General features: G+C 29.2%; 50 protein-coding genes and 2 tRNA genes (1 of these 52 running past the window's edge). 42 read left to right on the forward strand and 10 right to left on the reverse strand.

Going from position 1 to position 57,671, the window contains the following annotated elements; translation table 11 throughout:
* Nucleotides 1–103: 103 nt before the first annotated feature.
* Nucleotides 104–886, forward strand: coding sequence for a tRNA pseudouridine synthase A (locus L1S33_RS12070; RefSeq protein WP_240562515.1), 783 nt, complete (start codon nucleotides 104–106; stop codon nucleotides 884–886).
* Nucleotides 887–1,109: 223 nt separating this feature from the next.
* Here the strand turns inward: L1S33_RS12070 and L1S33_RS12075 are convergent, their stop codons facing one another.
* Nucleotides 1,110–2,252: an acyl-CoA dehydrogenase gene (locus L1S33_RS12075; RefSeq protein ID WP_240562516.1), complete on the reverse strand. Its 1,143-nt coding sequence runs from the start codon at nucleotides 2,250–2,252 to the stop codon at nucleotides 1,110–1,112.
* 88 nt (nucleotides 2,253–2,340) lie between these two features.
* Here L1S33_RS12075 and L1S33_RS12080 point away from each other — a divergent pair, with 88 nt between their 5' ends.
* The 38 genes from L1S33_RS12080 (at nucleotide 2,341) to L1S33_RS12265 (ending at nucleotide 41,410) form a co-directional block, all read left to right on the forward strand.
* On the forward strand, nucleotides 2,341–3,408 hold the full coding sequence (locus L1S33_RS12080; RefSeq protein ID WP_240562517.1) for an anhydro-N-acetylmuramic acid kinase: 1,068 nt from the start codon (nucleotides 2,341–2,343) through the stop codon (nucleotides 3,406–3,408).
* 165 nt (nucleotides 3,409–3,573) lie between these two features.
* Nucleotides 3,574–4,806, forward strand: a complete 1,233-nt coding sequence (locus L1S33_RS12085; RefSeq protein ID WP_240562518.1) for a Glu/Leu/Phe/Val dehydrogenase dimerization domain-containing protein — start codon at nucleotides 3,574–3,576, stop codon at nucleotides 4,804–4,806.
* A gap of 10 nt (nucleotides 4,807–4,816) precedes the next feature.
* Nucleotides 4,817–6,220, forward strand: a complete 1,404-nt coding sequence (nhaD, locus tag L1S33_RS12090) for a sodium:proton antiporter NhaD (protein WP_240562519.1) — start codon at nucleotides 4,817–4,819, stop codon at nucleotides 6,218–6,220.
* Nucleotides 6,221–6,434: 214 nt separating this feature from the next.
* On the forward strand, nucleotides 6,435–7,124 hold the full coding sequence (locus tag L1S33_RS12095; protein ID WP_240562520.1) for a MotA/TolQ/ExbB proton channel family protein: 690 nt from the start codon (nucleotides 6,435–6,437) through the stop codon (nucleotides 7,122–7,124).
* Nucleotides 7,125–7,208: 84 nt separating this feature from the next.
* Entirely contained in the window at nucleotides 7,209–7,601 is a 393-nt protein-coding gene (locus L1S33_RS12100; protein ID WP_240551768.1) for an ExbD/TolR family protein, read from the forward strand.
* On the forward strand, nucleotides 7,601–8,425 hold the full coding sequence (locus L1S33_RS12105) for an energy transducer TonB (RefSeq protein WP_240562521.1): 825 nt from the start codon (nucleotides 7,601–7,603) through the stop codon (nucleotides 8,423–8,425). The genes L1S33_RS12100 and L1S33_RS12105 overlap by 1 nt, the downstream gene beginning before the upstream one ends.
* 17 nt (nucleotides 8,426–8,442) lie before the next feature.
* Complete coding sequence (locus L1S33_RS12110) at nucleotides 8,443–9,654, forward strand: bifunctional folylpolyglutamate synthase/dihydrofolate synthase (RefSeq protein ID WP_240562522.1); 1,212 nt, start codon at nucleotides 8,443–8,445, stop codon at nucleotides 9,652–9,654.
* Nucleotides 9,655–9,713: 59 nt separating this feature from the next.
* Nucleotides 9,714–9,788 (forward strand) — tRNA-Val (locus tag L1S33_RS12115).
* 38 nt (nucleotides 9,789–9,826) lie between these two features.
* Nucleotides 9,827–9,901, forward strand: a tRNA-Val gene (locus L1S33_RS12120).
* Nucleotides 9,902–10,017: 116 nt separating this feature from the next.
* A complete protein-coding gene (locus L1S33_RS12125) occupies nucleotides 10,018–11,001 on the forward strand; it encodes an SDR family oxidoreductase (RefSeq protein ID WP_240562523.1) in 984 nt (327 codons plus the stop codon).
* Nucleotides 11,002–11,012: 11 nt separating this feature from the next.
* Nucleotides 11,013–12,296, forward strand: a complete 1,284-nt coding sequence (locus L1S33_RS12130; RefSeq protein WP_240562524.1) for a nucleotide sugar dehydrogenase — start codon at nucleotides 11,013–11,015, stop codon at nucleotides 12,294–12,296.
* 49 nt (nucleotides 12,297–12,345) lie between these two features.
* Entirely contained in the window at nucleotides 12,346–13,665 is a 1,320-nt protein-coding gene (locus L1S33_RS12135; protein ID WP_240562525.1) for a UDP-glucose dehydrogenase family protein, read from the forward strand.
* Nucleotides 13,666–13,679: 14 nt separating this feature from the next.
* A complete protein-coding gene (gene cysQ / locus L1S33_RS12140) occupies nucleotides 13,680–14,474 on the forward strand; it encodes a 3'(2'),5'-bisphosphate nucleotidase CysQ (protein ID WP_240562526.1) in 795 nt (264 codons plus the stop codon).
* Between the two features lies 1 nt (nucleotide 14,475).
* Nucleotides 14,476–14,934, forward strand: coding sequence for a DUF2061 domain-containing protein (locus L1S33_RS12145; RefSeq protein ID WP_240562527.1), 459 nt, complete (start codon nucleotides 14,476–14,478; stop codon nucleotides 14,932–14,934).
* Complete coding sequence (cysC, locus tag L1S33_RS12150; RefSeq protein ID WP_240562528.1) at nucleotides 14,931–15,530, forward strand: adenylyl-sulfate kinase; 600 nt, start codon at nucleotides 14,931–14,933, stop codon at nucleotides 15,528–15,530. The genes L1S33_RS12145 and cysC overlap by 4 nt, the downstream gene beginning before the upstream one ends.
* Nucleotides 15,527–16,432 (forward strand): sulfate adenylyltransferase subunit CysD, encoded by a 906-nt coding sequence (gene cysD / locus L1S33_RS12155; protein WP_240562529.1) that lies wholly within the window; start codon nucleotides 15,527–15,529, stop codon nucleotides 16,430–16,432. The genes cysC and cysD overlap by 4 nt, the downstream gene beginning before the upstream one ends.
* A gap of 38 nt (nucleotides 16,433–16,470) precedes the next feature.
* Nucleotides 16,471–17,724, forward strand: coding sequence for a sulfate adenylyltransferase subunit 1 (locus tag L1S33_RS12160; protein ID WP_240562530.1), 1,254 nt, complete (start codon nucleotides 16,471–16,473; stop codon nucleotides 17,722–17,724).
* A 23-nt stretch (nucleotides 17,725–17,747) separates the two neighbouring features.
* Entirely contained in the window at nucleotides 17,748–20,153 is a 2,406-nt protein-coding gene (locus L1S33_RS12165) for an SLBB domain-containing protein (RefSeq protein WP_240562531.1), read from the forward strand.
* 6 nt (nucleotides 20,154–20,159) lie between these two features.
* Nucleotides 20,160–21,263: a Wzz/FepE/Etk N-terminal domain-containing protein gene (locus L1S33_RS12170; protein ID WP_240562532.1), complete on the forward strand. Its 1,104-nt coding sequence runs from the start codon at nucleotides 20,160–20,162 to the stop codon at nucleotides 21,261–21,263.
* Between the two features lie 7 nt (nucleotides 21,264–21,270).
* The gene (locus L1S33_RS12175; protein WP_240562533.1) at nucleotides 21,271–22,239 is read left to right on the forward strand and encodes a Gfo/Idh/MocA family protein; all 969 of its coding nucleotides are present in this window, start codon (nucleotides 21,271–21,273) and stop codon (nucleotides 22,237–22,239) included.
* Between the two features lie 31 nt (nucleotides 22,240–22,270).
* Nucleotides 22,271–23,533: a lipopolysaccharide biosynthesis protein gene (locus L1S33_RS12180; RefSeq protein ID WP_240562534.1), complete on the forward strand. Its 1,263-nt coding sequence runs from the start codon at nucleotides 22,271–22,273 to the stop codon at nucleotides 23,531–23,533.
* Between the two features lies 1 nt (nucleotide 23,534).
* Nucleotides 23,535–24,083 carry a DapH/DapD/GlmU-related protein gene (locus tag L1S33_RS13230; protein ID WP_303435625.1) on the forward strand — a complete coding sequence of 183 codons (549 nt, stop codon included), beginning with the start codon at nucleotides 23,535–23,537 and terminating at the stop codon, nucleotides 24,081–24,083.
* Complete coding sequence (locus L1S33_RS12190) at nucleotides 24,073–25,089, forward strand: sulfotransferase family protein (protein ID WP_240562535.1); 1,017 nt, start codon at nucleotides 24,073–24,075, stop codon at nucleotides 25,087–25,089. The genes L1S33_RS13230 and L1S33_RS12190 overlap by 11 nt, the downstream gene beginning before the upstream one ends.
* Nucleotides 25,086–26,435: a polysaccharide deacetylase family protein gene (locus L1S33_RS12195; protein ID WP_240562536.1), complete on the forward strand. Its 1,350-nt coding sequence runs from the start codon at nucleotides 25,086–25,088 to the stop codon at nucleotides 26,433–26,435. The genes L1S33_RS12190 and L1S33_RS12195 overlap by 4 nt, the downstream gene beginning before the upstream one ends.
* Complete coding sequence (wecB, locus tag L1S33_RS12200) at nucleotides 26,407–27,465, forward strand: non-hydrolyzing UDP-N-acetylglucosamine 2-epimerase (protein WP_240562537.1); 1,059 nt, start codon at nucleotides 26,407–26,409, stop codon at nucleotides 27,463–27,465. The genes L1S33_RS12195 and wecB overlap by 29 nt, the downstream gene beginning before the upstream one ends.
* A gap of 7 nt (nucleotides 27,466–27,472) precedes the next feature.
* Nucleotides 27,473–28,714 (forward strand): O-antigen ligase family protein, encoded by a 1,242-nt coding sequence (locus tag L1S33_RS12205; protein ID WP_240562538.1) that lies wholly within the window; start codon nucleotides 27,473–27,475, stop codon nucleotides 28,712–28,714.
* Complete coding sequence (locus tag L1S33_RS12210) at nucleotides 28,711–29,295, forward strand: acyltransferase (protein ID WP_240562539.1); 585 nt, start codon at nucleotides 28,711–28,713, stop codon at nucleotides 29,293–29,295. Before L1S33_RS12205 ends, L1S33_RS12210 begins: the two co-directional genes overlap by 4 nt.
* Before the next feature lie 4 nt (nucleotides 29,296–29,299).
* Entirely contained in the window at nucleotides 29,300–30,625 is a 1,326-nt protein-coding gene (locus L1S33_RS12215) for a glycosyltransferase (protein WP_240562540.1), read from the forward strand.
* Entirely contained in the window at nucleotides 30,618–32,024 is a 1,407-nt protein-coding gene (locus L1S33_RS12220) for an acyl-CoA synthetase family protein (RefSeq protein WP_240562541.1), read from the forward strand. The genes L1S33_RS12215 and L1S33_RS12220 overlap by 8 nt, the downstream gene beginning before the upstream one ends.
* The gene (locus L1S33_RS12225; RefSeq protein WP_240562542.1) at nucleotides 32,021–33,472 is read left to right on the forward strand and encodes a glycosyl hydrolase family 28-related protein; all 1,452 of its coding nucleotides are present in this window, start codon (nucleotides 32,021–32,023) and stop codon (nucleotides 33,470–33,472) included. Before L1S33_RS12220 ends, L1S33_RS12225 begins: the two co-directional genes overlap by 4 nt.
* An 11-nt stretch (nucleotides 33,473–33,483) precedes the next feature.
* Nucleotides 33,484–34,644, forward strand: a complete 1,161-nt coding sequence (locus L1S33_RS12230) for a glycosyltransferase family 4 protein (RefSeq protein ID WP_240562543.1) — start codon at nucleotides 33,484–33,486, stop codon at nucleotides 34,642–34,644.
* Between the two features lie 29 nt (nucleotides 34,645–34,673).
* Entirely contained in the window at nucleotides 34,674–35,600 is a 927-nt protein-coding gene (locus tag L1S33_RS12235; RefSeq protein WP_240562544.1) for a DUF2334 domain-containing protein, read from the forward strand.
* 3 nt (nucleotides 35,601–35,603) lie between these two features.
* A complete protein-coding gene (locus L1S33_RS12240; RefSeq protein ID WP_240562545.1) occupies nucleotides 35,604–36,515 on the forward strand; it encodes a GNAT family N-acetyltransferase in 912 nt (303 codons plus the stop codon).
* Nucleotides 36,516–36,531: 16 nt separating this feature from the next.
* Entirely contained in the window at nucleotides 36,532–37,137 is a 606-nt protein-coding gene (locus tag L1S33_RS12245; protein ID WP_240562546.1) for a sugar transferase, read from the forward strand.
* A 14-nt stretch (nucleotides 37,138–37,151) separates the two neighbouring features.
* Nucleotides 37,152–37,763 carry an acetyltransferase gene (locus L1S33_RS12250; RefSeq protein WP_317208784.1) on the forward strand — a complete coding sequence of 204 codons (612 nt, stop codon included), beginning with the start codon at nucleotides 37,152–37,154 and terminating at the stop codon, nucleotides 37,761–37,763.
* Nucleotides 37,756–38,889, forward strand: coding sequence for a DegT/DnrJ/EryC1/StrS family aminotransferase (locus L1S33_RS12255; RefSeq protein ID WP_240562547.1), 1,134 nt, complete (start codon nucleotides 37,756–37,758; stop codon nucleotides 38,887–38,889). Before L1S33_RS12250 ends, L1S33_RS12255 begins: the two co-directional genes overlap by 8 nt.
* 6 nt (nucleotides 38,890–38,895) lie before the next feature.
* Nucleotides 38,896–40,131: an oligosaccharide flippase family protein gene (locus L1S33_RS12260; protein WP_262914356.1), complete on the forward strand. Its 1,236-nt coding sequence runs from the start codon at nucleotides 38,896–38,898 to the stop codon at nucleotides 40,129–40,131.
* Nucleotides 40,121–41,410: a hypothetical protein gene (locus L1S33_RS12265; RefSeq protein WP_240562549.1), complete on the forward strand. Its 1,290-nt coding sequence runs from the start codon at nucleotides 40,121–40,123 to the stop codon at nucleotides 41,408–41,410. Before L1S33_RS12260 ends, L1S33_RS12265 begins: the two co-directional genes overlap by 11 nt.
* Before the next feature lie 40 nt (nucleotides 41,411–41,450).
* Here the strand turns inward: L1S33_RS12265 and L1S33_RS12270 are convergent, their stop codons facing one another.
* The 7 genes from L1S33_RS12270 to porU form a co-directional block, all read right to left on the reverse strand.
* Nucleotides 41,451–43,076: a PBP1 and LysM peptidoglycan-binding domain-containing protein gene (locus L1S33_RS12270; RefSeq protein WP_240562550.1), complete on the reverse strand. Its 1,626-nt coding sequence runs from the start codon at nucleotides 43,074–43,076 to the stop codon at nucleotides 41,451–41,453.
* Between the two features lie 43 nt (nucleotides 43,077–43,119).
* The gene (guaA, locus tag L1S33_RS12275; protein WP_240562551.1) at nucleotides 43,120–44,655 is read right to left on the reverse strand and encodes a glutamine-hydrolyzing GMP synthase; all 1,536 of its coding nucleotides are present in this window, start codon (nucleotides 44,653–44,655) and stop codon (nucleotides 43,120–43,122) included.
* A 62-nt stretch (nucleotides 44,656–44,717) separates the two neighbouring features.
* Nucleotides 44,718–45,785 carry a 3-oxoacyl-ACP synthase III family protein gene (locus tag L1S33_RS12280; protein ID WP_240562552.1) on the reverse strand — a complete coding sequence of 356 codons (1,068 nt, stop codon included), beginning with the start codon at nucleotides 45,783–45,785 and terminating at the stop codon, nucleotides 44,718–44,720.
* A gap of 122 nt (nucleotides 45,786–45,907) precedes the next feature.
* Entirely contained in the window at nucleotides 45,908–46,291 is a 384-nt protein-coding gene (locus tag L1S33_RS12285; protein WP_240562553.1) for a group III truncated hemoglobin, read from the reverse strand.
* Entirely contained in the window at nucleotides 46,292–46,774 is a 483-nt protein-coding gene (gene cdd / locus L1S33_RS12290) for a cytidine deaminase (RefSeq protein ID WP_240562554.1), read from the reverse strand.
* Between the two features lie 76 nt (nucleotides 46,775–46,850).
* The gene (gene porV / locus L1S33_RS12295; RefSeq protein ID WP_240562555.1) at nucleotides 46,851–47,900 is read right to left on the reverse strand and encodes a type IX secretion system outer membrane channel protein PorV; all 1,050 of its coding nucleotides are present in this window, start codon (nucleotides 47,898–47,900) and stop codon (nucleotides 46,851–46,853) included.
* 44 nt (nucleotides 47,901–47,944) lie between these two features.
* Nucleotides 47,945–51,343: a type IX secretion system sortase PorU gene (gene porU, locus L1S33_RS12300; RefSeq protein ID WP_240562556.1), complete on the reverse strand. Its 3,399-nt coding sequence runs from the start codon at nucleotides 51,341–51,343 to the stop codon at nucleotides 47,945–47,947.
* 191 nt (nucleotides 51,344–51,534) lie between these two features.
* Between porU and gldJ the strand changes: the two genes are divergently transcribed.
* Together gldJ and L1S33_RS12310 are read left to right on the forward strand one after the other, a co-directional pair.
* On the forward strand, nucleotides 51,535–53,238 hold the full coding sequence (gene gldJ / locus L1S33_RS12305) for a gliding motility lipoprotein GldJ (RefSeq protein ID WP_240562557.1): 1,704 nt from the start codon (nucleotides 51,535–51,537) through the stop codon (nucleotides 53,236–53,238).
* Nucleotides 53,239–53,304: 66 nt separating this feature from the next.
* Entirely contained in the window at nucleotides 53,305–54,561 is a 1,257-nt protein-coding gene (locus tag L1S33_RS12310; protein WP_240562558.1) for a UDP-N-acetylmuramoyl-tripeptide--D-alanyl-D-alanine ligase, read from the forward strand.
* Here L1S33_RS12310 and L1S33_RS12315 read toward each other — a convergent pair.
* On the reverse strand, nucleotides 54,554–55,405 hold the full coding sequence (locus tag L1S33_RS12315) for an N-acetylglucosamine kinase (RefSeq protein WP_240562559.1): 852 nt from the start codon (nucleotides 55,403–55,405) through the stop codon (nucleotides 54,554–54,556). The two genes, L1S33_RS12310 and L1S33_RS12315, sit on opposite strands and share 8 nt — an antisense overlap.
* Nucleotides 55,406–55,554: 149 nt before the next feature.
* Between L1S33_RS12315 and L1S33_RS12320 the strand changes: the two genes are divergently transcribed.
* The gene (locus L1S33_RS12320; protein ID WP_240562560.1) at nucleotides 55,555–56,295 is read left to right on the forward strand and encodes a tyrosine-protein phosphatase; all 741 of its coding nucleotides are present in this window, start codon (nucleotides 55,555–55,557) and stop codon (nucleotides 56,293–56,295) included.
* Here the strand turns inward: L1S33_RS12320 and L1S33_RS12325 are convergent, their stop codons facing one another.
* Nucleotides 56,296–57,671 carry the 3' portion of a polysaccharide biosynthesis protein gene (locus tag L1S33_RS12325; protein ID WP_240562561.1) on the reverse strand. The gene runs 523 nt beyond the window's last position, so 1,376 of the gene's 1,899 nt are visible here — the last part of the coding sequence; its start codon lies beyond the right edge, outside the window; it ends in the stop codon at nucleotides 56,296–56,298.

Below are 57,671 nucleotides of genomic sequence, written 5' to 3' on the forward strand. Positions count from 1 at the left end.
GTACTGCCAATAGGTGGGAGAGTAGGTCGTTGCCTTGCTTTTAAAGCTCTTAGTTAATTTAACTAAGAGCTTTTTTTGTTATAGACTTTACTATATTTACTTAATGAATTATAAACATACGTATTTAGTAACAATACAATACTTAGGATTTAGATTTCATGGTTGGCAAAAGCAACCTAACTTAAAAACTGGACACTTATTTTTAGATAAAACATTAAAATTTATCTATAAAGATATTAGACTTAAAAGCCTTGGTGTTGGTAGAACTGATGCAAGAGTTTCTGCGAATTACTATGCATTTCAATTATTTATTGATAAAGAAGTAGATTTTAATCAGTTTATGACTTATTTTAACCATAATGCTCCAAGTGATATGAGAGCTTTAAAGATTGAAAACATTGATAAAAAGTTTAATGTTATCAATCATCCTAAAGTTAAAGAATATCGATATTATTTTTCTTTTGGTGAAAAAAACCACCCGTATGCTGCTCCGTTTTTAAATCGATTTAGGGAACAATTGGATATTGAGCTAATGAAAAAAGGTGCTGAATTGTTTGTTGGGTTTCATAATTTTACTAACTATTGTACAAAGCCTTCTGCTGAAACTAAAGTGAATAGAGAAATTGTTTTTTGTAGTATTGAAAAGAATACAGAAATAACTGCTTCGTTTTTCCCTAAAGAGAGTTTTGTTTTAATTGTTAAAGGAAGTGGCTTTTTAAGAAATCAGATTCGTTTAATTATGGGGGCTTTACACGATTTAGGTAAAGGTGAATTCGATTTAGAATTTATAAAACAAAGTTTGAAACCAGATTCTAATATTGAGTTTTTAAAGAATATTGCACCGGCTTCTGGTTTGCATTTACATAACATCGAATTTGAAAAATAAAGCTAGCAAGTACGCTCGCGTTAGCGATTTGAAGTGGCATCCTTTTTTTGCCTAAATTGTTTCAAAATATTAAATAAACAATAATATTACTTCTAAAAAGTAAAGATGCTGGACTAAATTCAGCATAAAAAGATATAACGGAAAGCGCGACCCTTGTGGTAACGCACAAAAAAAAGTCCATCAAATTAATGATGGACTTTTCTATATTATAAAAAGGAGTTAATTATCCTTTGATAATTCCTCTTGAAATTACAATTTTTTGAATTTCTGAAGTTCCTTCGTAAATCTGTGTAATTTTAGCATCACGCATTAAACGTTCTACGTGGTATTCTTTTACAAATCCGTTTCCACCGTGAATTTGAACTGCTTCAACAGTGTGTTCCATGGCAACTTTAGATGCGTATAATTTTGCCATTGCAGAAGACATATCGTAGTTATTACCTTGATCTTTGTCCGAAGCAGCTTTCATAACCAACATTCTTGCAGCTTCAATTTCTGTGTGCATATCTGCTAATTTAAAGGCAATTGCTTGATGATTGCAAATTTCTGTACCAAATGCTTTACGTTCTTTTGAATATTTTAAAGCTAATTCATATGCTCCTGCAGCAATACCTAATGCTTGTGCAGCAATACCAATTCTTCCACCAGAAAGTGTTTTCATTGCGAATTTAAATCCAAAACCGTCTTCACCAATTCTATTTTCTTTAGGTACTTTTACATCGTTAAACTGTAATGTATGTGTATCGCTTCCACGAATTCCTAATTTATCTTCTTTAGGACCAATATGAAAACCTTCCATACCTTTTTCAACTATAAAAGCGTTGATTCCTCTATGTCCTTTTTCTCTATCAGTTTGTGCAATTACTAAATATACTCCGGCACGACCACCATTTGTAATCCAGTTTTTTGTTCCGTTTAATAAGTAATAATCACCTTTGTCTTCAGCAGTTGTAGATTGAGAAGTTGCATCTGAACCAGCTTCTGGTTCTGATAAACAAAATGCTCCGATTTGTTCTCCTGTTGCTAATTTTGTTAAATATTTTTGTTTTTGTGCTTCAGAAGCATAAGCTTCTAAACCATAACAAACTAATGAATTGTTTACAGAAACCATAACAGATGCAGAAGCGTCTATTTTAGATAATTCTTCCATAATTAATACGTAAGAAATTGCATCCATTCCGCTTCCTCCGTATTTTGGATCTACCATTATTCCCATAAATCCTAAATCTCCCATTTTTCTAACTAATTCTTCTGGGAAAGTTTGCGCGTTATCTCTTTCAATAACTCCTGGTAATAATTCTGTTTGTGCAAAATCTCTCGCGGCATCGCGAATCATCATATGTTCTTCTGATAAACTAAAATCCATTTTTTATCTAATTTAATTCGTAAATTTCGAATGCAAAGATATCGATTTCGTAACATATTTTCAGCAGAGATTTCTTATTTTTACTAACATGATTAAAAATGAAGTTTTTGTTATTGGTGTTATGTCTGGAACGTCACTAGATGGCGTAGATTTAGTGTATGTTAAGTTTGATAATCAGGATTATAGAAACTTTAAAATTCTTCAATGTTGTACAGTTTCTTATTCAGAGGGATGGAAAATAAAATTACAAAATGCTATTTCATTTTCTGATACAGAATTAATTGAGCTAGATATTTCTTATGGAAGATTACTAGCAGAAATAATTAATGATTTTATGGCTAGTTTTTCTATTGATAAAATCGACTTTATAGCTTCACATGGACACACCGTTTTACATGAACCACACAAAGGGATTACATTACAAGTAGGAAATGGTCAAATTATTTCTAACCAAACCAAACAAAAAGTAGTTTGTGACTTTAGAACTCAAGACGTGAAACTCGGCGGTCAAGGAGCACCTTTAGTTCCAATTGGAGACGAATTATTATTTTCTGAATACGATTATTGCTTAAATCTAGGTGGATTTGCAAATGTATCTTATAAGAAAGATGGTGAAAGAATAGCTTTTGATATTTGCCCAGTAAATATTGTGTTAAATAGATATGCTCAAAAATTAGGTTTTGAATATGATGATAAGGGAAAAATAGCTTCAAAAGGAACTTTTTTAATGCAATTAGAGTCAGATATAAGAATGTTAGATTATTATAAAGAAAAACCTCCAAAATCTTTGGGTTTAGAATGGGTTTTAAAAGAAATTATACCAAGATTAGAATCTTCTAAAAGAAAACCCCAAGATATTTTAAGAACTTTTACTGATAATGCAGCTTGGGCAATTGCAAAAGTTTTTCCTAAAAATGCAAAAGTTTTGGTTACTGGAGGCGGTGCTTTTAACGATTATTTAATCAAAAAAATCAATCAGAATAAAAATATTGAAATTATTATTCCTTCAAAAGAATTAATCAATTTTAAAGAAGCACTAGTTTTTGCTTTTTTAGGACTGTTACGTGTTGATAATCAAGTTAATTGTTTAATGAGTGTAACTGGAGCAAAAAGAAATCATTCATCTGGAGAGATTTTTGAGCCAAAAGAATTTTAAAGTAAATTATTTGAACCTTCATTTTTTTACAGTAAGTTTGTTAGAATCAAAGTAAATTAATCTAAATCATTTTATAGCATGAATCAACTTTAACTTTTTTAGGCAGGAAATAAATAATTGAAAGAGAAGAAAAACTAAAGTTGAAACAATCATCAAAATTTAAAAATGAAAGAATTACTTAAAAAATACGAAAACAAACAACCAGAAATAGTTTTTAACTGGAAAGACCCAGAAACAGAAGCAGAAGGTTGGACAGTAATAAATTCTTTACGTGGTGGAGCCGCAGGTGGTGGAACACGTATGAGAAAAGGGTTAGATATGAATGAGGTTTTGTCTTTGGCAAAAACTATGGAAGTAAAATTTACAGTTTCTGGGCCTGCAATTGGTGGAGCAAAATCAGGTATAAATTTTGATCCAAACGACCCAAGAAAAAGAGGTGTTTTAGAACGCTGGTATAAAGCTGTTACTCCATTATTAAAACATTATTACGGAACAGGAGGAGATTTAAATGTAGATGCCGATAAAGATGTAATTCCAATTACAGAAGATTGCGGTGTTTGGCATCCTCAGGAAGGAATTTTTAACGGTCACTTTAAACCAACTGAAGCCGATAAAATTAATAGAATAGGACAGTTACGCCAAGGTGTAATTAAAATTATAGAGAATAAGAAATTTTCACCAGATTTAAGTAGAAAATATACAGTTGCAGATATGTTAACTGGTTACGGTGTTGCCGAAGCGGTTAAACATTATTATAACATTTACGGCGGAAATATTGCTGGTAAAAGAGCAATTGTTCAAGGTTTTGGAAACGTTGGGTCTGCGGCAGCTTATTACTTAACACAATTAGGAGCTAAGGTTGTTGGAATTATTGATCGCGATGGCGGTTTAATAAATGAAGACGGATTTACGATGCAAGAAATGACCGATTTATTCTTAGGAAAAGACGGTAACAAATTAGTTGCAGATAACATGATCTCTTTTGAAGAAATCAATGAGAAAATTTGGTCTTTACCAGCAGAAATTTTTGTTCCAGCGGCAGCTTCAAGATTAGTTTCTGAAAAACAAGTTCAACAAATGATTGATACCGGTTTAGAAGTAATTTCTCCAGGAGCAAATGTGCCTTTTGCAGACAAAGAAATTTTCTTTGGTCCAATTATGGAATATACAGATAAGCACCTAAGTTTATTACCAGATTTTATATCAAATTGTGGTATAGCTCGTGTTTTTGCATATTTTATGGAATCAAGAGTAGCGTTACCAATGATAGATCAAGATATTTTTGATGACACATCAGAAACAATTAGAAAAGCCTTGGTTAAAACACATCAAAAAAATAATAGTAAACAAGAAATCTGTAAAACAGCTTTCGAAATAGCATTAAAACAACTAATCTAAACAGATACAAATGGAAGCATTTATTATTTTAATTTTTGTACTTGGTTATTTAGCCATTACATTAGAACACAATTTAAAACTAGACAAATTGATTCCAGCTTTAGCTATGATGGCTATTTGTTGGGCAATGGTAGCAGTTGGCGTAGATGGTTTTACACAATGGTTTGATTCTAGTAGTCACAGTCTATTAACAGACGCTTATACATCATTAAATCATGATGGTAAAATGCACTTAATGGAAGAAACATTATTGCATCATTTAGGTAAAACTGCAGAAATTTTAGTGTTCTTATTAGGTGCAATGACTATTGTAGAAATTATTGATTATTTCGATGGGTTTTCTACAATTAAAAGTTACGTTAACTTTAAAAGCAAAAAGAAATTATTATGGATGTTCTGTATCCTTGCTTTTATTTTATCAGCAATAATTGATAATTTAACAGCAACAATTGTACTTATTTCTATTCTTCAAAAAATAGTTAAAAAAAGAGAAGACCGTATTTGGTTTGCAGGTTTAATAATTATTGCAGCAAATGCAGGAGGAGCATGGTCTCCAATTGGAGATGTAACAACAACAATGTTGTGGATTGGTAAAAAAGTAAGTGCAGGAATGTTATTTATATACTTATTTATACCATCATTATTATGTATGATTGTTCCAACAGTAATTGCATCAAGATTATCTGCTTTTCAAGGAGATATAGAAGTAGACGAAAGCGACAATAGTAAACCAGGACCAAATAGCGCAAGAATGTTGTACTTAGGTTTAGGGATGATTGTTTTTGTACCATTCTTTAAAACAGCAACACATTTACCACCTTATGTTGGTATGATGTTGTCACTTGCAGTAGTAGCAACTTTTGCAGAAATTTATAGTAGATCTAAATTCTCAATATCAAGCGTAGAAGGAGAAGAAGCAGTAGCGCATGAAGAACACGCACACCATAGTCCAGTACACAGTTCTCTTTCTAAAATTGAAATGCCAAGTATTTTATTTTTCTTAGGAATTTTAATGGCAGTTGCAGCTTTAGAATCTTTAGGTATCCTTTTTGGTTTTGCTCAAAACTTAAAAGAAACAATACCAATGATGGGAACAGAATTACACGGAGAAGGCGTTTCAGATTTAGTAGTAATGTTACTAGGAGTTGGTTCTGCAGTAATAGACAATGTACCATTAGTAGCAGCTAGTTTAGGTATGTTTACAGAAGCTATCGATAATGAATTATGGCACTTTATTGCCTTTGCAGCCGGAACAGGAGGTTCTATGTTAATTATAGGTTCAGCTGCCGGAGTAGTTGCAATGGGAATGGAAAAAATAGATTTTTTCTGGTACCTTAAAAAAATATCTTGGTTAGCTTTAATAGGCTTTGTTGTAGGTTCGGTAGCCTTTATGGGTATAAGAACATTAATATAAAATAATAATTAGGGCGTTCGGGCGGGCTTTCATTACTCGCTTTTTTTACTAGAAAAAAGTAAAAAAGAGCTCAAACAGGCCATTCAATCCCTAACGCAAAAGAAATAGTACATTAAAATGAAACCTGATAAGCATAAAAAACTTATCAGGTTTCATTTTGAAACAATTTAAAAAAAAGAAAGTCGTTAACTATAAAGAACAAAAACACTAATTAATGATCCCATTTATTCAAGAAAACAAAGAATTGTTAGAAGAAGTAGTATCCGAAGAAAAAACACTGTCTATTTATAATTTAATTATGGATGGCGGAATTGGAGGTCAAATAATAATAGCGATACTATTTGTGTTGTTAGCTGTTGCCTTATATATTTATTTCGAACGATTTTTTGCCATAAAAGCAGCTTCAAAAGTTGATAAAAATTTTATGAATCAAATTAAAGACTATGTTTCTAATGGAAAATTAGAAGCAGCAAAAACTTTATGCGATACAACAAAAACACCAACAGCTAATTTAATAGGAAAAGGAATTTCTAGAATTGGTAAACCTTTAGAAGACATAAACACTGCAATAGGAAATGCAGGAAAATTAGAAGTATATCAATTAGAGAGAAACGTTTCTGTATTAGCAACAATTGCAGGAGCCGCACCAATGATTGGTTTTTTAGGAACCGTAATTGGTATGATTGTCGCTATACACGAAATAGCAAATGCTGGCGGACAAATAGATATAAAATTACTTTCCGACGGATTATATACAGCCATGACAACAACCGTTGCAGGTTTAATTGTAGGTATTATTGCATACATAACATATAATCACTTGGTGGTAAGAACTGACAAAGTTGTCTATCAAATGGAAGCAAAATCGGTAGAGTTTTTAGATTTACTAAACGAACCAGTTTAAATTATTAAAAGATTTAAGAATTGAAAAATTCAAACAAGCACACATAATCTTTTAATTATTAAATTTTTTAATCTTTTAATAAATATGAATTTACGCGGAAGAAATAAAGTAAACCCTAATTTCAATATGTCATCAATGACAGATATTGTTTTTTTGCTGTTAATCTTTTTTATGCTAACATCAACTTTGGTAACAGTAAGTGCAATTGATGTTTTATTGCCTAAAGCTGGTGGTAAAACAGAAAATCAAACTGCGGTTGCTGTAACAATTTCTAAAAATTCAACATTTTATATAGATAAAACTAAAGTTAGTTCAGCTAATTTGGAACAAAAATTGCTAAATTCAGTTGGAGCAGATAAAAAGAAAACAATTGTAATTCGTGGCGACAAAGACGTTCCATATAAAAACGTAATGAAAGTAATAGACATTGCTAACAAGAATAAATTAAAAATGATTTTAGCCGTAAAAGGTAAATAATGACAGTTTTAGATAATAAACATAAAAGAAAATCAGCTATAATTACTTCAATACTATTGTTGTTGCTATTATATCTTGTTTTTAACTTCGGAATGAAGTATTTAGATCCGCCAGAAGAATATGGTTTAGCAATAAATTTTGGTAATTCAGAAGTTGGTAGTGGAGAACCTGTTGAAAAAACTAAAACACAACCAGCTGAGCAAAAAGTAGAAGAGCAAATTGTAGAGGAAGTTAAAGAAATTCCGAAAGAAATAATTCAAGAAGAAATAATAACAGACGATACAGCAGAAGATGTTCCAGTTGTAGAAAAAGTAAAAGAGACTCCAAAAGAAGCTGTAAAGGAAGAACCTAAAAAAGAGGTTCCAAAAGAGAAGCCAAAACCCAAACCATCTAAAGAAGCACAAAATGCTTTAGACAATTTGTTAAACGGAAATTCTTCAGATGGAGCACCAAAAGGAGAAGGAGATGATGACAAGCCGGGAGTAAAAGGAAATGAAAACGGAGATCCAAATTCTAATAAATACTATGGAAATTCAGGCAGTGGCTCTGGAGGAAATTACAATTTATCTGGAAGAAAAGCATTGTCAAAACCAATTCAAAAACCAGATTGCCAAGAAGAAGGAACTGTTGTTGTTAGTATAGAAGTAGATAATAATGGGCGTGTAATTAAAGCAATTCCAGGAGTAAAAGGCTCAACAAACACGGCTCCATGTCTTTTAAAACCCGCAAAAGAAGCGGCTTTAAAAACAAAATGGAATGCAGATGGTAATGCGCCAATAAAGCAAAAAGGAACTATAATCTATAAGTTCTCATTATCTAAATAAACCTCTATTTTTGTAAAATGACTTACCAACAAACTTTAGATTGGATGTTTGCGCAATTACCAATGTATCAAAGACAAGGTAAAACAGCATTCAAGAAAGATTTAACCAATATAATAGCGTTCTCAAAAGAATTAGATTTTCCTGAGAAAAAGTTTAAATCTATTCATGTGGGTGGTACAAACGGAAAAGGTTCTACAAGCCACATGTTGGCGTCAATTTTACAAGAAGCTGGTTATAAAGTAGGTTTGTACACATCGCCACATTTAAAGAATTTTACTGAGCGAATAAGAATTAACGGTAAGGAAATTCCAAAGCGTAATGTTTCTTTATTTATAAAAAAGTATAAAGAATTTTTAGAAAAACAACAATTGTCTTTCTTTGAAATGACGGTTGGAATGGCGTTTAATTACTTTGCAGAAGAAAAAGTAGATATTGCAATTATTGAAGTTGGTTTAGGAGGAAGATTAGATTCAACAAACATTATTACACCAGAAGTTTCAGTAATTACCAATATAGGATTAGATCACACACAGTTTTTAGGGGAAACCTTACCTGAAATAGCCTTTGAAAAAGCTGGGATTATCAAAGAGAACATTCCAGTTGTAATAGGAGAATATCAAAGAGAAGTTAAAGACGTTTTTCTTGCTAAAGCAAAAGAATGTCAATCTGAAATTATTTTTGCTTCAGAAGAAATAAAAGGAAGCTACAAAACGGATTTACTTGGTAGTTATCAAGAAAAAAATGTAAAAACTGTTGCTACAGCTATTCAGCAATTAAAAGAATTTAAAGTATCTCATAAAAACATAAAAACAGGACTTCTAAACGTTGCAAAAAACACAAATTTAAAAGGACGTTGGCAAATTTTACAAGAAAAACCAACCGTAATTTGTGATACTGCACACAATAAAGAAGGTTTAAAATATACATTAGAACAATTACAACAACAAGAAAGAGAACAACTGCATATTGTTTTAGGTGTTGTTTCAGATAAAGATTTAGATGCAGTATTACCACTGTTTCCTAAAAAAGCAACCTATTATTTTTGCAAACCGAATATTCCAAGAGGCATAGATGAGAGAGTATTAGAAACAAATGCGCTTAAGTTTTCTTTAAAAGGTAAAAGCTTTTCGTCTGTAAATGAAGCTTATAAAGAAGCATTATTATCTGCAGACAAAGAAGACCTCATTTATATTGGAGGAAGTACTTTTGTTGTGGCAGAAATTTTGTAAAAAAACAAGAAAAATATTGCCAATTTATAAAACTGTCTTATATTTGCATCCGCAATTGAGGGCAATTAGCTCAGTTGGTTCAGAGCACCTCGTTTACACCGAGGGGGTCGGGGGTTCGAATCCCTCATTGCCCACGATATTCCTTTCCAGATTAGGAATTAAAATATAAATCGGGCAATTAGCTCAGTTGGTTCAGAGCACCTCGTTTACACCGAGGGGGTCGGGGGTTCGAATCCCTCATTGCCCACAATTAAAAGTCCTTGATGTTTTATCAAGGACTTTTTTATTTTAAATGATATTTTTATTTTCTTTTTTGTACTTTTGATTGTTGAAAAAGAATAATATTTTTCTTAAAAAAAATATATGAATATAAATCTTTCTGAAAAGAAAATTCTTGTAACAGGTGGGGCCGGTTTTATTGGTTCAAATTTATGTGAAACCTTATTAGATAAAGGTAATCAGGTAGTTTGTTTAGATAATTTTGCAACAGGTAAGAGAGAGAATGTATCTCACTTACATGAAAATGTTAATTTCACTTTAATAGAAGGGGATATTAGAAATTTAGAAGATTGTAAGAAAGCTGTTGAGGGAATAGAGTTTGTGTTGCATCAAGCTGCTCTTGGGTCTGTTCCTCGTTCCATAAAAGATCCAATTACTTCAAATGATGTTAATGTAAGTGGTTTTTTAAATATGCTTACAGCTTCTAGAGATGCTGGAGTAAAACGTTTTGTTTATGCAGCAAGTTCTTCAACTTATGGGGATTCTAAAGGGTTGCCAAAAGTGGAAGATGTTATTGGTAAACCTCTTTCTCCATATGCAATTACAAAATATGTAAATGAATTATATGCTGATGTTTTTGCAAAAACATACGGTTTTGAAACGATAGGGTTACGTTATTTTAATGTATTTGGAAGAAAACAAGATCCGGATGGAGCTTATGCAGCAGTTATACCAAAGTTTGTTGGTCAATTTATGAAAGGAGAGTCGCCAACAATTAATGGAGACGGGAATTTTTCACGAGATTTTACGTATATCGATAACGTGTTACAGGCAAATATGTTGGCTTTGGTTACAGAAAATACAGAGGCTGTTAATACAGTTTATAACGTGGCTTATGGAGATAGAAATACTTTAAATGATTTAATCGGATATTTGAAAGAATATTTGTCTGAGTATGATGAGTCAATATCAAAGATTAAAGTAGTTCATGGACCTAATCGTGTTGGAGATATTCCGCATTCTTTAGCAAGCGTAGATAAAGCAAAAAAATTATTAAATTACAATCCGCAGTTTTCTTTACAAGAAGGATTAAAAGAAGCTGTAAAATGGTATTGGGATAACTTATAAAAAAAATAAAAATGGATCAACCTAAAATTGCAGTAATAGGATTAGGGTATGTAGGATTGCCTTTGGCAAGATTATTCGCAACTAAATATTCAACCGTTGGATTTGATATTAACACAGAAAGAGTATCAGAATTAATGTCTGGAACAGATTCTACGTTAGAAGTAGAAGATGAAATCTTACAAGCTGTTCTAGTTGATAAACCATCTAACAATAATGGTTTATTTTGTACTACCTCTTTAGAAGATATAAAGAGTTGTAATTATTTTATTATTACAGTACCAACTCCTGTAGATAAGAATAATAGACCAGTTTTAACACCTTTGGTAAAAGCAAGTGAAACTGTAGGTAAGGTGTTGAAAAAAGGAGATGTAGTTGTTTATGAATCAACTGTATATCCTGGAGCCACTGAGGAAGAGTGTATTCCAGTATTAGAAAGAGTTTCTGGGTTAGTTTTTAATAAAGATTTTTATGGAGGATACTCTCCAGAACGTATAAATCCGGGAGACAAAGAACATACAGTAGAAAAAATCTTAAAAGTAACTTCTGGATCTACTCCTGAGATTGGTAAAAAAGTAGATAATTTATATAAATCGATTATTACAGCTGGTACACATTTAGCACCAACAATAAAAGTAGCAGAAGCAGCGAAAGTTATAGAGAATTCTCAAAGAGATATTAATATTGCTTTTGTAAATGAATTAGCTAAAATCTTTGGGTTAATGGATATTAATACTCATGATGTTCTAGAAGCTGCTGGTACTAAGTGGAATTTTTTACCATTTAAACCAGGTTTAGTTGGAGGTCACTGTATTGGAGTTGACCCTTATTATTTAGCCCAAAAAGCTCAGGAATATGGATATCATCCTGAAATTATTTTAGCTGGAAGACGCTTAAATGATAGCATGGGAGAATATGTAGCTTCAGAGGTGGTAAAATTAATGATAAAGAAAGATGTTCGTGTTAAAGACGCCGAAATATTAGTGTTAGGTATTACCTTTAAAGAGAATTGTCCTGATGTTAGAAATACGAAAGTAGTTGACGTTGTCGCTGCTCTTAAAGAGTATGGTACAAATATTACCATATACGATCCTTGGGCAAATGAAGAAGAAGTTATGCATGAATATGGATTGAATTCAGTAAAAATACTTCCAAATAAAAAATTTGATGGTATAGTTTTAACAGTTGCTCATAATGAATTTAAGGAATTAAATTTTTCAGAGTTACAGAAAGAAAAATCAGTTGTGTATGATGTCAAAAATACACTATCTAATGAAGTAAGAGATAAAAGTCTTTAGAATAAAGTTTGTTTAAAAAAAATCACATACAACATAACAGTATAAAAACATGAGAATTGCAGTAGTAGGTGTTGGTTATGTTGGTCTGGTTTCAGGTGTTTGTTTTTCAGAAATGGGAAACAATGTTACTTGTGTAGATGTTGATGAAGAAAAAATAAATAAATTAAATAAAGGTTTATTGCCTATTTATGAACCGGGTTTAAAAGAATTGGTTCAGAATAATCTAGACAAAAACCTCTTCTTTACTACTAATGTAAAAAAAGCAATTAATAATTCTGATATCATTTTTATAGCTGTTGGCACACCAATGAATAAAGATGGTACAGCTAACTTGTCTGCAATTTATCAAGTAGCAGAAATTTTAGGGAAAAGTATTAATGAATATAAAATAATAGTTTCAAAATCAACAGTTCCAGTTGGGACCACTTTTAAAGTAAAGAAAATTGTTGAAGAGGAAATTAAAAAAAGAAAAGTTAGTGTGCCTTTTGACATAGTATCTAACCCAGAGTTTTTAAAAGAAGGAGCAGCTGTAAATGACTTTATGAAGCCAGATAGGGTTGTAATTGGTGCTGAAGATAATGATGTTTTTGATAAAATGAAACAGCTATATAGCCCTTTTTTCAGAACACATGATCGTTTTATAACAATGGACGTTTCATCTGCAGAAATGACAAAGTATGCTGCCAATGCCATGTTAGCAACAAAAATCTCATTTATTAATGAAATAGCAAATATTTGCGAAAAAGTTGGGGCAGATGTAAATAAAGTACGGGTTGGTATTGGTTCTGATTCTCGAATAGGATATAATTTTATTTACCCTGGAATAGGTTATGGGGGAACTTGTTTTCCTAAAGATATTTCAGCTTTAATACAAATAGGTATAGAAAATGGTTATAATCCGTCATTAATTTCATCAGTAAATGAAGTTAATAAAAATCAAAAAAAATATTTTTTAAATAAAATTATAAACAAATTTGGAGAAGATTTAACAGGGTTTTCTTTTGCAGTTTGGGGTTTGTCATTCAAACCTGAAACGAATGATATGCGAGATGCACCTTCACTTTACATAATTTCTGAGTTAATAAAAAGGGGGGCTAAAATAAAAGCTTATGATCCCAAAGCTATGCAGGAGGCTAAGAATTTTCATCTTAAGGAGTTAGATGTATTTTATGGGGAGGAAAAATATGAAGCTGTAAAAGGTGTTGATGCGTTGATTCTTTTAACAGAGTGGAAAGAGTTTAGAGCACCCAATTTTGATTTATTAAAAAAAGAGTTGAAGCAGGCTGTAATTTTTGATGCAAGAAATCAATATAATTCATTTAATTTAGAAAATGAAGGTTTTGAGTATTATCAAATTGGGAAAAGTTAATTTATTTTATACTAATGGAAAATAATTTAAAAATTGCAATAAAAGCAAGCTTAGAAGCTGGAAAAGTAATAATGAAAGTTTATGATTCTGCTTTTAATGTTGAAATTAAAGATGATAAATCACCTTTAACAGAAGCAGATAAAAAAGCTAACGATATTATAAATTCATATTTAGTAACTACTGAATTTCCTATAATTAGTGAAGAAAATAAACAAACCGAATATATTACTAGGAAAGATTGGAATACCTGTTGGATTGTAGATCCTGTTGATGGAACTAAAGAGTTCGTAAAACGCAATGGAGAGTTTACAGTAAATATAGCCCTAGTAACAAACGGAAAGCCAGAGTTAGGCGTAATATATGTGCCAGCAACAAAAACAATATATTTTGCAAATGTTAATAATAAAGAAGGGTTTAAATCACAATTAGAGACCCACGACACTAGCTTTGAAGAGGTCGTTAATACTGCAAAAAAAATAGCACCAAAAAACCCTGGATCTAAACATGTTCAAGTAGTTGGAAGTAGGTCTCACATGAATCAAGAAACATTAGATTTTATAGAAACTATAAAAAAAGAAGGAAAGGATATTGAAGTTGTTTCAAAAGGGAGTTCTTTAAAGTTTTGTTTAGTTGCAGAAGGAAATGCAGATGTTTATCCAAGATTTGCTCCTACTATGGAGTGGGATACAGCAGCAGGTCATGCAATATGTAGTGCGGTCGGTTTAAAGGTGATTTCCAAAAAAACTAATGAAGAATTGTTATATAATAAAGAAGAGTTGTTAAATCCTTGGTTTATTTTGTCAAATTAATATGAAAATTAAAAAGTCCTCACATATACGTAGCGTTTTAAAAGGTATTTCTTGGCGAGTAGTTGCAACCACAGATACAATTTTGGTTGTTCTATTTATTACATGTTTATTGGGAAATTGTAGTATAGAAGATGCTATTAAAATTGGAGCTTCTGAATTTATAATAAAGTTAGCTATATTTTACTTTCACGAACGTTTTTGGTTGAATTATTTAGGTAAACAAGCAACAACTAATAAAGAAATAGTAAAAAAATCTATATCTTGGAGATTAATTGCAACGTTAACAACTTTTATTATATCTGGTATAGTTCTAGACTCTTTTGATGAAGTTGCTTTGTATATTGCACTTTCAGAATTATTAACAAAATTTATACTTTTCTATATACATGAAAAAATTTGGTTAAAACTTCCATTAGGAAAAATTAGAAATTTTTTGTTTGGAAAAAAAAACACCATATGAAAGAAAATATTATAAAACATAATTATCAGGTAACAAAAGAAGAAAGACAAAGAAATAATAAACATAATTCATTTTTAATATGGTTTACTGGTTTGTCTGGCTCAGGTAAATCAACAATAGCTAATGTTGTTGAACAAGAATTATGTAAATTGGACGTAAAGACTTATTCATTAGATGGAGATAACATTAGAAAAGGAATAAATAAAGATTTAACTTTTGCGCCAGAAGATAGAACAGAAAATATCAGAAGAATTGCTGAAATATCAAATTTAATGATAGATGCAGGTATAGTTACTCTCGCAGCATTTGTGTCGCCGTATAAAAAAGACCGTGAAAACATAAAAAGTATCGTTAAAGATGTTAACTTTGTCGAGGTTTTTATTAACACCAGTGTTGAAGAATGTGAGCGAAGAGATGTTAAAGGTCTATATAAAAAAGCAAGAGCTGGAGAAATTAAAAATATGACAGGTATTTCAGCACCATATGAAATACCCGAAAATCCAGATCTAGTAATAGATACAGAAAAAGAATCAATTGAAGCTGCTGTAAAGAAAATAGTGGCATTTATAAAACCAAAATTAAAACTTGATCAATGAGCAAGTATTATTTAAATTATTTAGACGAGTTAGAAAGCGAAGCAATCTTTGTATTAAGGGAAGTTTGGGCACAATTTGAAAATCCAGTAATTTTGTTTTCTGGAGGAAAAGATTCAATTCTAGTTACACATTTAGCTAAGAAAGCATTTTATCCAGCAAAAATTCCTTTTCCTTTAATGCACGTAGATACTGGCCATAATTTCCCAGAAACAATTCAGTTCAGAGATGATATTATAAAGGAATTGGGGGTTAAATTAATTGTAGGTTCTGTACAAGAATCTATAGATGATGGACGAGTTGCTGAAGAAAAAGGTAAAAACGCTACCCGTAACGCATTGCAAATAACAACTCTTTTAGATGCTATTGAAGCAAATAAAATAGATTGTGCAATTGGTGGAGGTAGAAGAGACGAAGAAAAAGCACGAGCAAAAGAACGTTTCTTTTCTCATCGAGATGATTTTGGGCAATGGGATCCAAAAAATCAACGCCCTGAATTGTGGAATATTTTTAATGGAAAACATTTTCAAGGAGAACACTTTAGAGCTTTTCCTATAAGTAACTGGACAGAAATGGATGTTTGGAATTACATAAAAAGAGAAAACATAGCAATACCTTCGTTGTATTTTGCTCATGAACGTGAAGTTGTTCGTAGACAAGGTACATGGATCCCTAATTCAGAGTTTTTAATTTTAGAAGAGAACGAAGAGGTTGTAACTAAGAAAATACGTTTTAGAACTTTAGGTGATATAACTATAACCGGAGGAGATGAGTCTGAAGCTGATACTTTAGAAAAGATTGCAATTGAAGTTGCTGGGATGAGAAATACAGAAAGAGGAAATAGAAGTGATGATAAGAGATCTGAGTCAGCAATGGAAGACAGAAAACGTCAAGGTTATTTTTAAACCATTTTTAATTTACAAAAAGAGAACAAAAAATAGTTATGTTAGACAATAATCAATTATTACGCTTTACTACAGCAGGTAGTGTAGATGATGGGAAAAGTACGTTAATAGGACGTTTACTTTATGATTCTAAATCTATATTTGAAGATCAATTAGAAGCTATAACAAACACAAGTAAAAAGAAAGGACATGAAGGTGTTGATTTAGCCCTTTTTACTGATGGTTTACGTGATGAAAGAGAGCAAGGAATTACTATAGATGTTGCTTATAGGTATTTTACAACACCTAAAAGAAAATTTATTATTGCAGATACACCTGGGCACATTCAATATACCAGAAACATGGTAACAGGAGCTTCAACTGCTAATGTTGCTACAATTTTAATTGATGCAAGACATGGAGTTATTGAGCAAACCAAAAGACATGCCTTTATTGCGTCTTTATTACAAATTCCACACATTATTGTCTGTGTTAATAAAATGGACCTTGTAGATTATTCAGAAAAAGTATACAATGACATTGTTAGACAGTTTGAAGATATTTCTTCTAAAATGTTAGTTACAGATGTAAGGTTTATACCTATGAGTGCCTTAAATGGAGACAATGTTGTAAACAAGTCTAAAAATATGCCTTGGTTTCAAGGAGCTCCAATGTTGCACACATTGGAAACTATGCATATAAGTAGTGATATTAATAAAGTTGATGCAAGGTTTCCTGTTCAAACTGTATTAAGACCTCAAAGAGATGGTTTTATTGATTATAGAGGATATGCAGGACGTATTTCAAGTGGAATTTTTAGAAAAGGAGATGAAGTTACAGTTATGCCTTCAGGTTTTACTTCAAAAATAAAAAGTATTGACTTGCATGATAAAGCCTTAGAAGAGGCATACGCGCCAATGTCAGTTTCTATTACTCTTGAAGATGATATTGATATTAGTAGAGGAGACATGATTGTTCGTTCTAAAAATAAACCTGAGGCATTACAAGATCTAGAAGTAATGTTGTGTTGGTTAAATAATTCTTCAGCAAAACCTAGGGCAAAATATACTATAAAGCATACTTCAAACGATCAAAAAGCAATGATTAAAGAGGTGGTTTATAAGATTGATATAAATACTCTAGAAAGAAATAATGAGGATAAGGACCTTAATATGAACGATATTTCAAAGGTTAGAATAAGAACTACTAAGCCTTTAATGGTCGATTCCTATAGAGAAAACAGAACAACAGGAAGTATAATTCTTGTTGATGATGCTACTAATGAAACCGTAGCGGCAGGAATGATTGTCTAGAATCATAACATAAAAAAATAAAAATGAATTATATAAAATATTTTTTAGTCTTAGTACTATTATTTAGTGTGCCCAATACCGTCTTTTCTCAAGAAATAGATTTGGAAAAAACAACTACCTTTAAAGTGGATGAAATGTCTGATGAGCAAGTAGCTGCTTATTGGAAGGCTCTACAAGATAAAGGATATCAATTAAGTGAGTTAGAGTCTTTAGCTAAGTTAAGAGGTATCCCTGCTTCAGAAATTTTAAAATTTAAGCAAAGGCTTTCTGGGTTATCTAGTAAAGATAATAGTAATTCAAACGGTGAAACAACTACTAGCCAGGGTAATGACCCTAGCTTTGGGCATAGTGGTTTAAATGCCAAAGACTTTAAAAGGAGCAATCTATTTGGTTTTGATTTTTTTTCTAATCCTAATATTACATTTGCACCAAATTTAAACTTAGCAACTCCCTCTAGTTATCAATTAGGGCCAGGAGATGAGTTATTAATTGATATTTGGGGTGCTGCCGAAAATAATTATAGTGAAAGAGTTGGTGTAGATGGAGCAATAAGAATTGAAAATGTAGGTCCAGTTTATGTAAGTGGCTTATCAATTGATAAAGCAAAATCTAAAATAACCTCATATTTAAGTAAAATCTATAGAGGAGTTAAAGCTCCTAAATCTAGTTACAGTAAAGTAAATGTGGATGTTTCTTTAATTAATGTTAGAACAGTTCAAGTTAATATTATAGGTGAAGTTAAAGTTCCTGGTACTTATTCTCTTAGTGCCCTATCTTCAGTTTTAAATGCATTATATGCTGCTGGAGGACCAACTATGAATGGTACCTTTAGAAATATTAAAATATTTAGAGATGGTAAACAATTAGCTGTATTTGACGTTTATAAATATTTAACTAAAGGGAGTCAAGAAGGAAATGTATTAGTTAGAGATCAAGACATTATTATTGTAGACTCTTATAAAAATAAAGTAAGAGTTGACGGAAAGGTAAAAAGACAAGGTTATTATGAATTTATACCGGGAGAAACAATAAGTGATTTAATTAATTACTTTGGAGGATTTAAATCAGATTCTTATAAAGATATAATTTCAGTTAAAAGAATAAACGGAAATAAAAAAGAGATTAGTGAAGTTAATTTAAAAGAAAATAAAAACTTCATTTTAAAAGATGGAGATTATTTTACGGTTCAAGAAATTATAGATCGTTATGAAAATCGAGTTACTATTGTAGGAGCAGTATATAGACCAGGCGATTTTCAATTAACCGATGGATTAACAGTTTTAGATTTAATTAATAAAGCAGCTGGTATTAGAGATAATGCTTTTTTAGATAGAGGTATTATTCAGAGAACTATTAATGATACAGAAAAAGAAATTATTTCTTTTTCTGTAAGTAAGGTTTTAAATAATACAGAAGTAATTAAATTAAAAAGAGAAGATAAAATTCGTATTTATAGTTCGAATGAACTTAAAGAAGAGTATACAGTTTCTATTGATGGGGCTATTAATAATCCTCAAACTATTCCCTTTGTAGAAAATATGCAAGTTGAAGATCTAATTGTCATTTCTGGCGGATATAAAGAAGGTGCTGATGCTTCAACAATTGATATTTCTAGAAGAGCAAATGATGGTACTTTTAAAACTATTAGTGAAAATATAAGACTTTCTTCAACGAACGAATTAAAAAGCGAGAATAATAAAGCTATATTTTTAAAACCTTTTGATAGAGTTTCCGTAAGATATATTAAAGGTTTTACTACACAAAAAAGTGTGTCTGTTGAAGGCGAGGCTAATTATCCAGGAAAGTATTCTTTAGAAAATAAAGAAGAAAGAATATCAGATTTATTAGAAAAAGCAGGGGGCTTATCTCCATATTCTTATGTTAAAGGAGCATCTTTAATTAGAAAGTCAATAGATGAAGTTTCTGAAAGTGGGCAAGATAAAGCTATCGCTAGTTTAAATAAAAAACAAGATTCTGTAAAGATTTCTATAAAAGGAGAAAATAGAATAGGGATAAACTTAGAAGAAATTATAAAGAATAAAAATTCTAAATTTGACTTAATTTTAAAGGAAGGAGATAGGTTAATTATACCTTCAGTAAAACAGACAGTAGAAGTGCAAGGGGAAGTTTTATCTCCTACAGTAATAAGGTATGATAAATCAAATTCATTAAAAGATTATATTAATAATGCTGGAGGTTTTTCAGAAAATGCAAGAAAGAGTAAAACTTATGTCGTTTATGCAAATGGAGATATAAAATCTACAAAAAAGTTTTTATTCTTCAAGTCTTACCCTAAACTTGAACCTGGAGCATTGATATTAGTTCCTCATAAATCTGTAGTTAAAAATTCATTATCTATCCAAGAGGTTTTAGGTATAACTACAAGTATAACAACATTAGGAATATTAATTAACTCGTTGTCTAAATAGTTATAAATGTCTAAAGAAAACAACATAGAATCGGAAAGTGATTTACAAGAAATAGATTTAGTTAGTTTAATCAAAACCTTAGTAAATAAAAAGAAAACTATATATAGGCTATTATTTATATTTATGGTAATAGGTTTGTTTTTAGCAGTTTTTACGCCTAAAGAGTATACTGGATCTACAATTTTTGTGCCTCAAGGAACTGATGGTAAAAAATCTGGTGGTTTGGGAGGTTTAGCAGCTTTGGCTGGTATTAATATTGGTGGTGGAGCTGGAGATTCTGGAATACCTTTAAATCTTTACCCAGAGATTATTAATAGCATACCTTTTCAAAAGGAATTAGTAAAAACACCATTAACAATTAAAGGACAGGAAAGTAAAATAACTTATAAAGAATATTATGATTCAGTATATAACCCTGGTTTCCTATTTCATTTAAAGAAATATACCATTGGTCTTCCAGGCTTTCTTATTAATAAGTTTAAAGGCGAAGCTAAAGATAATGTTCAATCTAAGGTAGATTCTGATAGTATTTTTCATATTACATTCAAAGAAAAAAAATTATTCGATCAACTTAAAAGCCAAATTTCATTATCTGTAGATAGAAACGATAATTTTATTACGTTAAAAGCAAAAATGCCAGAAGCAATTTCCGCTGCCGAATTAACTTATAGTGCTGAGAAAATATTAGAGAAGTACATTATAGATTATAAGATAAAAAAATCTTCAGAAAAATTAAGTTTTATAAATAAAAGATTCTCTGAAAAGAAAAAAGTTTTTTTAGAAAAACAGCAACAACTAGCAAGTTTTCAAGATAGAAATAGATATTCAAACTCTGCTCGTTCACAATCTAGATTAACTTCACTTCAATCAGAATTTGATCTAGCTTATAATATTTATAATGAACTAGCACAACAAATTGAAACTCAAAAGATTCAAGTAAAAGAAGATACTCCAATTTTTACAGTTATTAAGCCTGTATCTGTTCCTATGGAAAAATCTGCTCCAAACAAATTAAGTATATTTTTAGTTTGGACATTTTTTGGTTTTTTCCTGGGTATTGTTTTGGTTTTTGGGAGAGAGTTTTATAATAATTACAAATTAAAAAACTAACGAATAAATGAAAAATTTCGCACTTATAGGAGCAAGCGGTTATATAGCGCCAAGGCATTTAAAAGCAATTAAAGATACTAATAATAATTTACTTGCAGCATTAGACAAATTTGATAGTGTTGGTATAATGGATAGCTATTTCCCAGATGCTGCATTTTTCGTTGAAACTGAAAGATTTGACAGACATCTTGAGAAATTAAAGTATGATAATAATATTGATGTTGATTATGTTAGTATTTGTACTCCAAACTATTTACATGATTCTCATATTAGAATGGCTTTACGAAGAGGTGCAGATGCAATATGTGAAAAACCTTTAGTTCTTAATCCATGGAATCTAGATGCACTTCAAAAAATGGAGATCGAGTCTGGTCAAAAAGTTTATAATATTTTACAATTAAGATTACACCAAAGTATTATAGATTTAAAGAAGAAAATTGATGCAGCTCCAAAAGATAAAATTTTTGATGTAGATTTAACATATTTAACATCTAGAGGAAGTTGGTATTATACATCGTGGAAAGGAGATTTATCAAAGTCTGGTGGAATAGCAACTAATATTGGTGTTCATTTTTATGATATGTTATCTTATATTTTTGGTAAGGTTAAAAAAAATGTTGTTAATATTCACACCCATGATAGAGCAGCAGGTTATTTAGAGTTTGATAGAGCAAGAGTTCGTTGGTTTTTATCAATAAACTATGATGTTTTACCAGAAGAAGTTAAGGCAAAAGGACAAAGAACATATAGATCTATTACTGTTGAAGGTGAAGAATTAGAGTTTTCAGGAGGTTTTACTGATTTACATACGAAAGTGTATAAAGGAATAATTGATGGTGAAGGTTATGGTTTAGAAGATGCAAGACAAGCTATAGAGATTGTTCATGAAATAAGAAATTCTACTCCTATTGGATTAAAGAATGACTATCATCCATTTGCAAAATTACCGTTAGCAGAACACCCTTTTAATAAATAACCAAGAAACTTTAAAATAGGAGTTTGTTTTAATGAAAATATTTACAAATATTTTTAAGTCAGAGTTTGCAAAGAATGTACTAACTTTAATGACTGGTACAACTATTGCGCAAGCAATACCTATTGCAGTAACACCAATATTAACAAGGATTTATACTCCTGAAGACTTTGGAATATTTGCTCTTTTTTTAGCAATAACAGCAATTACTGGTGCCATTGCAAATGCACAATATGAAAAAGCTATTGTTTTACCAGAAAAGGATGAAGATGCGCTTAATCTTCTTTCGTTAAGTGTAATAATATCTACAGTATTTAGTGTTTTACTATTAATTTTAGTTTTATTATTTAAAGATAAGTTTGCTTTACTTCTTGGAGATGAGAAAATAGGTAATTGGTTATTTTTAGTTCCTATATCTACATTTTTGATTGGGCTTTTTAATGCATTAAGTTTTTTTAATATTAGAAAAAAGAAGTTTAAAAATGTTTCAACTTCTTTAGTTACTAAATCAACTTCTTTAACATTAACTCAAACGTTATTAGGTTTTATATTAAGTAGTCCAGTTGGTTTAATCATTGGTCAAATTGTTTCTAATTTTACAGGAAATACAGTTTTATACAAAACTGTTAAAGAACAAAAAGAAAATTTTACATTCTCTAAAATTGAAGTTAAAAAGCAAGCCAAGTTATATAAAAAGTTTCCACAGTTTTCATTACCCTCAATTTTTTTAAATTCAATTAATTTAAATTTAATTAATTTTATAATTACTGCTATTGCATCTACTGTAACCTTAGGTTTCTATTCATTATCTCAAAGAATTTTAGGTGTCCCCTCTAGAGTTATCGGTGCTAGTTTTAGTCAAGTTTATTTTCAAAAAGCTAGTGATGAGTATAAGTTGAAAGGTAATACTAATTTAGTTTTTCAGAGAACACTTAAAAAGCTAATATTAATTTCGGTACCAATATTTTTAGTTTTATTTATTTTTGCAGAGCCATTATTTGAATTTGCTTTTGGAGATGAATGGAGGATAGCAGGAACATATACTAAAATTTTAATACCTTTAGCTTTAGCAAGATTTGTTAGTAGTTCTCTTTCTGTGACATTAAGTGTACATCAAAAACAACAGTTTAGTTTATATATAAATTTGTTGTTATTAAGTACAACTATTATTTTGTTTATGATTACAAAATATTATAATATTGGTTTTGAAGAATTTCTTAAAATATATTCTTATATTCTTGCATTTGAATATGTACTTTTTATTTTAATCTATAATAGAATATCTAAAGGCAAATAATATGAGTTGGAAAATTAATTTAATTAAAAAAATTTTTTCAAAAAAAATAAGCGCTAGAATTATATTTTTAGGACCAAAAAGATTTGTTCAATATTTTATAGCACAAAAAATTTTTAGAATTAATTCTAATGTACCTTGGCCAGTACATTGGTCTTCTACAGTTACACACCCTAATAATATCAAGAAAAAATCTCAGCTCCCTTTTTTGGGACATCACTTTGGATGTTATATTCAAGCCAATAATGGTATTCATATAGGATATAATTTAAGATATGGACCTAATGTGCATATAGTATCTGCAAGTCATGACTTAAATGATTATGAAAAACATACCAAAGGGAAACCTATTATTATTGGTGATAATTGTTGGATTGGGGCTGGAGCAATTATTTTGCCAGAAGTGGAATTAGGAAATCACATAATTGTAGCTGCAGGATCTGTTGTTACAAAATCGTTTAAAGAAAATAATGTTTTAATAGCCGGTATACCTGCTAAAATAGTAAAAGAATTAGAGTCATATTCAGGTAAATTTAATGGAATTGAAAAGTAATAACTTTATAGAAAGCCCAATTTTTGTAATTGGTTGTCCTCGTTCTGGTACAACTTTATTGAGATTAATACTTAATTCTCACTCCGAGATATCTATACCTCATGAGTTTTTTTTAGTTGAAAAAGTAATAGAAAAATTCGGGAGTATTGAAAATATTAATATAAAAGAAGCTTTAGATTTTATTTCTTCACTAAAAAAATACAAACATTATCAAGATTGGAATTTAAATGAAAAAGATTTAATCTTAAACATTAAAAAACATTCAAGTTTAACTAAAAACAAATTAATTCAATTAGTTTATTTAGCATATCTGAAGACTCAAAATGGAAGTAAAATAATTTGGGGAGATAAAAATATTGGTTCCTTATCTTTTATTGAAGAAATAATTGAAATTTTCCCTAAAGCTAAATTTATACATATTGTTAGAGATGGAAGAGATGTAGCTTCCTCATTAAAAAAAGTTAAATGGGATTTTTATAAATTTCCCAATCTAAAATATAGATATGTAAATAATATAAAAGGAACAGCTTTAACTTGGAATGATGGTTTAAGTCTTATAAGTAAAAATAAAAAGAACTTTAATAAAAATAATTTTTTTGAATTAAAGTATGAAGACCTAGTAGTTAGTCCAGAATCTATAGTACATAATTTATGTAATTATATTAATGTAGATTTTGAAATTGAAATGCTTGAGTTTTATAAGCCTAAAAAAGGAAAAGAAATATCTAATGAAAGGTTAAAGAATACTCATGAGAATACTCAAAAACCAATTCTTAAAAATAATTTTAATAAATATTTAAATACTTATTCAGAAAAGGAAATAGCAATTTTTGAAAGGTTTTCTAAAGAGAATTTATTACTATTTAATTATAAAACAAACCAAGAATATTTTAAAGTATCTAACACATCATTTTTTTTAAATAATGTAAAATATTTTTTCCAGCACAATATAAATTTATTAATACTGAATTTTAAAATAGTAATAAAAAGAATTATTAATAGATGATTACAATATCAATAAATAAAAAATTTGAAAAGGAGAAAAGATATATCCTAGATGTGTTTTTTTCTGATTTTTTAGGGCTGAGTTATACAATTAATGTTACTGAGGACGATAATTATACTATAACATTAGGTAATAATAAAATTTTAGTTGTTGACTCTTTTTTTAATAAACTAGACAATCAAGAGTATATTCATTTAAATAACATTCCTAAAGAAATAAATTATTTGAAACCAGACTTTTTAGGTTATGAAATTCCGATCCTTTATGGAGAAGGAACAATTAAAAATGAACCTAGAAAAATAATAGTAAATGCAGATATTTTTGCATCAGCTTTTTTTATGTTAACTCGTTGGGAAGAAATTTTAATTAAGGAACGAGACCAACACAATAGGGTTTCATCAAAGTCTTCCTTAGCTTATAAATTCAATTTTTTAAACAAGCCAATAGTAAATGAATATGTAGAGCTATTATGGGGTTTATTATTAGAATCTGGAATTGACCAAAAGAGAAAAGAAAAGAAATTCAATATAATTCCTACTCATGATGTAGATTTACCAAGACATTGGTGGAGTTTTAAAGATTTTTTAAAAAATTCAATAGGAGATTTAGTTAAAAGGAAAGACCCAAAAGCTTTTTTGTTTTCTTGTAAGAATTACTATAAGAAAATAGTAAATAACCAAGACCCTTTTGATACCTTTGATTATTTAATGGATGTTTCTGAAAAATATGATTTAAAATCACATTTTTTTTTCATGAGCGGCGGAACATCAAAAAAAGATAATTATTATAAAATTAATCACCCTGTAGTTTTAGATATTATTCAAAAAATAAATAAAAGAGAACATGTAATTGGTTTTCATCCATCTTATAATGCTTATAATAACAACGAGCAATATAAAAAAGAATTAGAAGCATTACAGTCCGTGTCGCCACAACCAATAAAAACAGGAAGAGAACATTTTTTACGTTTTGAAAACCCAACCACTTGGCAAATTTGGAATGATAATAACATGGATTGGGAAAGCACTATGACCTATTTTGATAAAGCTGGATTTAGATGTGGTGTGTGTTATCCTTTTAAAACTTTTAATGTAAAAACAAGAGAATCTCTAGATTTGATTGAAAAACCATTGATAGTAATGGAAGGAAGTTTCATAACTTATGGTAAATTTACACCAAAGAAAATGCAAGCTGAAATACAGTTATTAGTAGATCAAGTTAAAAGATTTAATGGAGAGTTTGTTTTTTTGTGGCATAATTCAGCATTTAACACTAAATTATGGAAACCTTATCAAGAGATATATAAAAAAATTATAGATGAAAATTATAACAATAATAGGAGCTAGACCTCAATTTGTTAAAGCAGCAGCTTTAAGTAGAGAAATTGCAAAATTTAACAATGTAGAAGAGATAATTATTCATACAGGTCAACATTTTGATGAAAATATGAGTGATATATTCTTTGAGCAAATGCATATTCCAAAACCAAATTATAATCTAGGAATTGATAGTTTGGGTCATGGAGCAATGACCGGTAGAATGATTGAAGGAATTGAGAAAATTACTTTAGAAGAAAAACCAGATTGGATTTTAGTGTATGGAGACACAAACTCTACATTAGCTGGAGCAATAGTTGCGTCTAAACTTCATATAAAATTAGCACATGTAGAAGCAGGTTTACGTTCTTACAATATGGAAATGCCAGAAGAAGTAAATAGAATTTTAACTGACAGAATTAGTAATATTTTATTTTGTCCTACAGAAACAGCTGTAAATAATTTATCTAAGGAAGGATTTGATAATTTTTCTTGTGAAATAAAAAATGTTGGTGATGTTATGTATGACGCTGCGTTATTTTATAAAAACAAAGCTCAAAAACCAGATTTTAATTTACCCGATGAATTTATTTTATCAACCATACATAGAGCTGAGAATACAAATTCAAAAGAGAAATTAAGTTTAATTATTGAATCATTCAATAAAATAAATAAAGAGACACCAGTTGTTTTAACATTGCATCCAAGAACCAAGAGTTATATTGAAAAATATAATTTAAAACCAGAATTTACTTTAATTGACCCAGTAGGTTATTTAGAAATGGTTTACATGTTAAATAATTGTAAGTTAGTGATGACAGATAGTGGTGGATTACAAAAAGAAGCATATTTCTTTGAAAAACCATGTGTAACGCTTAGAGACCAAACAGAATGGGTTGAACTTGTTAAGCATGGAGCAAATGAACTTACAAATATTTCAATTAATGAAATATTTACAGCTTATGAAAACAGTTTAAATAAAGAAATTGATTTTTCAAAAGAACTTTATGGAAATGGAAAATCTTCAAATAAAATTATTGAGGCATTACTAGTAAAATAATAATAACGTGGTAAAAAAAATACTTTCTCTTTTTATTATTCTTAGTTTTTTTACAAGAACATTAGCAGCAACTAGTGCAGGTGCTTTGGGTAGAATAACATTGGCTGATTTTTTTGGAGCTTTAGCTATAATAACTTTTTTAGCATATAATACAAAATTTAAAATTCCAGTTTTAAGTGTAGGTAATTTTATGTTTGTAATATTGGTTGTGCCTGGTATTATGGCATCATTAGCGCCCCAAAAAACATTCTTAGAAGTTGTTATTTTATTTTTCCTTTTTTTAGTAGCTGTGTTATTGTATAATACATTTGATTCTAAAAAAGGCTTAGATGAGTTAATTTTTCTTTTTTCATTAGCAGGGTTGATAGCTTCAGTTACAGGTATTTGGGATACTTTAGCGATGTTTACTTCTTTACCACAAATATTCCCTTCAAGAGCAGCGGGGGAGGCAATTTCCGGCTTTAGAAACGGAGGGCAAGCAGGAGCGTATATGTTAGTTGTACTCACCATGTTAATACCTTTAAGAGGATCTTCACTATTTAACACCTTAGTTCCCAAAACAAAAAAAACAGTAAAATTATCTTTAATTTTTTCTTCAATTTTTCTAATTTTAACGGGTAAGATAGCTGCATATATTGGTGTTGGTTTTGGAGTTTTTTTTTATTTGATATTAAGAAGAAAATTTATAATGCTTTTACCTTTGTCTCTATTTTTGGGTTTAGTAGTTTTTTTAACACCATATGTAGAAGTAATTGCGCCGATGTTATATAAGAGGTTGAATTCTAAAATACAAACGCGTATAGTTGATAATGTTTCTGGAGAAAATAATTTAGCTGAAGAAGGATTTATAGCCGATAATTTTAAAATAGCATTTGAAGTATTTCTTGAGAAACCACTTACTGGTGGAGGTCTCGGAGGTGTTGGAGGAGGCAATTATGGTAGTCATGAAATTCATAGTACTTATTTGAAAATTATTGGAGAATGTGGTATTTTTGGAATAATCGGATATAGTCTTTTTATGATTTTATTTTTAAGAGTATTTTTTTTAAAATCATCCAAGAAATTAAATCCATATAAAAATTATTTAACTTTAATGTTCCCCTTTATATTAGGCTGTTTGGTTAGTTGGAGTTATACATATCATATGAGGAAAAGAGAGTTCTATATTTTATTAACCATAGTAAGTATAACTTACTTTTTAGCAAAAGAGTTTGAAAAAGAGTTAAGTAAAAAAAAGATACTAGAATGAAAACAATTTCAAAAATAACTACTTTTTTTTGGATGTTAGTTTACCCTTTAAGGTTAAAATTAAAACAAAATATTTTTCTTTCTGGAAAAATTAAAACAAAAGGCTTACCATATATTCATGTTAAAAATAAATCAAAGATTTTTATAGGGGAAAATGTAACTCTTAACTCTAGTAATTTTGGATATCATATAAACCTGCATACTTATGTAAAGCTTTTAGCAGATGGGAAAGAGTCTGAAATACATATTGGAGATAACACAAGAATTCATGGTAGTTGTATTCATACTCAATCTAAGATAAGTATTGGAAAAAATTGTTTAATAGCTGCTAACTGCCAAATAATTGATAATAATGGGCATCAAACTTTAATGAAAGACCCAGAAAATAGAATACATACTACAGATACACCTAAACCAATTACAATTAAAGACAATGTATGGATAGGTGCAAATTCTTTTATACTGCCAGGTGTTACAATAGAATCTGGCAGTGTTATTGCAGCGGGAAGTATAGTAAGTAAAGATGTGCCCAAAAACGTAATTATTGGAGGTGTGCCTGCCAAAATATTAAAAACTTTATAGATTAATGAAAAAAGTATTAATTGTATCATATAGTTTTCCACCAGATAATGCTCCTGCAGCACAGAGGCCTTATTTTATGGCTAAATATCTTATTAAGTTAGGTTATGAAGTAGTGGTTTTAACAGCCAATAATTCTAATAGCTCTATGGGGAAAAGTAACTGGGCTGATATAAGTGGAATAAAAATTGTAAATATAGACGCAATTAAAGTTCCTTTTGTTTCTAAAAGAACTAATACCGCAAATGCTAAAGTTAATGTTAAGGGAAAAAAGACTAGAATAAAGACATTTCTATTTTCAACTATTAGAGCTGTAATGGAAGAATTAATGATTCCAGACAAAGGCCTTGTTTGGTATCCTAACGCATTAAAAGAGGCTAAGAAATTACATAAAGAAAATAACTTTGACTTTGTTTTTTCCACTTCTCCATCAATGATAAATCATTTAATTTCTAACAAGTTAAAAAAGAAATTCAAATTAAAGTGGATTGTAGATATTAGAGATTATTATTATATTGAAGCTAGAGAAAATGAAGGTTATTTTTTTAGAAAGTTTTTTGATAAAAGAATAGAAAAGAAAGTGCTAGTTAATTCTGATTTAAGTGTATTTATTTCTGAGTCAATGAAAGTTGAATATCAAAATAGATATCCATTTTTAAAAGATAAATCTTCAGTTATTTATAACGGTGTAGATAAAAGTGAGTTCAGTAACTTTAAAACAGATTTAATAAAATCTTCTGATAAAATGACAATATTTTACGCTGGATCATTTTATGCAGGGGTTAGATCTCCTATACCTTTACTTGCTGCAATAGATAAGCTTATTGATGAAAATAAAGTAAACTTAGATAGAATAGAGCTAAAAATTGCTGGGACATTAGATGATATTACATTTACAAAAATGAAGGATTTTAAATCTTTTAAATGTGTAAACTATATTGGGAAAATTACCAGAAAGGAAGTTCTTGAGGAACTAACAAAAGCCCATTTATTATGGTTAATTATAGGTGATTCCAAAGCACATTACACTGGTTTTCCAGTAAAAGGGTTTGAATATATTGGAGCAAAAACACCTATTTTAGTATTTACTCCTAAGGATTCAGAGCCTCAAAGAATAATTGAAGAGCTTAATTGTGGAAAAAGATTATCTAATACTTTAGATGAAGTTAATATTACTCAGAACGCAATAAACGTTGGAGAGTATTACCAAAGTTTTTTATCTGGAGGTTTAAGTAAATCTATAACTATTGATGATAATATACTAAAGAAATACACTAGAAGTTTTCAAGCAGAACAACTGTCAAATCAATTTAAAAAAATAAATAATGGATAAAGAAAAAATATTTTTGTCTTTACCTCATTTTTTTAAAAATATTGCGGTTTCACTCTTAGGAAATAAAAATAAAAGACAGCGTAAAAAAGGAAATTACAATTCGTATTTAAATTTATTTAAAGATTCAGCTAGTTGGCCTAAAAATAAACTAGAAAACTACCAAAAAGAAGAACTAGCAAAACTTTTATTAGAAGTATTTGAGTTTTCTCAATACTATCAGAAAATATTAATAAATTTAAAAGTAAGTAAAGAAGATATAATTAATGCGCCTTTTAAAGTGTTAAATAAAATGCCCTTTTTAGAGAAAGAAACTTTAAAAAATGATTTAGAATTATTAGTAAATACAATTCCTAATAGAGCTAAAGACCTAGTTAACTTTACTAGCGGAACAACAGGAACACCTACAATTACATATTATGATAATGATTCTATTCAGAAAAGTTTTGCTTTGCTTAATAGATACTATAATTTAAGTGGATTAAAAGAAGGTTTTAAAGGGCTAAGATTATCGGGGAGAATTATTGTTAAACCCAACAAAGTTAAACCCCCTTTTTGGGTTTTTAACTCTTCAGAAAATCAGTTGTTTGTTTCAACATATCACTTAAATGAAATAAATTTAAAACCTATAGTAGAAAAAATTAACAAATTCAAACCTGAGTTGATTGAAGGGTATCCATCTGCAATTTATATTATATCGAAGTACATTAATGCAAACAATATTAAACTAAGTTTTATCCCTAAATGTATCTCTACTACTGCAGAAACATTATATGATTATCAAAAAGAAGAAATTTTTAGGGCTTTTAAAACTACAGCTTTAAATCAATACTCTTCATCCGAGGGTGGAGTTTTTATAACTGAATGTAAAAACGGAAAGTTACATTTAAATTTAGAATCTGGTATTTTTGAATTTTACAACTTAAAAGGAGAGAATGCAAAACCAGGTGAAATGGCAGAGTTAGTTTCAACCAGTTTTAGAAATAGTAAAACACCTTTAGTAAGATATAAAACAGGAGATTGGGTTAAGTTACCTGAAAACTTAAGCGAAGTTTGTAGTTGTGGAATGAACTCTTCTTTTGTAGAAAAAATAATTGGAAGAGAAGATGATATTCTTTTTACTGAAGAGAAAGGATATGTAGGAAGAATGGATACAGCTTATAAAGGTCTTGTTGGTATTTCAAAATCTCAAATCATTCAAGAATCACCAAATTTAATTATCGTTAATCAGGTTATTGATGAAGATTATACAAAAGAAATGGATGTTAAGTTTATTAAAAACTTAAGAGATAGATTAGGTACTACTGTTAATATAAAAATTAATAATGTAGAAAACATTCCTTTAGGAGCTAATGGAAAATTTAATGCAGTAATTAGAAAATTTGAACTCCCAATAGAATGAAATTAAACAATATATATACATTTTTTATAATAAGTTTTTTCTTTATTAATTGTGCAGCAAACTTATCTAGTAACACAACTAATTCATTTAATCAAAAGTCGAATAAATATAATGTAAAAGATTTTGGGGCGAAAGGAGATGGAATTAAAGATGATAGTTTTGCAATCCAAAAATGTTTTAATTATATAAACTCTATTGGAGGAGGCGTTGCTTTTTTCCCAAAAGGGACTTATATAATTTCAAGAACTGAACAAAATGGTAAAGCGTGGTGTCTTTTTGCAACAAATAATTTAAAAATTGAAGGAGAGAATAAAGATAGTACTATTATAAAATTAGCTTCTAAACAAAGAAATTATACCAGAATGTTATATGTTGAGGAAGTTAATAATGTTAAAATAGAAAATATAACTTTTGATGGGAGTAGAATTCTTCAAAATAACCCAACTAAACCAAGTGAGCATTTAGGAGGAGTTTACATTAATTCCTCATCAAATGTAATTATTAAAAAATCTAATTTTATTAATACAGGTGGAGATGGAATAGGAATTAGAGGACCAAACTTACCAAGTAAAAACATAGTAGTAGATTCTTGTTTTTTTGATGGAAATTTTAGAAGTGGTGTTGCTTTAGGTAGCGGATTTGACACAGTTAAAATTACTAATAATTTTTTTGGTAAAAATATAGATGATTCTTCTATAGACACAGAACCAAGTAGCGGTATCTGCGAGAATGTATTAATAGAAAATAATATTATTAAAACAAAATCTCTAGTTACTATTGGTGGCCCCAAAATTAATAATACAGGTAAAAAATTTATTATTAGAAATAATAAACTATCAAGTTCTTTGTTTTTAGTAAGAGCCCAAAATGTTATTATAGAAAACAATGAGATAACATTAGAAAACCCCAAAAGACCAGCAATAACTTGTCTTGGGAAAAATGATAGTATTTATATTAAAAATAATACCATATCTGTTAAGAATAAAGACGCTATTCAATTAACACAAGCAAGAGGGGAGAATAACAGGCCAGAGAATATTTTTATAACAAATAATACTATTGCACTTAAAGGAGAAAAAGTTAAATTAATTAATTCTAGAGGTGTAAAAAATGTTGTTATTAATGATAATACCTTTAAAGGGGATAATAATATTGGCGTTTATTTCTTCTCAAACTATAAAATTAATGAAATTACAGTTAACAATAATTTTTTCTCAAACTTTAAGACAAGTATAAAACTTCAACCTTTAAAAAATAAAATATCTAATGTAAATATTATTGATAATAAAATTACATCAGTTAATAATTCAGAAAAGAGTATAGATATAGAGTATGCTGGAAGTAAAAATAATTTAATTGAAAACATTTATATTAAATCTAATAAATTAAATGGTAAAGTTTATTCAAACGTTACTAAAAGAAAAGATCAACTAATTAAATCTAATTAGTAATAAGGTTTATGAAAAAGAAGTTAATAAGAATTACAACAGTACCACTTTCATTAGAAAAGCTATTAGAAAATCAGCTTAAATTTATGAAGGAATATTATGATATTACCGCTATATCTGCAGAAAAGGAAAGGTTAGAAAGGTTTGGTGTAGATCAAGAGGTTAAAACTTATTATCTTGAATTAACGAGACAAATAACACCTCTTAAAGATTTTAAGGCGTTATATAAACTCTATAAATTTCTTAAAAGAGAGAAACCTTTTATAGTACATACACATACACCAAAAGCTGGTTTAATAGGTATGTTAGCGTCTTATTTTGCTAAAACACCAAATAGATTACATACAATTGCTGGCTTACCTCTTTTACAAATGAGCGGGGTAAAAAAACAAATAGTTAACTTAACTGAGAAAATAACTTTTGGTTGTGCAACAAAAGTTTACCCAAACTCTTTTGAACTTCAAAAAATAGTAAATAAACTAAAATTAGTTAATCCTAAAAAATCTGAAGTAATTGCCAATGGTAGTTCTAATGGAATAGATACAGGTTACTTTAATCCTAATAATTACTCTGAAGTAAGTAAAAAGGAGCTGAAAAAACAGTTAGGGATTAATGAAAATGATGTGGTTTTTATCTTTGTTGGTAGAATTGTTGGAGATAAGGGAATTAATGAATTAGTTAAATCTTTTAATACATTATCTTTAGAAGAAAATAACATAAAGCTTTTACTTGTAGGCCCTTTAGAAACAGAATTAGATCCTTTAGAAGAAATTACTTTGCATAATATTAAAAGCAATAAAAGCATCATAAGTGTTGGCTATCAAAAAGATGTTAGACCTTACTTTTCAGTTTCTAATGTTTTAGCATTTCCTAGTTATAGAGAAGGATTTCCTAATGTAGTTTTACAAGCAGGAGCAATGAAACTACCAAGTATTGTTTCTAATATTAATGGATGTAATGAGATTATTGTACAAGATGTTAATGGATTAATTATCCCTGTTAAAAACTCAGAGGCATTATATAAAGCAATGAAACAGTTATTGTTAAATAAAGACTTAATAACTAATTTCTCAAAAAAATCGAGAGAATTAGTTAAAGAAAAATACGAAAGAAGAGTGGTTTGGGAAGCACTATTAAAAGAGTATAGGAAATTAGAAGAGCTAAAAGCTTAATTATTTATACTTTTGAAAAAAAATAAAATATGTTAAATTGGTTACCAAAAGGTAAAAAAGCGGCAATTTGTTTTACTATAGATGACATTCATCCAGGTAAAAGTTCTGACTTTTATGAAGCAGGAGGAGATTTAGATAAAGGAAGTCTAGGTTATGTACAAAGACTTATGGATAAACATCCTAAGTTAAAAACAACTTTATTTACAACTGCAGATTGGAGAGAAATATCTCCTGTACCTACAAGGAAGCTTGCGGCAAAGATACCTTTCTTGAAAGATAAAATGTATTTAGCTAAGGTTCTTAAAAAAGGAACAATGGCATTAGATAAACATCCTGAGTTTATTAAGTTTTTAAATAATGAAACACGTTTTGAAATTGGTCTTCATGGATTACATCATATTCATAAAGGAGAAAAACTTCCACAGGAGTTTCAGAATCAAACAGAAGAAGAGTTTGATATCATTTTAAAGAAAATGCTTAAAATATTTGATGATTCTGGAATAAAATATGTTAAAGGAATTTGCCCACCAAGTTGGCATGCTCCAGATAAATTACAAAATCAATTAATAAAAAATGACATTAAATTTGTAGCTTCTGCAAGAGATATTTTTACACCAATATCCGAAGATGCTAAAACAAATATGAGCGGATTAAAAGATTTGCCTTTAATATATCCTACACAAATTAAAAATAATAAGTTAATACATTTCCCCTCAAACTTTCAGGCAACATCTAAGCCAGAGCGTGCTTTTGAAATTATTGAAAATAGGGGACTATTAGCAATAAAAGCACATATTATTAAGAATGCTAATGGTATGATTGCTTTAGATGGAGTTGATCAGTTATATATGAATTACCTAGACGTTTTATTAACTGAAATTGAAGGAAAATATGGTGATGATATTTGGTGGACAACAATGGGAGAAATGAGTGAGTTTATTTCAAAAAATAATTAAATTATGAATAATGTAATTATTAATCCGAAAGGATATGAAGAAGATTATTTAAAATACTTAAACCAGTGTTTTAATAATTGGGGAGACATAAAGGACTATCAATGGGTGTTTAATAGAACAATAGGAGATAAAAAATCTGATATTATAATTATTAAAGATGAAGAAGGAGAAGTAATTGCAGGTTCTGGTGTAACATATAGGCAAATTAAAAATGAAAATGGAGATGTTTTCTATATAGGTACAATGACTGGTTCATGGACTTTACCTAAAGCCAGAGGTAAAGGGTGCTTTACACAAATAATTAATTTGTCAAAAGATTTGTGTAAAAAAAATAATGTTCCATTTCTTACAGCTTATGTAATGGAAACTAACCCTAGTTATAGAAGATTAAAAAGTGAAGGATCTGCTTTAATAAATTCATTTACACTCTTTTCTCCAGAAGTTTCTTATACTACTACACAAGTTAAAACAGAATTAGTTGTTAATGTGAATAAAGAAGTATTGGAAGAAATTTTCATATTAAAACAAAAAACAGCTAATAAAAGTCATTATAATTATAGTTTTGAAGAATTTTATAATCAGTATTATATAAAGAATAAGACTGTAGAGGTGTTAAAATTAAATAATAACTTTGCAATTATTGAAGAAGCTTATAATGTTATAAAAGTTAACTACTTAACATCTTGTGCTGAAGATGTTGGTTATAATGATAATATTAAGTCTTTAACAAATTGGACTCTAAAAGAAAGAGGTAAAAAACTAATGATGTTTACTACCGAAGAGTTAACAAAAGAAAAATTATTGGAATTAAACTTTGAGTTTTTACCCGGCTATTTTACCGTTTTAAATTCTAATGAACTTAAAGTAGCTCCTGTCTTTAATAAATTATCCATAGAAATGGGTGATAAAATGTAACTAAAAAGCGTATTAGATGTACTTAAAAATAATCAAACCAATATTTGATTTCTTATTTTCTTTTTTTGTGTTATTATTAATTTCACCAATATTAATAATAGTTACACTTTTATTGTTTTTTGCGAATAGTGGTAAGCCATTTTTTTTCCAAACAAGACCTGGTAAAAATGAAAAACTGTTTAAGATTATTAAGTTTAAAACAATGAACGATAAAATGGATATAGAAGGAAAACTTTTACCAGATGATAAGAGATTAACTAAAGTTGGCCAGTTTGTAAGAAAAACTTCTATAGATGAGTTGCCTCAATTTATTAATATATTAAAAGGAGATATGAGTGTTGTGGGACCAAGACCTTTATTACCAGAATATCTTAATTTATATAATGAAAATCAAAAAAGAAGACATAATGTAAGACCTGGTGTAACTGGTTTAACTCAAGTTAGTGGTAGAAATGCTAATACCTGGGAAGAAAAATTTAATTACGACATAAAATATGTAGATAATATAAGTTTCATTAATGATTTAAAAATTATTTTGAAAACCTTTAAAAAAGTAATTATATCTGAAGGTATTTCAGCTGAAGGAAGTCAAACATCTGAAAAGTTTAAAGGAACTGCTTAAAATTTTATTTTATTATGATGTATTTATTTGGAGCAAGTGGTCATGGAAAGGTTGTTAAAGAGGTTTTAGACAGTAAAAATGTGAAAGTTGATGCATTTATTGATGATAAACCATTAAAAAAGGAGCAATTAGGCGTAAGTGTTGTTTCATCTTCCCAAATTGGTAGTATAATAAATGATCAAGTAATAATATCAATAGGAAATAATTTAATTAGAAAGGATTTAAGTAAAAAAATAACTGCTAATTTTTCTATTGCTAAGCATAAAGAAGCAACAGTTTCTAAAACTGTAGAAATAAAGGGAGGAACAGTTATTATGGCTGGAGCTGTAATCAATGCAGAAACTAAAATTGGTAAGCATTGTATTATTAATTCTAATGCAGTTGTAGAACATGATTGTATTTTAGGAGATTATGTTCATATTTCTCCAAATGCTACTATAACTGGAAATACAATTATAGGAGAAGGAACTCATGTTGGAACTGGAGCAACTGTTATACCGAATATTGTAATTGGAAAATGGGTTACAATTGGTGCAGGAGCTGTAATTATAAAAGATATTCCAGATTATGCAGTAGTTGTTGGTAACCCAGGTAAAATAATAAAATATAAAAAAGAAAATGAATAATAAAATTTGGCTTTCTTCGCCACATATGGGCGGAACCGAACAAAAATATGTGCAAGAAGCATTTGATACTAATTGGGTGGCACCATTAGGTCCAAATGTAAATGGGTTTGAATTAGATTTAGAAAATTATGTAAAGGAAAACTCTAAAGTAGCTTGCTTAGCTTCTGGTACATCAGCATTACATTTAGCTTTAATTTTGGCAAATGTGCAATTAAATGACGAGGTAATCTGTCAAAGTATGACATTTTCTGCTTCAGCAAATCCTATAACATATCAAGGAGCTAAACCTGTATTTGTAGATAGTGAGAGAGAAACTTGGAATATGTGTCCTATATATTTAGAAAATGCTATTAAAGCAGGGATTTCTAAAAATAAAAAACCAAAAGCAATTATTATTGTTCATTTATATGGAATGCCAGCTAAAATGGATGAAATTTCAACAATAGCTAAAAAATATGAGATTGCTTTAATTGAAGATGCAGCAGAAGCCTTAGGTTCTACTTATAAAGGGCAAAAATGTGGGACTTTTGGAGATTTTGGAATCTTATCTTTCAATGGAAATAAAATTATTACTACTTCTGGTGGTGGTGCTTTAGTGTGTAAAACTGAAGAATCTAAACAAAAGGCAATTTTTTTAGCAACTCAAGCAAGAGATAATGCTCCTCATTATCAACATTCAGAAATTGGTTATAATTACAGAATGAGTAATATTGTTGCTGGTATTGGTAGAGGTCAAATGGAAGTTCTGGATAAACATATTGGTCTTCGTAGAAGTATGAATCATTTTTATAGAGATTTATTTAAAGATGTTAATGGGGTTGATGTGTTTGTTGAACCAACTCAAGATTATTTTTCAAACCATTGGTTAAGTTGTATAACTATTGATAAGCAAAAAACTGGATTTACTAGGGAAAAACTTAGACTAAAGTTATTAGAAGATAATATTGAATCTAGACCATTATGGAAGCCAATGCATTTACAACCAGTTTTTAAGGAATGCGAATATTTTGGTAGTAAAGTTTCAGAAACTCTTTTTGAAAATGGTTTATGCTTACCATCTGGTTCAAACTTAACAATTGAAGATAGAAAAAGAATTACAAAATCAATTAAACAATTTATTGAGTAAAAATAGTTGAAACCTTTTAAATATTTTAATATAATTGAAAATAGTACTTCGTTATTTTTGGTTAAAATATTAGACTTGATATTAACTATTTGGTTAATACCATATTTAATATTTAAAGTTGGATTGGAAAATTATGGGCTGTATGCTTTTTCTTTATCTATAGTTTTAATATTGATAAATATTTTAAATTATGGGTTTGATTATACTGCTGTTAGAGAAATTTCAAATGGAAATAAAACCATAGAGATAATTAATAAGGTTTTTAATGAGACACTAAGTGTTAAACTATTTTTGTTTAGTGTTCTACTAATTATTTCTGTAGTTTGTATTTTTATTATTCCTAGTTTGTACAATAATAAACTTTTATACGGCTACACATTATTTATACTTTTATCTCATGTTTTTTCTTTAAGATGGTTTTTTTTAAGCATTGAAAAAATGAAGTTTTTATTTATAATAAGAGCAAATAAAACTTTCATTTATGTAGCATTAATTTACTTTTTTATTAATAACAAAGTTGACTATGTGTTAATTCCTTTATTAGAAGGTTTAGCAATGTTAATAATATTTATAATTACTTTTTTCTTAGTAATAAATGAATATAAGTTAAGTGTGAAAATTTTACCCTTAAAGATTATAAAAAAATATTTAGTTGAAAACTTTAATTCATTTATAAATTTAGTTATTCCAACAATGTTTAATAATACAGTGGTTTTTTTAACGGGTGTTCTAGGAGTCCCAACACAAGTTAGTGTTGTTAGTATTGGTGTTAAACTTGTTAGTGCTTTTAGTACTGTAAATTCTATTTTAACTAAAGTGTTTTTTCCTATAAGTAATAGAACCCAAAAAACTAATTTATCTTTTGTATTCTTAATTGGTTTTGGGTTTTTTCTAAGCACTTTAATGTATACTAGTTCTGAGTTTATAATAGAACTTTGGCTAAAAAATAAAAGTGAAAATTATATATTAGATATAATTAAAATTAGTGAGATTTTAAGTTTAATTCCGCTTTTAATATCTATTGTTTCTAGTTTTGGAGTAAATGGGCTATTAGTATTATTTAAAGATAAAGTTTTTAGAATAATAACCAAAATATCTTTTTTTGTTTTAATTATTTTAACTTTTATTTTGATTCCAAAACATGGGGTAATTGGAGCTGCAATATCATTATTGTTAAGTAGATTTATTCACGCTTTATTATCTTATATTTATTATAATAAATCAATTATAAATGAAGCATAATTTTATTAGGTTAATTTATAGTCTATTAATAATTATAACATTATTATTTAGTACTCTTAATTTTGGAATAAGAGAAAATGGTTACGTGACCATTATTTTTTTTGGAATAGGTTTGTTAAGCTTATCAGCAGCTTTTTTTTCTTCAAATAAAAGATATTCATTAAATAAAGTTTTTTGGATATTTAATTATATCTTTTTCTTTTTAGCACCAGTCTATCAGTTTAAAAATAATATAGTTTTTCATTTCAAAGGATTTATAGAAGATGAAACTTATATTGTAGGAGGAATACTTATCCTAATAGCTTTAATTCTGTATTTTTTTTCATATAATTTATTTTTCAATAAAATTAAAAATAATGAAAGTTTTGAACTTGAAAAATATTACAAATTTACCCCGTTAATTATTGCTTCTTTTTTTTCTAGCTTAATCTTTTTATATTTAATTAAATTCGATTTATCTGTATTGGTTTATAGGCAGTTAGGTGTGGATTTTAAGCCTAAGGTTTTATATGGTAATTTAGGATATGCAGTTATTTCCATTATAAGATATGTGCCGTTTTTTAGTTTGTTATTATATATATTATCGGATAAAATTAAAAAGCAACAATTTTTAATTCTGTTATTCCTAACTTTATTTCTCACATTTCCAACGTCACTTTCTAGAGGGATAGTCGCTGGTATGTATTTACCGCTATTACTGTTTTTATTTCCTGTCTTTAAAAATAAAATAAATTTTATTTTGTTGTTTTTAGTTTCAGTATTGTTGTTTTTTCCTTTGGCAAATAGTTTTAGGAATATTAAAAATCAAGGATTTAGTTTTAATTATGAACTCTTTTCTTCTCAACAGTTTGATGCTTTTCAAAATTTTATTTTATTAGTTAAAGAGAACATAATTACAAATGGTTCTCAATTAGTAGATTCTTTTTTGTTTTTTAACGGAAAAGGAGTTTGTTCTGGTCAGATTTTAGGAGAAAGAATAGGATATAACTTTTACAACGTTGCAATGCCTTACATTGGTGAAGGCTTTATAAATTTCGGGTATTTTGGTATTGTTTTTTTTATAATATTTTTAGCGTTGTTTAATGCTTTTCTTGATAAAAAACAGCATTATTTGAACTTATCATTCAAGTCAATTTATTTAGTTCTAATAGGTTTTCAGTTTTATATATTGAGAGGCGATTTATCTAGTTCTATAAAAAAAATGACAGGTTTTATTTTTGCTCTCTTAATTGTAGTTTTTACTTCATATATTTTTAAAAAGTTAAATAAAAAAGCCTGATTAAATAATAATCAGGCTTTAAAACAGTTTTAAAAAAGAATTACTTCAATCTTGTCAAACTTAAGTCATTGTTATATTTCAAGATAAATAAACCTTCATTATTTGTAACACCAAATAAGCGTTTTTTATAATCAAACTTACTGACTAGTCTATAAGAGGTACCTTGGTTTAGTGTTTCTTTTAAATCATTATCAGAACTAGCTAAACGGGCTAAAACATCATAAGTAATGTCAAACCCTTTCGTTGCGTAATTAGACGGTAGAGAGTTATTTAGTTTTCGGTATTTAGAGTTAAAAATTTTAGTTGCAAAGTTACTTTCGTCTATAAACTCATTAGTTACGTAACTAAAATTAATTTTCGCTAATTTAAAGTTATCAATCCTGTTAAATGCTTTGTTCTTTTCAATAGCAAAAACCTGAGTTGTAACTTCTTCTGGTAAAGAAATCATACTATTCAATGCGTCTGCAACAGCAACATCATTATCAGAAATTACTATAACCCAAGTATGCGTTTTTGGCTTCATTAAATCTGTAAACTTTTCTTTTTTAATGTAACCATCTTTGGGTTTTAAAATAGAGATTGCTTTAATTGAATCGTTCTTTTTTAGTTTAGTTACTATTTTAAGAATATTAGAGTTTGAGGTAGCTTTACCGTCTCCAACAACAATAATATTTTCATTAGTATAACTTTCAGATAAGTAGGTTGTTAATGTTTCTAAATAAATACTTTTGTCTGGAGCGGTTTTTATCAATTTTGAAGACGAAAATGTTTTTTGGTCTTTAGAAAAATGTGGGAATACAACGGGTGAATTAACTTTACTAGCTAATTTTTTAGCTTCATCTGAATAAAATGGGCCAATTATTACATCTGCATTTTTTAATTGATTATTTGAAGCTATTGAGTTAATTTTAGAATTCCTGTTTTCCGTATCAAATACTTGAACATTAACCTTTACACCTTGTTTTTTAATCGAATCAATAGCAATTTCTGCTCCCATGTAAAAATCTGTAACAATATTTGCTAAAGTGTTTTTACTAAATATATCTTTGGAGTTAGTGTCTTTATATTCATTAGCCTTAAAAGGTAATAAAAGTGCTATGTTAACTTCTGTATTAGAATTTATATTATCTTCAAAAACATCATTAGCTAGAGCATCTTCTTCAGTTAAAATTGGTTTAATTTTTATAATCTGATTAATTTTTAAACCTTCTTTTTCTACTGAAGGGTTTAGCGTAAATAATTCTTCTTTAGATATATTATAAAAACGCGTTAAACCGTAAACAGTTTCTTTAGCTTTTACTTTATGAATAACAAAGCTTTTTTTCAGTTCTTCTAATTCTGGATCTATAGTGTTAGTATCTTCAGAAGTAACATCAATTGGAGTTTTTATTTCATCAATCTTTGTTTCTTCAACCTTAATATTTTCTGCTATCTGGGTGTTATTATTCTTTGAATTTGGAATAATAATTACAGTATTTGCATCTGGTTTTCTACCAACGTCAGGATTTAAGCGTAATAAATCTTTAGTTTTAAGATTGTAGTTTTTGGCAATACTACGCATAGTTTCACCATCTTTTACTTTGTATTCGATGTACTTTTTTTGCTGACCACATGATACAGCAAAGGTCATAATACATAGTAAAATCAAAAATTTTAATCTTTTCATCTTTAAATTTATTTTATATTTTTTTCAAAAAGAAATAATAGTTTTATTCCCATTCTATAGTTGCAGGTGGTTTAGAACTTATGTCATAAACTACTCTGTTAACACCTTTTACTTTATTAATTATATTATTAGATGTTTTTTGTAAAAACTCATACGGTAAATTTACCCAGTCTGCCGTCATACCATCAGTACTTTCAACAGCTCTAAGAGCAACTACTTTTTCATAAGTACGTTCGTCTCCCATAACACCTACAGAATTTACAGGTAATAAAATTGCTCCTGCTTGCCAAACCTTGTTGTACAAACCACTTTCTTTTAACCCGTTTATAAAAATAGCATCTACTTCTTGCAAAATACGAACTTTTTCTGACGTTATATCTCCTAAAATTCTAATTGCTAAACCTGGTCCTGGAAATGGGTGGCGACCTAATAATTCTGCGTCAATTCCCATAGATTTTCCTACACGACGAACTTCATCTTTAAAAATCATTCTTAATGGTTCAACAATTTTCAATTTCATGAAATCGGGTAAACCACCAACATTATGATGACTTTTAATAGTTGCTGAAGGACCTCCATTTACAGAAACCGATTCAATAACATCAGGATAAATTGTTCCTTGTGCTAACCATTTTGCGTCTTCAATTTGATTTGCTTCATCATCAAAAACATCAATAAATACTTTACCAATTGCTTTTCTTTTTGCTTCTGGATCACTTAATCCTGCAAGTTCATTCAAAAAACGTGCCGAAGCATCTACACCTTTTACGTTTAAGCCCATACCTTCGTATTGCTTTAATACGTCTGTATATTCGTTTTTACGTAACAAACCGTTGTTTACAAAAATACAATGTAAATTACTTCCAATTGCTTTGTGTAAAAGTACTGCAGCTACTGTAGAATCTACTCCTCCAGATAAACCTAAAACCACTTTATCGTTACCAACCTTAGCTTTTAAACCCGCAACTGTTTCATCTACAAAAGAATCTGGTGTCCAAGTTTGTGCTACTCCTGCTATAGTAACTAAAAAATTTTGTAATAATTGTTTACCGTCGGTAGAATGATACACTTCTGGATGAAATTGAATTGCATATGTCTTTTCTCCGTCAATTTTATAAGCAGCATTTTCTACATCGTTTGTGCTTGCTAAAAGTTTTCCGTTTGTAGGTAATTCTTTTATGGTGTCTGAATGACTCATCCAAACTTGACTTCCCTTAGAAATGTTTGCTAAAAACTCTTCTCCTTCTTTAACGTAAGATAAATTTGCTCTTCCGTATTCTCTTGTGTTAGAAGGAGCAACCAATCCACCAGAAAAATGTGCTAAATATTGAGCGCCATAACAAACAGCTAACAATGGTTTTTTGCCTCTGATTTCTGATAAATCTGGATGTGGAGCTTCTTCAGAACGAACTGAAGATGGGCTTCCTGATAGAATTACAGCTTTAAAATCGTTTAAGTTTTGTGGTATTTTATTGTAAGGGTGAATTTCACAATAGATGTTTAATTCTCTTACGCGGCGTGCAATTAGTTGTGTGTATTGCGAGCCAAAATCTAATATAAGTACGTTGTGTTGTTGCATGCGCAAAAATAATACTTAGATATTAGATTTACGATATATGATTAACGATTTTTTAAAGTTTTTTAAAATCGATAGGTGATTGCATTTATATTCATACCAGCACCAACAGAAGCTAGTAAAATAACATCACCTTTTTTAACTTCTTGGTTTTCTATATTTCCTTTTAAAACCATGTCTAATAATGTTGGTACTGTTGCAACCGAACTATTACCTAGTTTATGAATGCTCATTGGCATAACACCTTCTGGTACAGGTTTTTTATATAATCTAAAAAAGCGTTTTATAATGGCTTCATCCATTTTTTCGTTTGCTTGATGAATAAAAATCTTCTTTACTTCATCTATAGAAACGCCACTTTTATCTAAAGCAATTTTCATTGCTTTGGGAACATTTGTTAATGCGAATTCGTAAATTTTACGACCATGCATTTTAATATATCTAACATCTTTGTCTTTATTTTCATTGAAAGATTTTCCGAAGAATAAATAATAAGCTTCATCTTTTGCAAACGTTTGTGATGCGTGGCTTAAAATTCCGCTTTCAGAATTTTCATCTGTAGCTTCAACGATACAAGCACCAGCTCCGTCACTATAAATCATAGAATCTCTATCATGTAAATCAACAACTCTAGAAAGTGTTTCTGCTCCAATAACTAAACATTTTTTAGCAATACCTGCTTTTATAAATGCTTGTGCTTGTATTATACCTTCAACCCAACCTGGGCAACCAAATAGAATGTCATAAGCAACACAATTAGGATTGTTTATGCGAAGTAAATGTTTAACACGTGTAGCTAAACTTGGTAAAATATCACTCTGTATAGTGTCTTTTTTAACGTCTCCAAAGTTATGCGCTAAAATAATGTAGTCTAAATCTTCTGGGTTTATTTGAGCATCTTCAATGGCTTTTTCAGCAGCAAAATATGCTAAATCAGACGCTGTAAAATTATTTTCAGCATAACGTCTTTCTTCAATACCTGTTATTGTTTTAAACTTGTCAATTATTACAGTGTTTTCAGCATTAAAACTAGAACCATCTGCGTTTAGAAATTCACTCTTTGCAAACTTTACATTCTCTTTTTTTATTGTTGGTATGTAGGCTCCTGTACCTGTTATTTTTGCTGAAATCATTTATTACTTATTTACAACATGCAATTTAGAAAATGATAAGATTATAGATTTACTATGCATGCATAATAATGGGAAGTTCAAATGAAAATTATTTAGTACTTAATATTAAAAAGTAAATGAATCTAATTTTTATATAGATTCATCTTAAGCTTCATTACCATTGAAATAGAAGTCGCTCTTTCTTTCATTTTAGAAGTGTTTAAACCGATAAAATCAGTGTCAATTGTTTCAAATAAATACGACATCCAAATGGTAAAGTGCTTTTCCTTAAACGCAATAAAAGAATTTACATCTAAATGCTTTTTTAATACATTATTAGAATATGTTATAGTATCAAAAAGAATATCATTCCAGAAATCTGTAATAATATCTATATGTTTTTCGAGGTTTTTGTTTTGTACAAAATTTTCAAAAAAAGGAAGCATTTCCCCATCATTTAATAGTTTTTCATAAAACTTAGAAATAATATGTTTAATGTCTTCCCTAGAAGTAATGTCTTTTTTCATTTATAGGTATGAGCTGTCAAAAGAGAAGGGTAGAAGTGAGAGTAACGATTCTGTTTTTACAATTTGACCAATTTCTCCCATAAAAATAATTTCTATAGGTTCTTTTTGATTGATTTCATATTCAGACAAAGTTTGTCTACATGCTCCGCAAGGTCCAACAGGTTTATTTACTAAGTTCTCAGTAGATGCTGCTGTTATGACTATTTTTTTAACTTTCATATTTGGGAAATCAGAACCGGCTTTCCAGATTGCAACTCTTTCCGCGCACATTCCAGAAGGATACGCAGCACTTTCTTGATTGTTTCCTGAAATTATTTTTCCATTATCTAATAATAAGGCTGCGCCAACTTTAAATTTTGAATAAGGAGCGTAGGCTTTTTTTCTAGCTTCAATTGCATTGTTCATTAAGTTTTGCTCTTCTGATGAAAGTTCCGAAACTGAATCAAAAATAGTTGCAGAAGTTTGTATGTCAATTTTCTTCATAAAAGTATTTTAGTCAAAAAAAGCAGTCAATTTATCGACTGCTTTTAATTTATGGATACTAATTTAGTATTATTTTTTAATAATCGTCATAAATTTCACCAAAATCAAATGCTAAAGAGAAACGTAAAGTATTTTCTAAAGGATTATTAATGTCTGATGCATTTATTAAGTAGGATAAGTCTACCGTAAAAGCTCTGGCTTCAAAACCTGCTCCTAAGGTAAAGAATTGTCTGTTTCCGTTTTCTTCACTTTCATTAAAGTAACCTGCTCTAAGTGCAAAAGCGTTATTGTACATATATTCTGCACCTAATGCCCAAGTTGGTGTAGGGTTTTCAAAAGAACTAAACATACCTTCAAACCAACCTTTGTCTGAGTTTGAATCTTCAGGAACTAATAATTTAGTAAATTCTAAATTTAAACCAAGAGTGTTGTAATCATCAAAAATAAAATCGAAACCACCACCTAACTTTAAGTTTGTAGGAATAAAGTTTTCGTCTCCTGGAGTATAAGCAACTTTAGGACCAATGTTTGCAATGTTAAAACCTAATCTATAACGTCCATTAAATGTTCCGTAGTTTTCTTCAGTAGAGCGGTAGTAACCAGAAATATCTACTGCAAAAGTGTTTATTGCTTCAAAATCATCATCAATATCATAGTTAGAGTTTATGTATTTTAAACCAACTCCCATAGAGAAGCCTTCGCTTAACTTTAAAGAATAATATCCTGAAATAGCAAGTTCACTAGGTTTTTTAAATCCGTTTGGTAAACCATCGTTTGTAGTTAAGTTAATTTCACCTAAAGAAAAATATTTTAAATCTACTCCCCAAGCTTGGTTTTCGCTGAATCTATTTACTACAGATATGTTTCCAACAAAAATATCATCTGTTAAATTACGTAACCAAGGTACGTAGTTTGCCCCAATACTTAATTGATTTTCATTAAATGCAATTTTAGATGGGTTATGGAATAAAGAAAACGCATCAGAAGATGTAGCTACACCAATATCTCCCATACCACCAGCTCTTGCGTCGGCAGGAATTAATAAAAAAGGTGTTGCTGTTGTTGTTTGTGCTTTAGCGTTAAAGGCTAAACATAAAACAAAAAATAATAGTGTGAATTTTTTCATTATTTTAGTTGAAGTAATTTAATAAGTTTGACAAATATAAGGTTTTATTGAAGTATAACTAATTTTTCGTATTTTTCTGATACTAGATTACTTATGGTTGCTTTTACTTTTAGTTTATATACATAAACTCCTTTTCCAATTTTATTACCAAAATCATCTAAACCATTCCAAGTAATACTTCGCGATAAACCGCCTGTTGTTTGTACATTTTGATTTATAGTTTTTATTAATTTACCAGAAACTGTAAAAATCTGTACTTGTACTTCTAATGGTTCATTAGGTTTATTGTGATTAAACCAAAATTCGGTATAATTGACAAATGGGTTTGGATAGTTTAAGACATTTTCTAAAAGTAAACTAGTATCACTAACAACCACAAAGTTTAACGTTGCTTCTGAAGAATTATTGTAAGTGTCCCAAGCTTTTAATGTAATTGTATGTGGACCAACTGCTAAGTCTCTTAATTTATAGTTTACAACACCGTTTGTAAAGTCATTTAATTCAGTTTGATAAAAGTCGTTAAGAATAAAAGGATTTGCTTGGTCTCCATCTAAAATTGCAACAATATCATGATCTATAGCAGTAATAGAAGTGTTTATACCGCTAGGATCTGCTAATTTAGCAATAAAGTTTGGTGATGAATTTGTGTTTCCCCCATCAATAAAAGACTCATCATTCATAAAAAGTTGAATTTCTGGACCAACGGTATCTTCTGGAGCATCAGGATTTATTCCACCAACAACTACATCAAAATTTGCACCTGTTTTATCTATTTCTTGATTTTCAGCATAAAAAGATAATTTTCCTTTTCCGTAGGCAATTTTAACATCTCTAGGGACAATAAATTCGAACTGAAAAGTACCATTTTCTACAGTTGATTTACCTCTAAATAATTTACTTTCTTGAGAATCAAATGGCATTATAATACCAAAATTGTCATTGTCTAGAGTTTCCTTAATTACGGGTTTATCATAAACGGTAGCACTTACAGTACCATTAAAGTCTGTTAAAGTTATATCATTATTATCTGTTACAACACCTTCAAAAGTTACGCGAGATAGTGCTTTTAATGTGTCTAAAGATTGTGTTACATCTATACCATTCATTTTTGTGATTTTAATGTTTGGCTTAGGAACAGCAAGTTTCATTGCTGGATCTCCAATGTTGTAAATAAAGAATTTTTGACGACTACTTGTATTGTTTTTTGTTTTAAGTAATGCTTGTGAAATAGTTAATTCTTCCTGATTAAATGCTAATAAAACTTTAACTAATTCTTGGTTAAATGTTTGTCCAACGTTAATAAAAATTTCTCTAGTAGTTGTAATTAAACTTGCTACACCTCCACTTTTTTTCCAAAAAATACGTTCACCTGCTGTAAGCCTTAGTGGGTTATCGAATCTTGTAAAATCACATGTAACAGTTACAAATAGGGGCGAAAAATTATTGTTTAAAGCTTCAATTTCTGCAATGGTTAAAATTCTTTCAGCTGCAAGACCATCTTCACCACCGTGTCCAAAATAATTATAGACTAACGTTCCTCTTTCGAAAGAGTTTAAAAGATTAGTGTTTACATCAGGGTAACGCTCACCACCAGAGCTGTTTTGTTGTACAAATGCATCTGCATAAATTTTTGTTACATTTAAATCGGGTCTATTTACCTTAATAGAATCTGCAATTTCTTCCATTCCTTGTTCAATAGTTTCTTCACCTCTACTGTCAATATCATCTGCCATAAGGGTAATACTGTTTCTCCAGTCTCCTAGTTTATCAGTTTGGTAGTAACTTAAAATTTTATCAACAACATCTGTAGCTTGTTGTGTTGTATGCACAGGAATTCTAGATGTAGCAATATCTAAAGTGTGAAATGACTGCATATTACCTTCTGTGTCTTCTAACATGGCGAAGTAGTCGTCTGTTACAAAGGAAGTTGCGAGGTTAAACCCGTTTCCTTGGTCTCTATTTGCTAGATAAACGGGAACAATATTGGTGTTGTTTACGATTCGATCTTTATAGTCATAAGAGGCATCTCCAAAGAAGCATACAAATTGTAGTTTTTTATCTGGAGCTGTATTGTTGTCAAATAGATGTTTTAAAAAGTCTCTTATAGCAGTAATATCTGGTGATCCTGAGCCAAACTCGTTATATATTTCATCTAACAAAATTACTTTTGTAGTTAAATTAGAGTTTTCTTGATGATATGTTGTTAAGCGAGAAGCTTGATTCTCAAATTCTTTAGTTGTAATTACTATATAATTAATGTCTTGTAGGCTATGTAAGTTTTGATTTTCTATAACTGAATTCTCAAGAACTTCAGGAGTATAATAGTCATTTTCATTAAGAACTATATACTCATTTAAATTACCACCATTTGCTTTAAAATTGAAAGAGCTTCCCGTAGTTTGGTTTTGTATGTTTTTTGGGGTGATAAAATCTGTTACATCCCAAACCTGATATATAGATGCAGCGTTTTGTAGTTCAAATTCAACAATACCTGCGCTATTTTCTTGCTCAAAACTTCTAAAAGAAAATTGAAAGTCATCAGAAATTAATTCCTTTTTTCCAATAATTTCTATATAATCTAAATAACCATTTGCAGATGGATTTCCATTATTATTAAACTGTATATTTACATCAATTGTGTTTGCTGAGTTTATAAAGCTATTTGTTCTTTCAATTGCATATCCCTTTGTTAAGGAATTTGTGTTTACTTGTGGGTAATTAATGGTAAAGTTATTACTCCCATTTACTGAAGCAATAAAAGAACTCGGCGAATTAGAGACTGTTGCTCCTCGAAACCTAATTGTTAATTCTGAATTAGGAGTAGCATTTGGGAACGGAATTGTAAAATTTTGGTTGTCTTCGACACTAAAATCTTCTCCATACCAATCTTGACCAATAGCAAATATATTTACATCCTCTTTTTCGTAAAAGATAAAATCGTCAAAAGAAGTAATTTGTAAAGTGGAGTTTGTAGAAATTTCATTTGCATTTGTTATTCTTTTTCCAAGGCCATTATCAACAGTAATAAAATAATATGCTTTGTCAGAATATATATTTTGCCTGTGATTAGCGGTGTTGTCTGCGCTATTTATAATCCAATCGTGTGGGCCTTTGGCATAAAATAATATGTAATCATCAGTGTTAAAAGTACCATCATCTTCACCTGAAACAAAAATAGCATTCTCTTGTAGATCATTATATCTGAAGCCGCTGTTTAAATTAGGTAATAAACTACCACCATTACCAAATATTTTAATGTTTTTTGGGTTAATATTATTAGGGTTCATTCCAATTTTTTGCAGTAAGGTTCTATCAATTTTAAAAACTCCTGTGGTGTCAACAGCAAACTTATACCAAGTTCCATTAGATAAGTTTGAGTCAGAAACTTGAGAAAAGCAAGTAAAAGAGAATAATGCGAAAAAAAGAAATAGTAGTTTTTTCATATTTTTAGTTTAAATAACGCATTTTTATATGAGTTATTTTAGCTTTTGCAAGAATAAATATAATAAAGCAGAAAAACAATCGTTAAAGTTAAGGTTGTTGTAATTATAAAATAAATAAATTTCTTGTTTGCAATAAGAATTATTGTAAATTGCGAAACTCAAAATTAAGATTTTTTAGATTAAAAAGATACATGAAAAACGTATTAAAATTATTTAGTTTACTAGTAGTTATTAGTTTTATTACTAGTTGTAGAAGTAGTAGGGATTCAAATAAATCTTCTTTAACAGGTTGGAATTTTAATGACCCAAGTTATGGAGGTTATTTAAAAGGAAAGCATAAAGAAGGTAATAAAGTGCCTGGAGGAATGGTTCATATTGAAGGTGGTACTTTTACTATGGGTATGGTTCAAGACGATGTTATGTTCGATTGGAATACAACACCAAGGCAAATGCATGTAAGGTCTTTTTATTTAGACGAAACAGAGGTTACTAACGCTGAGTATGGATTATTTGTTCAATATATAAAAGATATTTATCCACCAGAAGAAGATAACTTTAAACATATTTATAATTCAGTTTTACCAGATACTCTTGTTTGGAGACAAGGTTTAGGTAATACAGAATTACTTTCAGAAAGTTATTTTCGTCACCCAGCATATTCAGAATATCCAGTTGTTGGAGTTAGTTGGACGCAGGCCAACCAATATTGTAAATGGAGAACTAACGCTGTCAATTTAAAAGTATTAATGGATAAAGGTGTTATGAAAAACATTTTTAAAGAAGATCCAGACTCTATAAAGTTCAAAGGTAAAAATAGTTTTGATACTGATGCTTATTTAGCAGACCCATATGCTTTATTTGATGGAGATACAGCAAAAGTATATGATAGAGGTTTACCTGTAACAAGAAGAAGAGGAGAAGCAAGACCATCAAGAGATAAGTTTAGTGGTCGTCAAGTTTCTTCGTCAGACGGTATTTTAGCTCAGAAATTTAGGTTGCCAACAGAAGCAGAATGGGAGTTTGCAGCTAAAGCAACTTTTGAAAATAGAGAATACAATAATGTTCGTGGGCGTAAAAAATATGCTTGGGATGGTAAGTATACTAGAGATAAAAGTAGAAGATATAGAGGTGATCAATTAGCTAACTTTAAACAAGGTCAAGGTAATTATAGTGGTATTGCTGGTTGGAGTAGTGATGGATCTGATATTCCTATTAAAGTAAAATCTTATCCGCCAAATGCATTTGGTTTATATGATATGTCTGGTAATGTTGCAGAATGGGTTGCGGATGTTTATCGTCCAATTGTAGATTCTGAAGCAAATGATTTTAATTATTTTAGAGGTAATATTTTTACTAAAAAGATGATTGACGAAGAAGGTAAAGTTGTTATAGTTGGTGATGGAGAAGTAGAATATGATACTTTAGCAAACGGAAGAATTGTTCCTAAAAATTTACCTGGAAGCGTTAAGTTTATCCCAGTAACAAAGGACCAAACTTTTATGAGAAGAAACTATAAAAATGCAGATAACGTAAGTCTTAGAGATGGAGATAAAGGTTCTTCAAAGTTTTATGAACAAGACGAAGATCAGGTATCTGGAAACTCAAGAATGTATAACTCACCAGTAAGGCCACAGGCCGAAAGAGATTCTTTAGGAAATGTATCTCAAGATGATATTTATAAATACGACGCAAAAAGAAGAACAACTTTAATTAGTGATCAATCTCGTGTGTTTAAAGGTGGTTCTTGGGCAGATAGAGAGTATTGGTTAGATCCAGCACAGCGTAGGTATTATCCAGAATATATGGCAACAAACTATATTGGATTTAGATGTGCAACAGACAAAGTAGGTCCTATGACATTTAAAAAACGTAAAAAAAGAGCACCACAATACTAATAATATTGATTAAAAATATTACAAACCTCGTTGGATTTTTCAACGAGGTTTTTTTATCTTTCAAAAATGAAAATTGAAGAATTATACAAACTCTATAGTCAACATTATTTAGTTGATACAGATACTAGAAAAATAAGAGAAAATACTTTGTTTTTTGCTTTAAAGGGCGAGAATTTTAATGGTAACAAATTTGCAGAAGAAGCGCTAAAAAAAGGTGCTTTATTTAGTATTGTTGATGAAGTTGAATTTCAAACTTCAAAAAATATTATTTTAGTTGATAATGTTTTAAAAACACTACAAGAACTTGCAAATTATCACAGAAGACAATTAAGTATTCCTATACTAGCATTAACAGGGAGTAATGGAAAAACGACAACCAAAGAACTTATAAATGCTGTTCTAAGCCAGCAATATGAGACTTCAGCTACACTTGGTAACTTAAACAACCATATAGGAGTTCCTTTAACCTTACTTTCTATGGATAATAATACTGAAATAGGTATTGTAGAAATGGGAGCAAATCATCCTAAAGAAATTGAGTTTTTAAGTAAAATTGTTGAGCCAGATTTTGGTTACATAACTAATTTTGGAAAAGCACACTTAGAGGGTTTTGGGAGTTTAGAAGGAGTAATTGATGCTAAATCTGAATTGTATGATTTTTTAAACAAAAATAATAAAACGGTTTTTGTTAATTCAAAAGATGAAATTCAACTTAAAAAAACAAATAAGATGATTCGTATTTTGTTTGATGAAAGTATTGAGTTTTTAGAGGTGAATCCTTTTGTTAAATTATCATTTCATAAAGTAGATATTCAAAGTAATTTAATTGGTGCCTATAACTTTAATAATATAGCTGCAGCGATCACAATCGGTGAATACTTTAATATTTCTTTTGAAAAGATTAAAAGTGCTATAGAAAACTACGTTTCTAAAAATAATAGATCTCAAATTATAGAAAAATTTTCAAATAAAATTATTTTAGACGCTTATAATGCTAACCCAACAAGTATGAAAGCTGCGATAGAAAGTTTTAATATACTTAATGCTACTAAAAAAACAGTAATACTTGGAGATATGTTTGAACTTGGAAAAACGAGCTTAGAAGAGCACCAAAGTATTGCAGATTTAGTTGCTTCTTTTTACTTTAATAATGTGTTTTTAATAGGTGAAAATTTCTGTAAAACGGAAACAAATAGTCACCAATTTAAATCTTTTGAAGACTTAAAGGAGTATCTCTCTAAAAATAATATAGATAATAGCTCTATCCTTATAAAAGGTTCTCGTGGTATGGCTTTAGAAAGAATAGTAGCTTGTATTAGTTAATTAAGTTTTTGTGGTATTCTAATAAATTATCTATAGGCCTTTGTATTACATCACTAATTTTTAAATTATGTTTTTCTGCTACTTTTTCTAAAGTATCTCTAAAGTAATATGCAATAGAGCCTATGAAATAAATTGGTGTACTGTTATCTTTTTTAAATGGTAGAACTCTATATTTAAAAAACTCTTGATAACCTTTTTTAATAAGTTTTCTAATATATTTTTCATCTTTAAATTCGAACATGAATTTAGCAAAACTTGCCAAATACATATTTGGATTTGGTTGTCTATATATATTCAATTTTATTGTGTCTGCATCTAAAACAAACTGTTTTTCGAATTCTTTCCTTATTCGTTTAGGCATTTTTTTGTAATAATAATCACGAATTAATATTTTACCAAAATAATTTCCACTTGCTTCATCCATTAATATGTATCCAAGTGATGGAACCAACATTTGTGTTGTTTTTCCGTCAAAGTAACAGCTATTAGATCCAGTTCCTAAAATACAAACAATAGCAGGCTTGTTTCCAGAAGCTGCATATACAGCCGCTAACATGTCTTCTGCGATGTTTATTTCTGCATTTACAAATATTTTCTGCATAACATTACGCAAAATATTTATTGGTTTTGGAGTTCCGCAACCAGCTCCATAGAAATGAATTTGTGTAACCTTATCTTTAATGTCAATAAGTTGAAACATGTTAATAATTCTATTTTCTAACTCATCTTCAGCAACAACAGCAGGGTTTAAGCCTAGTGTTCGTACTCTAAATACTTCTTCTTTGTTTGTGTTTAAAGCAATCCAATCTGCTTTAGTAGAGCCGCCATCTGCAATTAAAATCATTTGTAGTTTATTATTTTATTCAAATATAACTGTTCAAAACTATTTATCCAATAGTATATCAAAACTCAAACGGTTTCGTTGTAAAATAATTATTTCAAGATGTATTTTAATATCGAGTTAAAGCCTTAATTTTACATAAATAATTTTAGATGTTTTTTTTTAAGAAAAAAGAGATACTGCTTATTGAGTTTTTCCCAAAAGGATTTGTTGATATTCATTCACATTTACTTCCCGGAATAGATGATGGTGCTAAAAATTTAGATGATTCAATTGAATTAATTTCTAAAATGTCTTCCTACGGAATAAGAAATTTTATTACCACACCACATGTTTTAGGTGATATTTACCCGAACTCTACTAATGTAATCTTACAAAAATTAGAAGAGGTTAAAGTAGAATTAAAAAAGAGAAATATGAATAGTATTTCTATAAGTGTTGCTGCAGAATATATGTTAGATAATGAGTTTTTTATGCGTTTAAAAAACAACGATATTTTAACTTTAAAGGGTAATTATATTTTAGTTGAAATGTCCTTTTTTAATGAGCCTTTTAATTTGTCCGATATACTTTTTGAAATTCAATTAAAAGGATATAGACCTGTACTGGCTCACCCTGAACGTTACGGGTTTTATCATAATAACTTTGAAGCTTTTTATAAGTTGAAAAAAGCAGGTGTTTTATTTCAGTTAAACTTACTATCCTTAACAGAGCATTATGGTAAAAGTGTACAGAAAACAGCAAATAAATTAATCAATGAAAATTTATATGATTTTGTTGGAACTGACACACATCATAAAAATCATTTAAAATTACTAGAAAAGATAGGAACTAAAAAGGTGAAAGAAAAAATCTTTCACCTTTTAGAAAATAACAAAAAAGTTTTTTTGTAGTTATTTTTTAGTTTCGTCTAAAGTCTCAAATTGTGAATTGTTAGAAATATATTCTGGAACAATTTCTTTTAAAGCGCTAACAGTTAACTCATCGTTATGCTCTTTGTTGATATTACAAAGATATTCTATTTTTTTTGTGATTACAGGTATATCCACGTTTTGTGTTTTTGCAATCATTATTTTCTCATGATAGGTTGTTGTGGTATTTTCGCCATTGGCTAAAAGTTCTTCATACAATTTTTCTCCTGGACGTAAACCTGTAATTTTAATATCTATATCATCAGGATATACTAATCCTGAAAGATGAATCATTCTTTTTGCAATGTTAAAAATCTTTACAGATTTCCCCATGTCAAATATGTAAATTTCTCCACCATCTCCCATTGTTCCTGCTTCTAATACAAGTCTACAGGCTTCTGGAATTGTCATGAAGTAACGAGTAATATCTTTATGGGTAACAGTTAATGGGCCACCGTTTTCAATTTGCTTCTTGAATAATGGAATAACAGAACCGTTTGATCCGAGTACATTTCCAAAACGAGTAGTTGTAAATTTAGTCTTAATACTTTGATTACTAAGACAGCTAATATACATTTCAGCAACTCTTTTAGTAGCTCCCATAACATTTGTAGGGTTTACTGCTTTGTCTGTTGAAACCATAACAAAACGATCTACACCATGTTTTACAGATAAGTCCGCTACCATTTTTGTCCCTCCAACATTTATTTTAACAGCTTCATAAGGGCTTCTCTCCATTAAGGGAACGTGTTTATATGCAGCAGCATGAAATACCTTTTGTGGTTTAAAATGAGCGAAAATTTCTTCCATTCTTTTTCCATCTCTAACATCCGCAACAATTGGTGTGAAGTTCTCAATATCTTTTTGAATTAACTCCTGCTGTAATTCATATAATGGAGATTCTGCTTGGTCTACAAGTATTAAGTGTTTATGATTGTATAAACATAATTGTCTTGAGATTTCTGATCCAATAGAACCAGCTGCACCAGTAACTAAAATCACTTTATCGTTTACTTCCCTTTGTAGTATAGGATTGTCAATAGAAATTGGTTTTCTATCTAATAGATCTTCAATTTTAACCTGTTTAATTTGATTTGCTTCAAAATCACCACCAATCCATTTAGATAAAGGTGGTACAATTTTAATCTCCAATCCTAATTTTAATAGACTATCTGTTATTTCTAGTATGCGTTCTGGTTTGATATTTTGTATCGAGATAACGACTTCATCAATTCTTTTTTTCTCAATAAACTCTTTGGTTATTTGATGTTGACCATAAACTAATACACGGTTTATTTTTTTACCAATTTTGTTTTTATCATCATCTATAAAACCAGCTACATCATAACTATTTTTAG

Source organism: Tenacibaculum aquimarinum (genome assembly GCF_022478115.1).
Lineage (GTDB): Bacteria > Bacteroidota > Bacteroidia > Flavobacteriales > Flavobacteriaceae > Polaribacter > Polaribacter aquimarinum_A.

What these genes read in the sequence shown, in the direction of transcription:
- L1S33_RS13230 (WP_303435625.1), top strand. Translation starts at nt 23,535, where the DNA reads ATGAGTTGGAAAATTAATTTAATTAAAAAAATTTTTTCAAAAAAAATA.
- porV (WP_240562555.1), bottom strand. Translation starts at nt 47,900, where the DNA reads ATGAAAAAATTCACACTATTATTTTTTGTTTTATGTTTAGCCTTTAAC.
- L1S33_RS12175 (WP_240562533.1), top strand. Translation starts at nt 21,271, where the DNA reads ATGAAAAATTTCGCACTTATAGGAGCAAGCGGTTATATAGCGCCAAGG.
- cysQ (WP_240562526.1), top strand. Translation starts at nt 13,680, where the DNA reads ATGGAAAATAATTTAAAAATTGCAATAAAAGCAAGCTTAGAAGCTGGA.
- L1S33_RS12135 (WP_240562525.1), top strand. Translation starts at nt 12,346, where the DNA reads ATGAGAATTGCAGTAGTAGGTGTTGGTTATGTTGGTCTGGTTTCAGGT.
- L1S33_RS12130 (WP_240562524.1), top strand. Translation starts at nt 11,013, where the DNA reads ATGGATCAACCTAAAATTGCAGTAATAGGATTAGGGTATGTAGGATTG.
- L1S33_RS12230 (WP_240562543.1), top strand. Translation starts at nt 33,484, where the DNA reads ATGAAAAAGAAGTTAATAAGAATTACAACAGTACCACTTTCATTAGAA.
- L1S33_RS12315 (WP_240562559.1), bottom strand. Translation starts at nt 55,405, where the DNA reads ATGATTTTAATTGCAGATGGCGGCTCTACTAAAGCAGATTGGATTGCT.
- L1S33_RS12250 (WP_317208784.1), top strand. Translation starts at nt 37,152, where the DNA reads ATGATGTATTTATTTGGAGCAAGTGGTCATGGAAAGGTTGTTAAAGAG.
- L1S33_RS12225 (WP_240562542.1), top strand. Translation starts at nt 32,021, where the DNA reads ATGAAATTAAACAATATATATACATTTTTTATAATAAGTTTTTTCTTT.
- L1S33_RS12280 (WP_240562552.1), bottom strand. Translation starts at nt 45,785, where the DNA reads ATGATTTCAGCAAAAATAACAGGTACAGGAGCCTACATACCAACAATA.
- L1S33_RS12220 (WP_240562541.1), top strand. Translation starts at nt 30,618, where the DNA reads ATGGATAAAGAAAAAATATTTTTGTCTTTACCTCATTTTTTTAAAAAT.
- L1S33_RS12240 (WP_240562545.1), top strand. Translation starts at nt 35,604, where the DNA reads ATGAATAATGTAATTATTAATCCGAAAGGATATGAAGAAGATTATTTA.
- gldJ (WP_240562557.1), top strand. Translation starts at nt 51,535, where the DNA reads ATGAAAAACGTATTAAAATTATTTAGTTTACTAGTAGTTATTAGTTTT.
- nhaD (WP_240562519.1), top strand. Translation starts at nt 4,817, where the DNA reads ATGGAAGCATTTATTATTTTAATTTTTGTACTTGGTTATTTAGCCATT.
- L1S33_RS12075 (WP_240562516.1), bottom strand. Translation starts at nt 2,252, where the DNA reads ATGGATTTTAGTTTATCAGAAGAACATATGATGATTCGCGATGCCGCG.
- cysD (WP_240562529.1), top strand. Translation starts at nt 15,527, where the DNA reads ATGAGCAAGTATTATTTAAATTATTTAGACGAGTTAGAAAGCGAAGCA.
- L1S33_RS12235 (WP_240562544.1), top strand. Translation starts at nt 34,674, where the DNA reads ATGTTAAATTGGTTACCAAAAGGTAAAAAAGCGGCAATTTGTTTTACT.
- guaA (WP_240562551.1), bottom strand. Translation starts at nt 44,655, where the DNA reads ATGCAACAACACAACGTACTTATATTAGATTTTGGCTCGCAATACACA.
- L1S33_RS12080 (WP_240562517.1), top strand. Translation starts at nt 2,341, where the DNA reads ATGATTAAAAATGAAGTTTTTGTTATTGGTGTTATGTCTGGAACGTCA.
- L1S33_RS12215 (WP_240562540.1), top strand. Translation starts at nt 29,300, where the DNA reads ATGAAAAAAGTATTAATTGTATCATATAGTTTTCCACCAGATAATGCT.
- cysC (WP_240562528.1), top strand. Translation starts at nt 14,931, where the DNA reads ATGAAAGAAAATATTATAAAACATAATTATCAGGTAACAAAAGAAGAA.
- cdd (WP_240562554.1), bottom strand. Translation starts at nt 46,774, where the DNA reads ATGAAGAAAATTGACATACAAACTTCTGCAACTATTTTTGATTCAGTT.
- L1S33_RS12270 (WP_240562550.1), bottom strand. Translation starts at nt 43,076, where the DNA reads ATGAAAAGATTAAAATTTTTGATTTTACTATGTATTATGACCTTTGCT.
- L1S33_RS12265 (WP_240562549.1), top strand. Translation starts at nt 40,121, where the DNA reads ATGAAGCATAATTTTATTAGGTTAATTTATAGTCTATTAATAATTATA.
- L1S33_RS12170 (WP_240562532.1), top strand. Translation starts at nt 20,160, where the DNA reads ATGTCTAAAGAAAACAACATAGAATCGGAAAGTGATTTACAAGAAATA.
- L1S33_RS12195 (WP_240562536.1), top strand. Translation starts at nt 25,086, where the DNA reads ATGATTACAATATCAATAAATAAAAAATTTGAAAAGGAGAAAAGATAT.
- L1S33_RS12070 (WP_240562515.1), top strand. Translation starts at nt 104, where the DNA reads ATGAATTATAAACATACGTATTTAGTAACAATACAATACTTAGGATTT.
- L1S33_RS12310 (WP_240562558.1), top strand. Translation starts at nt 53,305, where the DNA reads ATGAAAATTGAAGAATTATACAAACTCTATAGTCAACATTATTTAGTT.
- L1S33_RS12285 (WP_240562553.1), bottom strand. Translation starts at nt 46,291, where the DNA reads ATGAAAAAAGACATTACTTCTAGGGAAGACATTAAACATATTATTTCT.
- L1S33_RS12160 (WP_240562530.1), top strand. Translation starts at nt 16,471, where the DNA reads ATGTTAGACAATAATCAATTATTACGCTTTACTACAGCAGGTAGTGTA.
- L1S33_RS12085 (WP_240562518.1), top strand. Translation starts at nt 3,574, where the DNA reads ATGAAAGAATTACTTAAAAAATACGAAAACAAACAACCAGAAATAGTT.
- L1S33_RS12255 (WP_240562547.1), top strand. Translation starts at nt 37,756, where the DNA reads ATGAATAATAAAATTTGGCTTTCTTCGCCACATATGGGCGGAACCGAA.
- wecB (WP_240562537.1), top strand. Translation starts at nt 26,407, where the DNA reads ATGAAAATTATAACAATAATAGGAGCTAGACCTCAATTTGTTAAAGCA.
- porU (WP_240562556.1), bottom strand. Translation starts at nt 51,343, where the DNA reads ATGAAAAAACTACTATTTCTTTTTTTCGCATTATTCTCTTTTACTTGC.
- L1S33_RS12105 (WP_240562521.1), top strand. Translation starts at nt 7,601, where the DNA reads ATGACAGTTTTAGATAATAAACATAAAAGAAAATCAGCTATAATTACT.
- L1S33_RS12165 (WP_240562531.1), top strand. Translation starts at nt 17,748, where the DNA reads ATGAATTATATAAAATATTTTTTAGTCTTAGTACTATTATTTAGTGTG.
- L1S33_RS12145 (WP_240562527.1), top strand. Translation starts at nt 14,476, where the DNA reads ATGAAAATTAAAAAGTCCTCACATATACGTAGCGTTTTAAAAGGTATT.
- L1S33_RS12210 (WP_240562539.1), top strand. Translation starts at nt 28,711, where the DNA reads ATGAAAACAATTTCAAAAATAACTACTTTTTTTTGGATGTTAGTTTAC.
- L1S33_RS12180 (WP_240562534.1), top strand. Translation starts at nt 22,271, where the DNA reads ATGAAAATATTTACAAATATTTTTAAGTCAGAGTTTGCAAAGAATGTA.
- L1S33_RS12125 (WP_240562523.1), top strand. Translation starts at nt 10,018, where the DNA reads ATGAATATAAATCTTTCTGAAAAGAAAATTCTTGTAACAGGTGGGGCC.
- L1S33_RS12100 (WP_240551768.1), top strand. Translation starts at nt 7,209, where the DNA reads ATGAATTTACGCGGAAGAAATAAAGTAAACCCTAATTTCAATATGTCA.
- L1S33_RS12095 (WP_240562520.1), top strand. Translation starts at nt 6,435, where the DNA reads ATGATCCCATTTATTCAAGAAAACAAAGAATTGTTAGAAGAAGTAGTA.
- L1S33_RS12245 (WP_240562546.1), top strand. Translation starts at nt 36,532, where the DNA reads ATGTACTTAAAAATAATCAAACCAATATTTGATTTCTTATTTTCTTTT.
- L1S33_RS12110 (WP_240562522.1), top strand. Translation starts at nt 8,443, where the DNA reads ATGACTTACCAACAAACTTTAGATTGGATGTTTGCGCAATTACCAATG.
- L1S33_RS12320 (WP_240562560.1), top strand. Translation starts at nt 55,555, where the DNA reads ATGTTTTTTTTTAAGAAAAAAGAGATACTGCTTATTGAGTTTTTCCCA.